Source organism: Methylorubrum aminovorans, from assembly GCF_022179725.1.
In the GTDB taxonomy this organism is placed as follows: domain Bacteria; phylum Pseudomonadota; class Alphaproteobacteria; order Rhizobiales; family Beijerinckiaceae; genus Methylobacterium; species Methylobacterium aminovorans.
Genome location: NZ_BPRC01000013.1, coordinates 1 through 55,543, shown reverse-complemented (window position 1 = coordinate 55,543; position 55,543 = coordinate 1). Strand labels below are relative to the sequence as shown.

Genomic DNA, 55,543 nt, shown 5'->3' with positions numbered 1-55,543 from the left:
TGGCGCGATCCACCGCCGCGACGATCTCGCCGACCCGCGGCAGGGCGGCGATGCGGCGTGCCTCCGCCTCCGGGATGCCGAGCCGGCGCGCCCAGCCGAGATCGCGGGCGAGCCGGCCCTGGTTGTAGAGGCGGCGCAGCCTTGCCCGCCAGGCGTAGCGGTGAAGGGCGCGGGGCACCGCCTCCATCCGGGCGTCGCAGAGGGCGTCGGGTTCCTCGCAGCGGGAGCGGATCGTGTCGGCGACGCCGCCGGCCGCCCGGCCGGTGAGGCGGGCCGAGATCAGGACCAGCACCGCCCGGTCATGGCGCACGCGAAAACCCCTCTGCAGCAGGGCGCCGACGAAGGCGCCGTCCTCGCCTAGCGGGATCTCCGGCATGCCGCCGACTTGCGTGTAGGCGGGAAGGCGTACGGCGAGCGAGGCGCCGATGGTGGTGCGGTGGCAGGGCCAGGGATCGTGCGGATCGGGATCGATGCGCGCTTCCATCTCGGTGATCAGCGCGTCGTAGCTGTCCTCCAGCCGGCCGCGGGCGGGCAGCGAGGGCGGCAGCAGGGCCGCCTCCTCGGGGATCAGCTCGACCCGGCCGGCGACCGCATCGGCGCCCGCCGCCAGGGCGGCGAGGTTGGCCGCGACCCAGTCCGGCGGCACGATGCTGTCGGCATCCGTCGTCAGGAGGGTCGCCGCTTCGGCCGTGCCCGCCTCTTCGAGCCACGCGACCGCCGCATCCATCGCCGCGCGCCGCGCCCATCCCGCATGCGCGCCGGCATGGACACGCTCGATCACCCGAACGGGAATCGACATCTGCGGCACGAGGTCGGCCACGATCCGTTCGGTGCCGTCCGTGCAGTTGTTGAGGAACAGGACGAGCCCGAGCCGCCCCGGCGTGAGGCCGGCCTGCCCGTCGATCGCCTTCAGGCAGCGGGCGATCCGCTCGGCCTCGTTGCGCACGGGGATGGCGATCAGGGTATCGAGGATCGAAGAGGCGGGCGGCACGGACGGGCTCCGGGAAGGCCGAAGAGGGGCGCTGGACGGGCCGGAACCCGGTGCCATCCAGCGTCTCGCGCCCTCCTTACGCCACGCTTGATGAACCGCGGCTGATGGTCCCGCGCGGCGGAACAGGGCCCGCTGCCCCCGGTTCTCCGCTCAACCCGCAACCGCCTGGCCTTCGTCCGTCCGTCCCCCCGCTCTTCCCCAAGCCTGCCTTCCCAAGCCTGCCGACGCCCGCCCGACGCGCCCCACCCGCGCGGGGCCGGCCCCCCTCTGCGTTCCTCACCCCGCCTCCAAGGAGTTTCCCGCATGAGCGTTCTGTCCGCCCTCGGCCTGACCTCGGGCAAGAAGGTCCGCTACGCGGTCGTGGCGCTCGGCGACATCTCGCAGGAGGCGATGCTGCCGGGCGTGGCGCATACCGGTAATTCCGAGGTCACGGCCTTCGTCACCGGCGATCCCGAGAAGGCGCGCCGGGTCGGCGAGCGCTACGGCGTCACCGAGACCTACGGCTACGAGCAGTTCGGCGCGCTTCTCGCCTCGGGCACGATCGACGCGATCTACCTCGCCACGCCGAACTGGCGCCACGCCGAGTTCGCGATCCCCGCTCTCAAGGCCGGCATCCACGTCCTGGTCGAGAAGCCGCTGGAGATCTCAAGCGAAAAATGCCGGGAGATCATGGCGGCGCAGGCGGCCTCCACGGCCAAGCTGATGGTCGCCTACCGGCTGCATTTCGAGCCGGCGACGCTGGCCACGATCGACCTGATCCGCTCGGGCGAACTCGGCGAGATCCTGACCTTCTCCTCGACCTTCACGCAGATGGTCTCGCCCGAGAACCACCGGGCGACGAGCGGCGTGACGGCCGGGCCGATCTTCGACATGGGCCCCTACCCGATCAACGCCGTGCGCTACCTGTTCGGCGACGAGCCGACCGAGGTGGTCTCGGCCGTCGGCGTGCGCCATCCCGAGGCGGGCCTGGGCGATTTCGACGACACCGTCGCCGTCACCCTGCGCTTTCCGCAGAACCGCCTCGCGCAGTTCGTGCTGTCCTATTACGGCAACGTGCTCGACACCTACGCCGTGGTCGGCACCAAGGGCAGCGTCGAGGTCAATCCGGCCTACATGTACGGCAAGCCGCTGGAGCGCACGGTGACGCTCGGCGAGACGAAGAGCCACGAGAGCTTCAAGAACACCGACCATTTCGGCGGCGAGCTGAAATACTTCTCGGATTGCATCCTGAACGGCACCGACCCGGAGCCCGATGCCGAGGAGGGTTACGCCGACCTGCGGGTGATCGAGGGCATCCTGAAGGCGCTGGAGAGCGGCGGACCAGTGACGCTGGAGCCGTTCACGCGCCGGCGGCGCATCGACACGGAGGCGCAGCGGCAGACGCTGAAGGCCCAATTCGCGCCGGACCTCGTGAACACCTCCAATCCCGGCAAGGGCAAGGAGAAGGTGCCGAAGAACTGACGCGGTCTCGAACCCGTATCGCTCGCGCCGCAGGGGCTGAGACCACGATGATTTTTCTCTACGGCATCGCCCTGCTCGCGGGCATCGCCACGGCGATGCAGCCCGGTCAGAGCACGCAGCTCGCCAAATCGTTCGGTGAGCCCTTCGCGGCCGGGCTCGTCTCGATGCTGGTCGGCACCGCCACCATGCTCGTCATCGGCCTCGCGACCGGGCGGCTGCACCTGCCGAGCCTTCAGCAGGCGGGCGCCGCGCCCTGGTGGGCCTGGGGCGGCGGGGTGCTCGGGGCCGGCGTGATTCTGGCCCAGCTCTTCGTCGCGCAGCGGATCGGGGCGGCGAGTTTTCTCGGCCTCCTCGTCACCGCGGGCGTCGTCACCTCGATCACCCTCGACCATTTCGGGCTCGAAGGCTTCGCCACCCATCCCGCGAGCCTCGCGCGCCTCGTCGGCGGCGGGCTGATGATCGCGGGCGTCGCCCTCGTGGCGCTGTTCTGAGCGACGTCTTGCCCTGCCCCTCTACGCCGCCGCCTGCCGGAGCCGGGGTGGGGCGGCGGGCGCGGTGCCGGTGCGTGCCCGCTCCAGCGCCGCATCGAGAGCCTCGCTCAGCGAGGTCACGAGCAGGTCGGCCGAGGTCGCGCGGCGCAGGCGCCCGAGGGAGGCCGGGTCCCGCTCGCGCCAGAAGCCGACGAGGATCGTCACCCCCGGCGCCGCCTTTCGGGCGCGGCGGATGGTGAGGCGGATCTGCGACAGGCTGATCGGGTCAAGATAGGAGAAGCAGATCATCGCCGGGCGCTCGCCCTCGGGCAGGCCGTCGCGCAACGCGTCGACCGTCGCTACCCGCGCGCCCAGGCCGTGACGGGAGAGGGTCTGGGCCAGCATCAGGGTCGCCGCCTCGTCGAAGGCGCTCCCGCTCGGTACGCACATGACCGGCGCCGCGCCGCGCCAGGCCGGGGCCAGGTCTTCGGGGCCGAGCACGATGCCCGCCGCGCGCCGGTCCGGCCCCACCGCCGCGAACGCGGCCTCGGCCTCGGCGCCTCTCGGCTTGCGGGAGCGCCGCGGCATGCCGCGCTTGCGCGCCAGCCCCAGCGTTTCGACCACCGTGCGGAAGCCCGCGCCCACCTCGCCCTGTCGCTCGCGGTCGAGCATGCCGCGCGCCGCATCCTCCTGGGCCATGCGCAGGCCCGGCAGCACGACCTCATCGTAGTAGGTCACGAGCGCGCGCTCCTTGAGGAACAGCCGCCCCTGCTCGATCGCCTCGGCCGGGTCGCCCGCGAGCATGCGCTGATAGAAGATCTCCTGCGGGCCCAGCGCCGGGCGGTCGCCGAGGAGCACGTCGAGGAACCACAGCCGCTCGACATGGCGCCCGAGCACCACGAGGCAGACGGTGAGCGGCGTGGCGAGCAGCAGGCCGATCGGCCCCCACAGGAAGGTCCAGATCGTCGCCGCCAGAATCACTGCCATCGGCGAGATGCCGGTGGAGTGGCCGTAGAGGAGCGGCTCGACCACGTGGCCGGCGATGGGCTCGACGATCACGAACAAGATCGCGACCTGGATCGCCATCGACCAGCCGGGATCGACCGCGACCGCGATGGCCAGCGGCAGCACCGCCGAGATCACAGCGCCGACATAGGGCACGAAACGCGAGATGCCGGCGATGACGCCGAACAGGATCGGGCTCGGCACGCCGATGAACCACAGGCCGACCCCGATCACGAGGCCGAAGGCGAGGTTGAGGATGAGCTGGGCGATGAAGAACCGGCTGAGCCGGCTCGTGGCGTCGTCGATCGCCGCCGTGGTGCGGCGCAGGTCGCTCGATCCCGCGAGCCGGATCGCCCGGTTCCGCAGATCCTCGCGCTGGAGCAGGATGAAGATCGTGAACAGCAGGATCAGGCCGAGCGTCGCCAGCGGGTGCAGGACCCCACCCGCCACGCTGCCCAGCGTCTTCAGCAGACCGGAGCGGGGGGCGTGGATCTCGACCTGCATCGGCCGCGCCGCCGTGCCGAGCGCCGCGCCTGTCTCGGTCTCGGACTTGACGGGCGGCTGCAGCTCCTTGCCGATCTCTTCCGCCATGTCGAAGAAGCCGGAGAAGGTGTCGGACAGGCCGCCCCGCTCGGCGGTGGCGGTGCGCAACGCCGTGATCTTGTCGCGTAGGGTCAGCGAGTAGCGGGGCAGGTCGGCGGCGAGCTGCGCGGCTTCCCGGGCGATCAGGCTGCCCACCGCGCCGAGAGTGCCGAAGGCGAGCAGCACCACGAGCAGCACGGCGGCCACGCGCGGCACCCGCAGGCGCCGCAGCCCTCGAACGGCAGGAACCAGAACGAAGCTGAGCAGGATGGCGAGCGCCACCGGCACGAGAATGTCGCGGCCGAAATACAGCGCACTCGCGACCGTCACCACGAGCAGCAGGGAGGCGAGCGTCGTCACCACCGGCAGCGCCTGGCGCAGGAGCCGCTGGGTGACCGGATCGGTGGTCATGACATCCTCATGATGGCGTACTCACACGTGTCGAGAGGAGCAGAGGGGCCTTGGCTTCCAAGGAGGCACGGCCGATCCCATCCTCACCCTCCTTCGAGGCCGCTTCGCCGCACCTCAGGATGAGGAGGTGGATGGGATCAGAGATCGGTGGTCCAGCCTCTCACTCCCCCGACCCGATCGCCGTGCCGATCTGAGTCAGCAATTTCGGAAAATCGATCGGCTTCGGGTGATAGTCGTCGCAGCCGGCCTGGATCGCCTTGTCGCGGTCGCCCGACATGGCGTGGGCCGTGAGCGCGATGATCGGGATCGCGCGCGTATCGGGCGCGGCCTTGAGGGCACGGGCGGTCGACCAGCCGTCTAGGATCGGCAAGTTCATATCGAGCAGGATCACGTCGGGTTGGGCGGCGCGGGCCTGCTGCACGCCCGCCTCGCCGTCATGGGCGAGCACGACCTCGTAGCCGCGCCGCTTCAGCCGGCGGGAGAGAAAGTCCCAGATCTCCTCGTGGTCTTCCACCAGCAGGATTTTTCCCGACACGCCCGAACCCCTCACTCGCGCTGCGCGCTTTCCGCGACCTAACGCGCGGAAACCCGTTGCGGTCTCATGGGGCTGCGCGCAATCCTTATCCCTTGTCATATTCGCCGCCTTGTCTCGCTCGGCTCCGCACGGCTAAGGGGGGCGCACGGGCGGAGCATACGGGGCGAACGCGGTGCGGGATGGCGGAGCGGAGGACGGCGATCCGCGCGTCACGGCGCTGCTCGCGTATCTCGCGGAGCATGAGGCGCCGTTCTCGATCCGTGGGCGCGACGACCTCGCCGGGCTCGCCCTCGGGCGCGACGCCCTGAATCCGAGCATCGATCCGCAGGCGCCGCCGTCCTGGTGGGTGGAAGGGTCGGGCGGGCTCGATCTGGCAGGCGCCGATCTCGCCGACGCCCGGCTGGAGGAGACGGATCTGTCGGGGGCCAACCTGCGGCGCGCCTCGCTCGCCGGCGCGCTCGCGCGCTCGGCCGGTTTCGCGGGCGCCTGCGTGGAGGAGGCGGATTTCTCCGGCGCCGACCTCAGCGGCGCGCGCTTTGCCGGGATCGCCGGGGGCCAAGCCTCCTTCCGCGAGGCGATGATCGAGGATGCCGATTTCTCCGGCGCGACCATGCGCTTCGCCCGGCTCGACAAGGCTCTGCTCGACGGCGCCTGCTTCGAGGGCGCCGATCTGTGGGGCACCGACTTCACGGGCGCGGATGCCGACGATTCCGTGTTCCGCAAGGCCCGGCTCGACGAGGCCAACCTCTCCGACTGCAACCTGACCGGCGCCGACTTCGAGGGCGCGAGCCTGAAAAAGGCACGGCTCGTCGGCTCGCGGCTGCGCGGGGCCAACTTCTCCGGCGCCCGGCTCGACGGGGCGGACCTGTCGGGAGCCGACTTCTCCCGCACCAGCCTCGTGCGGCTCGACCTCACGGCGTGCAAGCTGCACCATGCGCGCTTTGCCGGGGCGTGGCTGGAGGGCGTGCGGCTCTCCGTCGAGCAGATCGGCGGCATGGTCGGCGAGGAGAAGGCGGGCGAGTACGAGGCGGCGCAGGCGAGCTATCTCGCCCTCGAGCGCAACCTGCAGAGCATCGGCAGCCCCGAGGGGGCGAGCTGGGCCTACAAGCGCGGGCGCCGCATGGGCCGCCGCCATGCCGGCCAGCGCGCCCGCGAGGCCTTTTTCACCCGCGACATCCGAGGAACCCTGAGCCACGGCTATCGCTGGATCGCCGACCGCTTCGTCGAGTGGCTGTGCGATTACGGCGAGAGCCTGTCGCGGATCGCCCGCGCCTTCCTGATCGGAATCTTCCTGTTCGCCGGGGCCTACGGCGCGACTGGTGGGCTCTTTCACGAGGGCGAGAACATCCCGACCTACAACCCCCTCGATCTCGTCAGCTACAGCGCGCTCAACATGATGACGGCCAACCCGCCTGAGATCGGCGTGAAGCCGATTGGGCGCGTCACCAATCTGCTGGTCGGGCTTCAGGGGGCGGCGGGCATCGTGCTGATGGGCCTGTTCGGCTTCGTCCTCGGCAACCGGCTGCGGCGCTGAGCGGCGGCTCCGACTTTTTGATTTCGCATTCCCGCGAAAGCCGGCCACAGCTTTCGCGGGCGATGCCGGGACAGCAAAGCCGAGACGGCAACGTCACGACGGGAGACATCACTGTGACCGTACAGGACGGGAAGGTGCCGGCCACCGGGCCGACCATGGCGGATTTCCGCAACCTTGCCGACGCGCTGCCGCAGCTCGCCTGGATCGCCGAGGCCGACGGCAACATCGTCTGGTACAATCGCCGCTGGTACGACTACACCGGCACCACGCCGGCCGAGATGGCCGATCATGGCTGGCGCAAGCTGCACCATCCCGACCATCTCGAGCGCGCCGCCGCGCGCTTCTCCGCCTGCATCGGGGCGGGCGAATCCTGGCAGGACACGTTTCCGCTCCGCGGCAAGGACGGCCGGTACCGCTGGTTCCTGTCGCTGGCCGAGCCGGTGCGCAACGCCGAGGGCGTCATCGTGCGCTGGTACGGCACCAACACCGACGTCACCGAGACGCGCCTCGCGCAGGACGCGCTCGGCCATTCCGAGCAGCGCTTCCGGGCGCTGGTCGATGCCTCGGCGGCCGTGATCTGGAACACCACGGCCACGGGCGAGCTGATGCCGCCCCAGCCGCGCTGGGCCGCCTATACCGGGCAGAGCGAGGAAGCCTACCAGGGCTGGGGCTGGGTCGATGCCGTCCATCCCGACGACCGGGCGCGGGCCGCCGAGGTCTGGGCCGAATGCGTCGAGGCGGCGAAGACCTACGAGGTCGAGTACCGCCTGCGCCGCCATGATGGGGTCTGGCGCGACATGGAGGTGCGCGGCGTGCCCGTGCTCAGCGAGGACGGCACCATCCGCGAATGGGTCGGGCTCAACATCGACATCACCGCCCGGAAGGAGGCGGAAGCCGCCATCGAGCAAGCTCGCGCCGCGGCGGAAGCCGCCAACCTCGCCAAGAGCCAGTTCCTGGCCAACATGAGTCACGAGCTGCGCACACCGCTCTCGGCGGTGATCGGCTATTCCGAGATGCTCGGTGAGGAGCTCGAGGATCTCGGCCAGGCCGAGCTGCTGCCGGATCTGCGCAAGATCGAGTCTTCGGCCCGCCACCTGCTGGGCCTCATCAACGACGTGCTCGACATCTCGAAGATCGAGACCGGACGGTTGACGCTGGCGGCGGAAACCTTCGACGTGGCGACGCTGATCGAGGACGTCACCGCCGCGACGCAGTCGCTCATCATGAAGAAGCGCAACCATTTCCGCCTCGACGTCGAGGGCGATCCGATGATCGGCCTCGGCGCGATGCATCAGGACCAGCTCAAGCTGCGCCAGTCGCTGATCAACCTGATCGGCAACGCCGCCAAGTTCTCGGAAGACGGCGAGATCGTCCTCTCGGTGCGGCGTTTCCGGCAGGACGGTGCCGACTGGATGAGCTTTGCGGTCTCCGATACCGGCATCGGGCTGACGGACGAGCAGATCGGCCGGCTGTTCGAGCGCTTCTCTCAGGCGGACGAATCGACCACGCGCCAGTTCGGCGGCACCGGCCTGGGGCTCGCCATCACCCGCGCGTTCGTCGAGCGCATGGGCGGCACGATCGGCGTTACGAGCACCTTCGGCGAGGGCGCGACCTTCACCATCCGTCTGCCGGCCGAAATCGACGCCCACGAGGAGGAGGTGGAGGCGCAGAGCGTTGCCGCCCGGGTCCAGGAGATCACCGACGGCGAGGCGCACCTGCACGATGTGGTTCTGCTCGTCGACGACGACCCGGCCGCCCGCGACCTGCTCCAACGCTTCCTCGAACGTGAGGGGTTTCGCGTGCGCACCGCCAATGACGGCCGGGCCGGGCTGACGCTGGCACGCGCCCTGAGGCCGCGGGCGATCCTGCTCGACATTGAGATGCCGCGCATGGACGGCTGGGCGGTGCTGCACGCGATCCGCACCGATCCCGAGATCGCCGAGACGCCGGTCATCATCACCAGCGTGGTCAACGAGTTCAGCCTCGCCCACGTGCTCGGCGCCACCGACTACATGGTCAAGCCGATCGACTGGAGCGCGCTCAAGGACGCGATGGAGCGCTACCGCCCCGTCGACCGCGAGGGCAGCGTGCTCGTGGTTGACGACGATGCGGATGCGCGCGAGCGGGTCCGCCGCACGCTCCAGCGCGACGGGTGGCAGGTGCGCGAGGCCGAGAACGGCGCCGCCGCCCTGGAAAGCCTCGATGCCGAACGCCCGAGCCTGATCCTGCTCGACCTGATGATGCCAGTCATGGACGGCTTCGCCTTCCTGCGGGCGCTGCGCGGGCGCCCGGACGGCGACAACATCCCCGTCGTCGTGCTCACCGCCAAGGAGATCACCCCTTCGGAGAAGGAGAGTCTCGGCGCCCAGGCCGACCGGCTGATCATGAAGGGCTCGATGAGCCTCTCCGAAATCGGCCGGCAATTGCGCGACCTCTACGCCCGGCAGGACGGCACGCCGCTGCCGGGCCAGATCCAGGGGCTGATCGACAAGCTGTCGCCGTAGGGCTTGGCCTGCTTCCTCCGACCCGCTGCCTCAAGGCGAAGGCGTGGGTGGGGAATCGGTCTGCGCCTGTGCCATCGCCCGCGCCAGACCCTCGTAGACCCGCGGGTCCGTCATCTGCGCCACGTTGAAGCGCATGAAGCCAGAGGCCGTCTGCGCGACGCTGAAGACGTTGCCCGGCGCCAGCACCAGCCCCTCGGCCAAACCGGCGCGGGCGAGCGCTCCCGCGTCCTGCCGCTCGGGCAGGCGGCACCACAGGGTGAAGCCGCCCCGCGGCACGATCCAGGGCGCGATGCCGAGCGGCTCCAGCCGGGCGGCGGCCTCCCGGCGCGCCCGCGACAGGCGGCGGCGCAGGGCCTCCAGATGCTTTCGGTAGCTGCCATCCGTGAGCGTCGCGGCGATCAGTTCGGCGGCGACCGGGCTCGGGCCGCCGAAGCCCGTCGCCACCTGGAGATCGACCAGCGCCTCGATCCAGTCGGCGCGCGCGGCGACGTAGCCGCAGCGGATCGAGGCCGAGAGTGTCTTGGAAAAGCTACTGACGCGGATCACGCGGGCGAGGCCGTCGAGCGCGGCGAGCCGGGGCGAGGGCTCGGGTTCGAGGTCGGCGAAGATGTCGTCCTCGACGATGGTGAGGTCATGCGCCGCCGCGAGCGTCAGCAGCCGGTGGGCGGTTTGCGGCGTGAGCGTCGCGCCGGTCGGGTTGTGGAGCGCGGAATTGGTGACGTAGAGGCGCGGGCGATGCTCGGCCAGCGCCGCGGCGAAGGCCGTGAGGTCGGGCCCCGTCGGCGTGTAGGGCACGCCGACGGGCCGCACCGCGTGCACGCGCAACAGGGCCTGGAAGTTGAAGTAGCAGGGATCGTCCACGATCACCGTGTCGCCGGGCCGCAGCAAGAAGCGGCCGATCAGGTCGATGGCCTGCATGCCCGAGGCCGTGAGCAGTACCTGGTCCGCGCCCAGGTCGATCCCCTCCCCCGCGAGCCGGCGCACGAGGTGGCGGCGCAGGGTGAGCGCACCGCGGGCGGCACCGTAATCGGTCAGTACCGCCTCCCCGGCCTGCTGTGCGAGACCGCGCACGGCCCGGCGGATCGCCGCGTTCGGCATCCACTCCGCCGGGAGCCAGCCGCAGCCCGGCTTGAGCATGTCCGGCCCGGCATCGAGCGATTGGCGCGAGACCCAGAGCGGATCGATCGCCCGGTCGCGCCGCGGCTCCGCCTCGGTCAGCGCCAGCGGCGAGACCGCCCCCGAAACGAAGAAGCCCGAGCCCGGCCGGGCTCGGATCAGCCCCTCCGCCGCCAGCCGGTCGTAGGCCTCGACCACGGTCGAGGGCGAGACGCCCATGGTCGCCGCGAACCGGCGGATCGAGGGCAGCTTCTCGCCCGGAGCCAGCGCGCGGGTGGCGAGCCTGTCGCGGATCGCCGCCGCCACCGCTGCCGTACGGGTACCGATCTCATCCGCCATGGTGTGATTGCTCAGGCATGTCGATGCAGATGGCCATACAGTTCGATTCCATCCGTGCGGAACTGTATCTGTCACCGCTTGGGTTCGTCATCTAGCCTCGGATCGCCTTCGAGACGAACGATGCCCGAACATCACAGGAACAATGCGAGCCGTAGGCGATGGGACGGGTGGGGCCACGGCCTCCTCGGCGTGGTCATCTTCAGCGGGTCGCTGCCGGCGACGCGGGTGGCGGTGGGCGGCTTCACACCGCTTTTTCTCACCGCCTCGCGCGCGGTCATCGCCGCCGGGCTCGGCGCCGCGCTGCTCGCCCTGCTGCGGCAGAAGCGGCCGGCACGGGGCGATCTTGGGCCGCTCGCGGTGGTGGCGCTCGGCGTTCCCCTGCTGACGGCCCTGGCGCTGCGGCACATCACCTCGGCCCGCTCTATCGTCTTCATCGGCCTGCTGCCGTTGGCCACCGCCCTGTTCGGCCTGCTGCGCGCCGACGACCGTCCGAAGCCCGCCTTCTGGCTGTTCTCGGGAACGGGCAGCCTGTTGGTCGTGGGCTTCGCCCTGGCGCATGGCGATGGCGGCGACATCACCGGCGACGGGCTGATGCTCGGCGCGATCGGGCTGTGCGGTCTCGGCTATGCCGAGGGCGCCCGGCTGTCGCGCCGGCTCGGCGGCTGGCAGGTGATCTCCTGGGCGCTGCTGCTCGCCGTCCCCGCCATGGCGGCGCTGGCCCTCGCAACCTGGCCGGAGACCTGGACCGGGATTGGCCTGCCGGCCTGGGCTGGGCTCGGCTACGTCTCGGTCTTCAGCATGCTGGTCGGCTTCGTGTTCTGGTACCGCGGACTGGCGCTCGGCGGCATCGCCGGCGTCGGGCAATTGCAATTGCTCCAGCCCTTCCTCGGCCTCGCGCTGGCCGGCCTCCTGCTGGGCGAGCCCGTCGAGGGCGCGATGGTCGCGGTCGCCGCTGGCGTGGTCTTGTGCGTCGTGGCCGCCAAGCGCTTCGCCTGACGTGAGGCACTCTCAGAAGCCGGCCGTCTGGTCGAAATCGAGATAGGCCGTTTCGATCACGATCTGCGTCCGGCTGATGACTTCGAGCTTGCGCAGGATCTCCGAGACATGCGCCTTCACGGTCGAATCGCCGACCTGCAGCTCGTAGGCGATCTGCTTGTTGAGCTTGCCCTGGCGGATCATGCCGAGCACCCGCATCTGCTGCGGGGTCAGGCGGGCGACCCGCTCGGCGATTGGCGCCTTGTCGCTCCCCCGTGCCGCGGGCGGCGCGGCGGCCAGGTCGGGGGGCATGAACAGGGCGCCGCCGAGCACCTCGGAGATCGCCCGCGTCAGGGTCGCCTTATCGACGGCCTTCGGCACGAAGCCTGCCGCGCCGTGGCGCAGCGCCTCCTGCATGACCCGTGGTTCCGTGACGCCCGAGACGATCAGAATCGGCACGCGGGGAAAGCGCGCGCGGATCGTCGTGAGGCCCTCGAACCCGGTCACGCCCTGCATCGAGAGGTCGAGCAGGGTGAGGTCGATGGCGGGGTTCTGGCCTAAGATCTCGCAGGCCGCGCGGATGCCGTCGGCCTCGTGCAAGGCCGCTTTCGGAAAGGCCAGCGCGATGGCGCTCGCCAGCGCCTCGCGGAAGAGCGGATGGTCATCAACGAGGAGGAGGCGCAGGGCGCCCTCGAGGGGGAGCGGGGCCGCTGCCCCGGGGGCAGCTTCGAAGTCCGATCCTGGTTGGGCCGTCATCGCGATCTGCCTTCCGGCGGGCCGCACGCCCCGGCATGCGGCTTCTTTCACGCACCGTTTTAAGGCATTTCGGGCAAAGCCGCTGCCCGTCTTTCGTCTACCCCGCGCCGGGATCGGCGACGGCGCGAGGACAGGAGCTTCGAGCATCGTCCCGTAAGGTGATCGCCGGCTTTCGAAATAAGACGATGCTAGAACAATAACTTAGGGCCTCGCTCCGATTTTTGGGGGCGATGCCGTTACGCTGCCCGCACGGTCCGGAGGAAGTGGTCGACTTCCGCCGTCAGATGATCCGATTGCTGCAACAGGGCCGAGGCCGAGGACAGCACCTGGGAGGCCGCCGCCCCGGTCTCCTCCGCCGAACCGGCCACCCCGGTGATGTTCGTGGTCACCTCCGAGGTGCCGGCGGCCGCCTCCGTCACGTTGCGCACGATCTCCTGCGTCGCCGCGCCCTGCTCCTCGACGGCCGAGGCGATCGCGATCGCGACGGCGTTGATCTCCCGGATCCGGGCGGTGATGCTGCCGATCGCGCCGACCGCCTGACCGGTCGAGGCCTGGATCTGGGCGATCTGGCCACCGATCTCCTCGGTCGCCTTGGCCGTCTGGTCGGCGAGCAGCTTCACCTCGGCGGCCACGACGGCGAAGCCGCGTCCGGCCTCGCCGGCGCGCGCCGCCTCGATGGTCGCGTTCAGCGCCAGAAGGTTCGTCTGGGCCGCGATGCTGGAGATCAGCCCGATCACGTCGCCGATCCGAGAAACCACCGCCGAGAGATTCTGGATCAGGTGCCCGGTCTGGTTCGCCTCGCCGACCGCGGCATCCGCCAGGGCCGCCGATCCCTGGACCTGACGGGCGATCTCCTGAACGCTGGCGCCAAGTTCCTCCGCCGCCACGGCGACCGTGCCGACATTGGCCGCGGCCTGCTCGGCGGCGGCGGCGACGGAGGTCGATTGTCCCGCCGTGCGCCCCGCGGTCGTCGTCATGGCCGTGGCGGTCGCCTGCAGCTGGGCGGCCGAGGAGGAGACCGCCCCGATGATGCCGCCGACGGCGCGCTCGAAGCCGTCGGCCAGGGTTCTCGTGGCCTGGCGCCGCTGCTCCTCCGCCGAGCGGCGGGCCTGGGCCGTCTCCTCTTCGAGGGCGCGGGTGTGGATCAGGTTCGCCCGGAACACCTCGACCGCATCGGCCATCGCGCCGATCTCGCTGCGCTCGCCCGCATGCGGCGCCGGCAGGCTGGTGTCACCGGCCGAGAGCCGGCCCATCATGCCGGCGATCCGCCGAACCGGCTTGGAGATCGTGGCGATGCACATCCAGGCGATGAGCAGGCTGGTCAGGGCGGCGAGCGTCAGCGCGACGATGATGCCGATGCGGGCGCTTTCCCCCTCGCGGGTCGCCAGGAGCGCACTCGCCGCGCCCTCACGCTCGTTGAACTGGAGTTCCGCCTTCAGAGCCGCCCGTGCCGCGTTGAGTGCGGGCAGCATCCCGTCGAGCAGGTAATCCGTCGCGCTCTTCACGTCGCCCCGGTGCAGGCGCTGAAGGAACTCCTCTCCCATGTCGGAATAGGCCGGGACCGTGCTCCTGACCGTATCCCAGACCTTGCGCTCCTCCGCGGTGACGAACGGTTCGATGGCCTCAAGGCCCTTGCCGATATCGGTGATCGTCGACCGGAGACGCTCGAGGGATTTCGGCCGGCGATCCTCGCTCGACATGAGATAGGCCAGTTGCCGGCTGCGCAGCGTCTCGAAATCGGTGGCGAGGGCGCCCAGGAGGCGCGTCGACGGCAGGACGTTCCCGGCCAGGACATCGGTAGCGCGGCTGAGGGTGCTGAGCTTCCAATAGGAAATCCCGCCAAGCCCGCCGATGAGGGCCAGGAGCATCAGCAGGGCGCCGATGAGGCGCGCTCGGATGGAAAGGTTTCTCAGCACGGTGATCCGCCCATAAATCCAGACGGACCATGCTTATGTTACATGCGTAAAGCAAAGATTGCGGTCATCCGGCTGGGTTGGGCCTAGCCGTTTCGCCGTTTCTGTTCACCAGATCTCTTCGTCCGGCTCGATGAGCTGAAGTGGCAGGATCGAGTGAATTCTCTATGTCGACTTTTGCGCAATCGATGGAAAGTTCATGAGCATCGTCGACAGCGATCAAGAACATCGCGCCGAACGGTGACTGCCGGCTTTCGCAAGACCACAATGCACGAGAGACTTGGTGCAGATCGGTGCTCATAGCTTCGGCGGCGATGCCGCGCCTGCCCCGGTCACGTCCCTTCGAGCACGAGCTGGCGCCGGCCCGGCCGATGCCCTTCCGATCCGGTCTCGCGGAAACCGAGTTTGTGCAGCAGGCCCCAGGAGGCGACGTTGCCGGGGCGGCACTCGGCCACGACGACCCGGCGCGGGAAGCGGCGGCGCAGGCAATCGATGGTCGCCGAGACGGCCTCGGCCCCGAAGCCGCGCCCGCGGGCGCGGCCCGCGATCCAGTACCCGATCTCGACCGCCCCCTCCCCCCGCAGATGGGCGCCGACAACCCCGATGAGCGGGGCGGCCTCCTCGCGGCTCCAGGCCCCCAGGAAGCGGTCACGCCCGTGCCGGCCCGACGCGATCAGCGCCTCGGCATCCGCTAGGGTGAAGGGCGTGGCGAGGAAGTCGACCGCGCCGGTGATCGCCGGATCGTCGGTGAGCCTGTGCAGCGCCGGCGCATTCTCCGGCCCGAGCGGCGCGATCGCCAAGCGCGCGGTCTCGAGGCTAGGCAGGCCGATCAGGCTGTCATGGCGGGCGCGACGGAAGAACATGGCCGGGGATGTGGGGGCGCGCGTGACAATGTGAACGTGCCGATGCTGCCGGTTAATCCCGGCTGTCTGAGAAAAATCTCGGCTCGAAAAAATCCCGCCGCTCCCGCATGGGTGGTGTGCGGGCCGGCTGCGCGAACCATCGCGGGGGGCGCCGGTTGCCCCGCTAGGAGTTTGTGATGACCGAAACCCGTGACGGCACAAGGTACGAGCCCCAGGCGCCGCTCTCCGTGGCGGCGCGCAGCGCCTGCCCGCGCTGCGGCCGGGGGCACCTGTTCAAGGGGTTCCTGAACATCGCCCCGCGCTGCGACGTCTGCGGGCTCGACTTCTCCTTCGCCGACCCCGCCGACGGCCCGGCCTTTTTCGTGATGATGACGACCGCGATCCCGGCGGTCGCCTTCGGCCTGTGGCTGGAGCTGACCTACGACCCGCCGCTCTGGCTTCACTTCGTCCTGACGCTTCCGGTGGTGCTGATCACCTGCACCCTCCCCTTGCGCTTCTTCAAGGGATGGCTGGTGGCGAGCCAGTACGTGCACCGGGCCGAGGAGGGACGGCTCGCGCGGCCGGCCGCGGCCTCCGCACCGGCCGCGAACCCAGACTCGCCCGGGCCGCGCTGACCCCGGCGGGACCGGTCGGAATCGAAAAGCCCGCCCCGAGCGATCGGGGCGGGCTTCGTCATGCGGGCATCGGTCCGAGCGTCAGTGCGCGACGGGTGCGAGGCCGGCCGGCGGGTGGATCACCATCTCGGTGAACGGGTAGACGTAGGCCTGGAGCATCACGAGGCCGCCGACGAGGCAGGCCAGCACGATCGAGTGCCAGAACACGAAGCGCAGGATCTTGCTCTCCTGGCCGAAATAGCCGGTGGCGGTGGAGGCCACGACGATCGACTGGGCGTCGATCATCTTGCCCATCACGCCGCCCGACGAGTTCGCCGAGGCCATCAGGATGCCGGACAGGCCGAGCTGCTCGGAGGTGATCCGCTGCAGGCCGCCGAACAGCACGTTGGAGGCGGTGTCCGAGCCCGTCAGCGCGACGCCGAGCCAGCCGAGCAGGGTGCCGAAGAACGGGTAGAGGATGCCCGTGCCGGCAAAGGCCAGACCCAGCGTAGCGTCGACGCCGGCGTAGCGAGTGAGCACGCCGAGCGCGAGCATCGCCGCGATGGTGATGAGCGAGTAGCGCAGCACCCAGATCGTCTCGAAATAGGCGGTGACGAGACGCACCGGCGAGAAGCGCATGATCAGGCCGGAGATGATCGCGGCGAACAGCACGCCCGTGCCGGTGTAGGACATGTAGGTGAAGTTGAAGATCGCGGCCTCGGCCTTCGGCGCGGCCTCGACCGGCGGCACCTTCATGATCATGTTGTGCAGGCCCGGCACCTCGTATTTCCACGAGAAGATCGGGTTGACGATGCCCTTGAACCAGCCGGTGCCCCAGATCGCGACGATGATCGAGAGGATGATCCACGGCACCCAGGCCATCAGGATCTCCTGCGAGGAGGCGGTGCGGCCGCCGACATGCACCTTCGGCAGGTCGCCGGGGACGCCCGCGCCCAGCGAGGCGGGACGCGGCTCGCCGTAGCCGATCGACGGGTCATGGCCGCGCAGGGCCGGCGAGGTCCAGACCTGGGACGGGCGCCACACCTTCAGGAAGGCGACCAGCGCCGCCATCGAAACCAGCGAGGCGCCGATATCGACGATCCAGGGGTTGATGTAGTTCGAGATCAGGAACTGCGCGGCGGCAAACGAGATGCCGCAGACCGCGATCGGCGGCCACACCGCCATCATGCCGCGGAAGCCCGCGAACACCCAGATCAGCCAGAACGGCACGATCACCGAGAAGAACGGCAACTGGCGGCCGATCATCGCGCCGAGCACGTAGGGGTCGTAGCCCGTCACCGAGGCGAGCCCCTGCACCGGAGCGCCGAGCGCGCCGTAGGCCACGGGGGCGGTGTTGGCGATGAGCGACAGGCCGGAGGCAGCCAGCGGCGAGAAGCCGAGACCGATCAGGATGGCGCCGGTGACGGCGACCGGGGTGCCGAAGCCGCCCGCGCCCTCGAAGAAGGCGCCGAAGGCGAAGGCCACCAGCAGGAGCTGGATGCGCCGGTCCTCGGTGATGCCGGCCACCGATTGCTGGAGGATGGCGAACCAGCCCTTCTCCACCGTCAGGCGGTAGAGGAAGATCACGTTGAGGATGATCCAGCCGATCGGGAACATGCCCGTGACCATGCCCAGGATCGTGGCGCGCACGGCGAGGTCCGTCGGCATGCCGAAGGCGACCACGGCGACGAGGAAGGCAACGACGAGGGCAAGAACGGCGGCGATATGGACCTTGATCTTGCCGCTGGCGATCATGCCGAGCAGGGCGATGACAGGCAGCGACGCGACAAAGGTCGAGAGCCACTGGCTCCCGAATGGATCGTAGACCTGATTCCAGGGTGTCACGGGCTTGGCCCTCCTCCCAAATCCCGATCTTCCGCCGGGACCTTCTGGCACAGGGTGCTAGCAGAGCCGCCAAGCCCGCTCAACGTACGTGATCATGTATTCAATCCGCGTCCCGAGCGATGTTTTGCGGGTGACGCTTTTTTGGCACCGCGACGACACGACGCGCGCAAGACGAGACCACCCGCCTTTTCGTGCCGATGCGGGCGATTGTTCGAGCGCGGTGAGGAACTGGGCGGGACACCACCAGTTCCCGCTGGACGCCCCCGGGCGATCCCCGAACGCACCGAGAGGAATATCCTCCCATGTTCATGCGCGTCGACAAGCTACAGGCCGAGCTTCCCGCCCCCAAACGCAGGGATCCGAACGCGGCCGCCGCGCTGCAGGAACTGCTCGGCGGCAAGTACGGCGAGATGTCCACGCTCGGGAACTACATGTTCCAGAGCTTCAACTTCCGCAGCAAGGACAAGCTCAAGCCCTTCTACAGCCTGGTGGCCAGCATCACGGCAGAGGAACTCGGCCATGTCGAGCTCGTGAGCAACGGCGTGGCCATGCTCAACAACGGGCCCGACAACGACGGTGATACGACGGATGGCGGCGATATCTCGGGCGCGCCGTTCGAGGACATGAAGGACATCCGGCTGGCCGCGGCCTTCCTTTCGAATGGCGGCGGCGCGGCGCCGATCAACAGCAACGGCGCCTCGTGGAACAACGACTTCATCACCTCGACGGGCAACGTCGTCGTCGATCTGTTGCACAACTTCCACCTCGAATGCGGCGCGCGGCTGCACAAGCTGCGGGTCTACGAGACCCTGTCCGACCCGACCGGCCGCGAGGTTTGCGGCTACCTGCTGGTGCGCGGCTCGGTCCACGCCCACGCCTACGCGCTGGCGCTCAAGCAGATCACCGGCGTCGATCTCGACAAGTTCCTGCCGACGCCGAACATCAACCTCGACAAGATCCCCGAGTGCCAGAAATACCTGCAGGAGGGCTCGCACCGCCGCCTCTACACCTGGAGCCCGAACGATTACCGCGACATCGCCGGGATCTGGAACAGCGGCGAGCACGCCCTGCCCGGCGATCCGCCGGGTGAACTGGAGGTCGTGGAAGGCATGCCCGATGGCGGCAAGATCCACCAGCTCACCGGTATTCCGTCAGCCTTCGCCCCGGACTACGCGCCGGAGGAGATGTTCGAGATCGCGCAGAAGCTGACGAAGAAGGCGCGCTGAGTCAGCCACATTGGGCTCCTCCCCGGATGGGGAGGAGCCATTTTTGCCTTTGGAAAGCGCCTACCGCCCCATGCGCGCCGCCCGCCACAGCCGCCACAGGCGGCGCCAGCGGGCGATCTCGATCACGCTGTTGAGCGGATCGTAGCCGGGCCGCTCCATCGCCGCGAGATATGGCTCGACCAGGGCCGTCGGCAGGAAGGCGGGCCGGGCCGCCGGGGCGATGGTGGCGCGGGCCGCCTCGCAGGCGGCGAGATGACGCCGCGCCAGTGCCCGCAACTCGGCGCAGGTGCGCACCAATCCCGGTCCGCCACGGCCCGAGACGATGTCCTCGCGGGTGACGCCGTTCTGGCGCAGCAGGTCTCCGGGCAGGTAGATCTGCCCCTGGCGCGCGTGCCAGGGCAGGGCCCGCAGCAGGCCGGTGATGCCGTAGGCGACGCCGGCATGCCCGGCCGCCGCCGCGCCGCCGGGTTCGGCGCCTTCCGCGAGCACGAGGCCGGAAAGGCGGATCAGCGCGGAGGCGGTCTCGCCGCAGTAGCCCTCCAGATCATTCACCCGCGGCATCGGGTCGTCGTAGAGGTCGAAGACGCGGGCATCGATCAGGTCGACGAAGGGCTGGCGCCCGAGGCGGCGCGTGACGATGGCGTCCTCCAGCGCCGCCGCGACGGGGTTCGCCCGCACATCGCCCCGCGCCTCGCCCTGGAGTGCGTCGCGCCACCATTGCAGGCGGATCTCGCCGGCCATCGGGTTCGAGGCCGCCTCGCGGATGCGGGCGATGGTGAGGCTGAAGGCGGCCAGCGCGAACAGGTGCGGGCGAAAGGCGGCGGGCGCGAACAGGGCCGCGAAGTAGCGGTCCGGGTCGCCCTCGCGCACCAACTCCTCGCAGTGCCGGAAGGCGAAGGCGAGCCCGTCATGGCCGGCCTCCGGGTTCGTCTCGGTTCTGGTCTCGGGGCGCGTCATGGAGCGGGGCTCATGCGGCGTTCGACAGTCAGGTGACGGCGATCAGCGCGGCCGCGACCTTGCGGTTCTCGGCCATCAGGATGTTGTAGGTGCGTGCCGCCGCTCCCGTCTGCATGGTGTCGAGGCCGATGCCTGCGGCCTTGAGGCGCTGGCGCAGGGAATCGGGCAGGAAAACGATGTCGGCGCCGGTGCCGATCAGCAGCAGCTCGATCCCCTCGGCCTCGGCGAGGATGGGGGCGAGGCTCGCACCATCGATGGCGCCGGGCTCGCTCACATCCCAGGCGCGCACGCCCGAGGGCAGCAGCAGGATCGAGCCGCGATGCGACATCTGCCCGAAGCGGAAGCCGCCATTGCCGTAGGCGTCGATGCCGTGGCGGCCGGGCAGGAAGCCGTCGTGGATCTGACCCGGGACCCGTCCCTCACTCACGCCGCGTCTCCCCTCATCCCGTATCGGACGATGTCGGACGCCCGGTCACCGACCGCTTTTCGTCGGCTGCGACGGTGCCGCGGGCGCCTTGCAGCAGACACTTACTCGGCCGCCTGCGGCAGGCCCGCCTGCTGCGACGCCTTCGAGCCCGACAGGCGCAGGCCGATATAGATCAGCGCCGGCGTCGAGACGAAGATCGCCGAATAGGTGCAGATCACCACGCCGCAGAGCATCACCACGGCGAAGCCGTTGATTGCCTCGCCGCCGAACAGCACCAGCGCCACCAGCGAAAGGGTGGTGGAGAGCGAGGTCATCACCGTGCGCGACATGGTGGAGTTGATCGAGAGGTTGAGCAGCTCGACCACGGGAATGGTCTTGTAGCGGCGCATCAGCTCGCGGGTCCGGTCGAACACGACCACGGTCTCGTTGAGCGAGTAGCCGACGATGGTGAGGATCGCCGCGATCGAGGTCATGTTGAACTCGATGCGGGTGATGATGAACACGCCCACCGTCAGCACGATATCGTGCAGGGTGCCGACGATGGCACCCAGCGCCAGCTCCCGCTCGAAGCGGAACCACAGGTAGACCAGCACGGCGAGCACCGAGAGCACGACGCCGATCGTGCCGGACTGCACCAGCTCGCCCGAGACGCGCGGACCGACCGTCTCGGTGCGGCGGAAATCGTAGCCGGCGTCGAAGGCGGCGTGCGCCTTCTGCATCACCGCGGTCTGGCCCTGCTCGCCGGCCTGAAGGGGAAAGCGCACCAGCACCTGCCCCTGGCCGCCGAGTTCCTGAACCTCGGTCTCGCCGAAGCCGAAGCCGTTGGCGGTGTGGCGGATCTCGGCGACGTCCGCCGTATGGCCGGGCTTGGCCTGAAGCTCGACCAGGGTGCCGCCCTTGAAGTCGATGCCGTAGTTGAGCCCGACGGTGATGAACAGCACGAGCGTCACGACCGACATCACCGCCGAGAGCGGGAAGGTGACGCGCCGGAACCGCATGAAGTCGAAATGCGATTCGTCGGGCCAGAGGCGGAGCAGGCGCATGGTCGGTCTCAGATCATGAAGGCCGGCGCGCGGCGCCTTGAGCCTTACGAAGCGGTATCGCGGCCCACGCGGTGCGGGCCGCCTCAGGTCCCCGAGCGGGGTTCGATCAGAACGGCAGGGCCTTGGGCCGGAGCCAATTGTACCACACCGCGATCATCATGCGCGTCAGCGTCACGGCGGTGATGACGGTGGTGAGGATGCCGAGGATGAACACCACGGCAAAACCCTTCACCGGGCCGGAGCCCATGAAGAACAGCAGCAGGGCGGCAATCGCCATGGTCGAGTTCGAGTCGATGATGGTGGCGAACGCCCGATCGAAGCCGGCCTGGAGCGCCGAGACCAGGGAGCGGCCGGACCGGGCCTCCTCGCGCATGCGCTCGTAGATCAGCACGTTGGAGTCGACCGCCGTACCGATGGTGAGCACGATGCCGGCGATGCCGGGCAGCGTCATCGTCGCCTCCAGCACCGACATCAGGCCGAGGATCAGGCCCACGTGGACGATGAGGGCGATGTTGGCGATGAAGCCGAAGGTGCCGTAGGTCGCGAACATGAAGGCGATGACGAGCCCGGCGGCGACCAGGGTCGCCATCTTGCCAGCCTCGATCGAGTCGCGTCCGAGACCGGGGCCGACGACGCGGCGCTCGACCACGGTGAGCTTGGCCGGCAGCGCGCCCGCCCGCAGCAGCACCGAGAGGTCGTTGGCGTCCTTGACGGTGAAGTTGCCGGTGATCTGGCCCGACCCGCCGGTGATCGCTGAGCGGATCACGGGGGCCGACTGGATCACCCCGTCGAGCACGATCGCCATCCGCCGTCCGACATTCTCCGAGGTTGCCTGACCGAAGCGTTGCGCCCCACGCAGGTTGAACTTGAAGCTCACCATCGGCTCGTGGGTCTGCGGGTCGAAGGCAGGCTGAGCGTCGGTGAGATCGCTGCCGTCGGCCATGACGCGGCGCTCGACCGGCACCTTGGCGCCGCCCTCATCCTTCGAGGGCAGCATGTCGACGTCGCCCGAGGGCGAATCGGCCAGCATGCGGAATTCGAGCTTGGCGGTCTTGCCGAGCTGGTCCTCCAGCTCCTGCGGGTTCTGCAGGCCCGGCACCTGGACGAGGATGCGGTCGGCGCCCTGCTGCTGGATCGACGGCTCCTTGGTGCCACCGAAATCGATGCGCTTGCGCACGACCTCGATCGCCTGGCTGACCGCGCGCCGGGTGCGGTCGTTGATGCCGGCATCCGTCAGGACGAGCTGGATCGTGCCGTTCTCGGCCTCGTTGACCGAGAGCGTCTGACCGCCGGCGGCCAGCGGATTGTTGATCGGCTGGGCGAGTTCGCGCAGCTTCGGCAATACCTTGGCGCGGGCCGCCGCATCGGGGATGCGCAGTTCGACGCCGCGGTTGATCACGCGGATGCCGCCCTCGGGCGAGACGGAGGCCTCGCGCAGGATGCGGCGTACGTCGTCGCGCAGGCCCGTGACCATCGAGCGGACGAGGTCGGGCTGGTCGATCTCGAGCAGGATCTGCGAGCCGCCCTGGAGGTCCAGGCCGAGCACGATCGCCCGCTGCGGGATGATCCAGCTCGGGAACCACGATGGCAGGGAGGCCATGAAGGCCTTGCGGCTGTCGGCCGGGATGAAGCTGGGCACCGCCAGACTCAGGCCGATCAGGATGACGGCGAGCGTCGCGACGATCTTGGTTTTCGAGAAGCGCAGCATCCGCCCGGTTCCGACTTGTCTGTCATGGGTGCCGGCCATTCCGGCCGGCACACGCCTGTGGCGCTCAGGAGGCCTTGACCGGGGCACCCTTGACGCGGACCTCGGAGATCATCGTGCGCACCACCTTCACGCGCACGTTTGGGGCGATCTCGACTTCGATCTCGGAGGCGTCATCCGCGACCTTGGTGACCCGGCCAACAAGGCCGCCCGTGGTCACGATGGTGTCCTCGCGGCGGACGTTCTTCACCATGTTCTGGTGATCCTTGAGCCGGCGCTGCTGCGGGCGCAGGATCAGGAAGTACATGATCACGAAGATCAGGACGAAGGGGACGAATTGCAACGCGACGTCCGCGCCGCTTCCGGCACCGGTTCCTTGCGCGAAGGCGGGGGTGATCAACGCCGAACACTCCTGATCGAGGGCAAGGGCTCGTGAGGCCCGGCGACGCCGGAGCCTTGCGACGACGAGCCTGCCGAAAAGCGCGCGGACTATAGCGAGGGGCGATTCGAAAGCAACGGCGGGGCGATGCATCCGGGCTGCTCCCCCCGAGGTTCCCCTTTCGTCCGCCCTCGGCCTAAAAGGCGCCACCTCGGCGAAGGCCGCCGCCCTCCCCCGCAACCGGACCCGTTTAAACATGGCCGCAGAGCCGACCCCCGCCGACCTTCTTCCGCTCCTGGAGCGGATCGCCGCAGCCCTGGAGCGCGCCGCGCCCCCCGCCGTCCCGAAGGTGGACACGCGTGCCGCCGACGCCTTCCTGTGGGGGCCGGAGCGCCGGCTGATCCCGGTGCCGCGGGTCAACCGGGTCGAGATCGGCATCCTCACCGGCATCGACCGCGCCCGCGACACCCTGGTCGAGAACACCGAGCGCTTCGCCCGGGGCTTGCCGGCCAACAACGCCCTGCTCTGGGGCGCGCGCGGCATGGGCAAGTCCTCGCTGGTCAAGGCGGCGCATGCCGAGATCAACGCCCGCCGGCCGGAAGGCGCGCTGCCGATGAAGCTCGTGGAAATCCACCGCGAGGACATCGAGGCCCTGCCCGAGCTGATGAGCCTGCTGCGCAACGACCCGCACCGCTGGCTCGTCTTCTGCGACGACCTCTCGTTCGATGCCGACGACACCTCGTACAAGTCGCTCAAGACCGCGCTCGACGGCGGCATCGAGGGGCGGCCCGGCAACGTGCTGTTCTACGCCACCTCGAACCGGCGCCACCTGCTCGCCCGCGAGATGGTCGAGAACGAGCGCTCCACGGCGATCAATCCGGGCGAGGCGGTGGAGGAGAAGGTCTCGCTCTCGGACCGCTTCGGCCTCTGGCTCGGCTTCCACAAATGCAGCCAGGACGAATATCTGGCGATGATTTCCGCCTACGTGGAGCGCTACGGGCTCCAGGTCGAGCCGGACCGGGTGCGGGCCGAGGCGCTGGAATGGGCCACCACCCGCGGCTCGCGCTCGGGGCGCACGGCGTTCCAGTTCATCCAGGATCTGGCGGGGCGGTTGGGCCAGCGGCTCGACGGGTAACGTTGTGGCTGGATGATCGAAGCCGCTTCGCCGTCATCGCGAGCGCATGCGAAGCGATCCAGCACCGCGCCCTTTTCGGAAGAGGTCGCGCACTGGATTGCTTCGACTTCGCCTCGCAATGACGGAAATCGAAATGATCAAACGAAAACGGCGGCCCCTCGCGGAGCCGCCGTTGTTGTTTAACGTCAGTCGAAAGCCTCAGCCGCCCAGATGGGGCATCGGATCGACCGGGGTCGCGCCCTTGCGCAGCTCGAAGTGGAGCTGGGGCGAGGTGACGTTGCCGGTGGCACCCGACTTGGCGATGGTCTGGCCGCGCTTCACCTTCTCGCCGGGGCGCACGTCGAGCTCGCCGTTATGGGCATAGGCCGAGACGTAGCCGTTGTTATGCCGCACCAGAACCAGCTTGCCGTAGCCCTTCACGTCGGAGCCGGCATAGGCCACGGTGCCGTCCTCGGCCGCCTTGACCGGAGTGCCCTCGGGCACGGCGATGTTGATGCCCTCGTTGCCGCCCGAGCCGTAGCCGTTGATGATGCGGCCCTTGGCCGGCCAGCGGAACGACTCGGCCGGAGCCTGCGGGGCCGCCGACGGGATCGGGGCCGAGGCGTCGGCGCTGGCAACCTTCACCGGGGCGGCGGGGGGCGTCTCCTTCGCAGGCGCCTTGGCGGCTTCCTTGGCCGCTTCCTTGCTCTCCTTGGCCGCGGCCTTGGCGGCCGCTTCCGCGGCGCGGGCCTCGGCGAGCTTCTTGGCGGCGTCCGCCTTGGCCTGCTTGGCCTCGGCCTCGGCCTTGCGGGCGGCCTCCGCCTTGGCGGCTTCCTTGGCGGCGTCCTTCGGATCGACCTTCGTCTCGGCCTTGGCGACCTTCTCTGTCGCCTTCTGGCCCGGATGCTTGGTGGCCTCGGCGGCCTTCTTCGCCTCGGCGGCCTTGTCGGCGGCGAGCTTCTTCGACTGCGCTGCCTTCTCCGCGGCTTTGGCTTCCGCCGCCTTGGCCTCGGCGATCTTGGCGGCGGCGGCCTGCCGCTCGGCCTCGCGGCGGGCATCGAGCGCCTTCGCGGCAGCGGCTTCGGCGGCGCGCTTCTCCGCAGCCTTATCGGCGGCCTTGTCTGCAGGCTTGCCGAACTGGAGCTTGGGCTGCGGCGCCGGGGCGGAGGCGCGCGGCGTCATCGCGCGGCCCGCATCCGGGTTCAGGCCGGACACGCTGCTCGCCATCCCGCCCGAGATCGGCTCGGCCGTCGCCACGCGGGTCGCGGTCTTGACCGGGGCGGCGCTGATCGCGCCGGGGCGCGGCGACAGGGCCGGGCCGGGGGCGGGCAGCGCCTGGGACTGGATACGCGGCGTGCGGATCGCCGGAGCGGCCGCCATCTCGCCGTTCGCGCCCTCGTCCGGCAGGCTGCCGGTGGCCGAGGGCTCGCCCGTCAGCGAGGAGAAGGGGTTGGTGAAGGGATCGCCGAGGCGCGAGGCGTCCGACGAGCAGGCGGCGGTGCCGCCGCCGATCATTCCGATAAGGGCGAAGCGCGACAGCGTCCTCAAGCCCAGAACTTTCCCCCGAACCCGCATCGACGCACCCGCTTGAACACTGACGCAACGTGATGCGCTATTCAAACGGGATTCAGGTTAAGCAACCGTTCCCGAGATCCTCACACGGATCGATTTCGCGCCTGATCCGTAAAGGTTGAGGAATTCTCGCGCCGGTGCCGATCCCGTCTTCGACGCGTGCGGCCCACCCCGCCGACGCGGTCCGGGCTACGGCGCGAGTGCCCGCCCCGAGGTGAGGGGCCCAAGGCGCAGGGCCGGTCCTTCCTTCCGCGCGAACGCCGCCGCGCCGTCGCGGGTCAGGGTTACGAGCCGGCTCCCCCGCCCGGTCCAGAACCCCGCCACCAGTCGGCCGCCGGATTTGAGCGCGGCGGGAAGGTGCGGCGGCAGCGCGGCGAGGCTGCCGTTGAGGAGGATGCGGTCGTAGCTCCCGCCGCGCACCACCTCCGGCGCGAGCCCGTCGGCGGCCTCGACACTCGCCGCGTCGAAGTCGCGCCCGAGATGGGCCCGCGCGGCGCGGGCGAGCCCCTCGTAGCGCTCCAGGCTCCGCACATGGGCCGCGCCGAGCTGAACCAGCAGCGCGGTGACGTAGCCGGTGCCCGTCCCGACCTCCAGCACCCGGGCGCCGGGGGCGACGTCGAGGGCGCCGAGCAGGGCGGCGACCACGCTCGGCGCGGTCATGGTCTGTCCGGAGGCGAGCGGCAGGGCGATGTCCCGCCGCGCATGGGCGCGCAGGGCCGGCGGGGCGAAGCGCTCCCGCGGCACCCGCTCCATCGCCCGCAGCACGGTGGTGTCGCGCACGCCCCGCTCGCGCAGGGCCAGCACGAAGGCGGCGTTGCCGGTCGCCTCCGCCAGCGCCTCGGGACCGTCGGCCTCAGGCGGCATGGGGCTCCAAACTGCCGCCAGATCGACCGCCGCCGCTCACGTCCGGAACGCCGCGGCGAAGCGGGTCAGTTCCGGCTCGTCGGTGAGGTCGAGCCGCAGCGGCGTCACCGAGATGCGGTTCTCGGCGATCGCCTTGAGGTCGGTGCCGTTGCCCGGCTCGAACCGCGCCTTGGCGAAGGCGAGCCAGAAATAGGGGTTGCCGCGCCCGTCGTGGCGGGCGTCGATCTGCAGGAGCGCCTGATTGCGCTGGCCCTGCGCCGAGACCGCCACGCCCTGCACCTGATCCGGCTCGCAATCGGGAAAGTTCACGTTGACGAGGATGCCGGGCTCGATCCCGATTTCCAGGATCTTGCGGATCACCCCTGCCCCGTGCGCGGCGGCGCAGGACCATTTCAGGTTGGCCCGTCCGCCCGCGCCGTAGGCTTGGCTCAGCGCGATCGCGCGGATGCCGAGGATCGTGCCCTCCATCGCGCCGGCGATGGTGCCGGAATAGGTCACGTCCTCAGCCACGTTCTGGCCGCGGTTGACCCCCGACAGAACCAGATCCGGCCGGTGATCCTTGAGGATATGCGACACCCCCATGATCACGCAGTCGGAGGGCGTGCCCTTCACCGCGAAGCGCTTGTCCGAGACCTGCCGCAGCCGCAGCGGATCATTGAGCGAGAGCGAGTGCGAGACGCCCGACTGGTCGTATTCGGGCGCGACCACCCAGACGTCGTCGCTGAGTTCGCGGGCGATCCCCTCCAGCGTCTCCAGTCCCGGCGCGTGGATGCCGTCGTCGTTGGTGACCAGGATGCGCATCAGGTGTTCGGTCCCTCGATCCGGTTCAGGCCGCCCATGTAGGGCTGGAGCACCGACGGGATCGTGACGCTGCCGTCGGGGTTTTGGTAGTTCTCCATCACGGCGATCAGCGCGCGGCCGACCGCGACGCCGGAGCCGTTGAGCGTGTGGACGAAGTTGACCGCCCTGCCCTCCTTGGCCCGGTAGCGCGCATTCATCCGCCGCGCCTGGAACTCGCCGCAGACCGAGCAGGACGAGATTTCCCGGTAGGTCTGCTGGCCCGGCACCCAGACCTCGATGTCGTAGGTCTTCTGGCTCGCAAAGCCCATGTCGCCGGTGCAGAGCGTCATGACGCGGTAGCTGAGATCGAGCTTCTTCAGCACGGCCTCGGCGCAGGCGAGCATCCGCTCGTGCTCCTCGGCCGATTGCTCAGGCGCGGTGATCGAGACCAGCTCGACCTTGTTGAACTGGTGCTGGCGCAGCATGCCGCGGGTGTCGCGCCCCGCCGCCCCGGCCTCGGCGCGGAAGCAGGGAGTGAGCGCGGTGAAGCGGAGCGGCAACTCGTCCTCGGACAGGATGCTTTCGCGCACGAGGTTGGTCAGCGGGACCTCGGCCGTGGGGATCAGCCAGAAGCCGTCGCCCGCCGCGAACTGATCGTCGCGGAATTTCGGCAGTTGCGCGGTGCCGAACATCGCTTCGTCGCGCACGAGGACCGGCGGCACCACCTCGGTGTAGCCATGCTCGCTCGTGTGCAGGTCGAGCATGAATTGGCCGAGCGCCCGCTCCAGTCGGGCGAGGTGCCCTTTGAGCACCACGAAGCGCGAGCCGGAGAGTTTCGCGGCCGCCTCGAAATCCATCAGGCCGGTGGCCTCGCCGAGCTCGAAATGCTGGCGGCCTTCCGTCAGGCGCTCGCGGGACGAATCGAAGCGGCGGTACTCGACATTGCCGTGCTCGTCGGCGCCGGGGGGCACGTCCGCCTTCGGCCGGTTTGGGATCGCGGCGAGGCGCGCGTCGAGGGCCTTTTCAGCCTCTCCCTGCGCCGCCTCCAGAGCCGGTGCCTCCTCTTTCAGGCGGGCGACCTCGGCCATCAGTTCGGCGGCGCGGGCCTCGTCCTTCGCCTTCTTAGCGGCACCGATCTCCTTGGACAGCGCGTTGCGCCGCTCCTGGGCCGCCTGCGCCGCCGAGACGGCGCCCTTGCGCGCATCGTCGAGGGCGATCAGCTCGACGCTCAGGGGCGAGAGGCCGCGGCGCTCCAAGTCGCGGTCGAAGGCCTCCGGGTTCTCGCGGATGGCGCGGATGTCGTGCATTTCGGGGCTCTTGAGGTCTTGTGCGCGCGAGGGCTCCGCTTTGCCGCATCGCCCCCCGCATCACAAGAGTGGGCACGCCAGCACGCACCGGGTCGGGGACATCGGATCCGAGCTAGCAGGGGCGCAAGGCACCGGATTTCCGATAAAAAGAGCCGGGAGAGAGTGGCAAGGACCACTGCGCATGATCCCGCCACTCCGGCTTGTGGATCACGGGGGCCGGCACCATATCGTTGATAATCCCGGCACTTTTCCGCGCCTTCGACAGGAGGCGACGGCCCTCGGATGCCAGCTTGGGCGTTTCTGAGACCTCTCTATGAGAAATATAAGTGTAGGGTCCGCTTGAATTGCGCCCAACGGATTGTCTATATCAAGGGCGTCGAACACGAGGGATCCGGCAACCGAACGGCCACCACCTCAGTTCGAGGTGGGACGGTCACGAGACCGACCTTCGTATTCAAATCGTCATCTGGAGACACGCCATGAAGTGGTCTGCCCCCGTCGTCGCCGAAATCTGCGTCGGCATGGAAGTCACCTCCTACGAGTCCGCCGAGATCGATACCTTCAACTAAGAAGGCGGTCGCCGACCTCGGGTCGGTTCGGTTTTTATCCTTTCGTCCAACAGGAGAAACATCATGAAGTGGTCCGCTCCCGTCGTTGCCGAGATCTGCGTCGGCATGGAAGTCACCTCCTACGAGTCCGCCGAGATCGACACCTTCAACTAAGAAGGCTGTCGCCGGGCTCATCCGGTGAGATCGAGGGCGTCATCCGAACAGGGTGGCGCCCTTTTCGTTTGCGGCGTCACGCCGAAAAGCATGAGAGCCGGCAGGGGCGCCCCTGCCGGCTCTCATGCTCTTCAAACACCGCTTCCGAGCTCAGAGCTTGATTGAGCCGTCTGTTACCGGCCTCCACAACGCTCCTCATGCTGAGGCGTCCGCGAAGCGGGCCTCGAATCACGCCGCGCCGTTCATCCCGTTAGACCGATGCTACGGGATCGGCCCTTCCGGGGTGCTTCGAGGCCGAGCTTTCGCTCGGCGCCTCAGCATGAGGGGCGAGGTGCTTGCCAGTATCGAACCCAGTCCAGCGCTCTTCACAGCCGGTAGCGGATCTGGTCGGTCCAGAAGCGCTCCAGGCGGGAGAGCGCGAGGTTGAGGCGGCCGAAATCGTCCTCGGAGATGCCGCCGATCGGCTGGATCGTGCGGGCGTGCTTGTCGTAGAGGCCCTGGATCAGGTCGTGGACTTCGCGGCCCTTCGGGGTCAAGCTGATGCGCACCGAGCGCCGGTCGGTCTTGGAGCGGGCGTGGTGCAGGAAGCCGGCCTCGACCAGCTTCTTGACGTTGTAGGACACGTTCGAGCCGAGATAGTAGCCCTTGGAGCGCAGCTCGCTGGCGGTCAGCTCCTTGTCGCCGATGTTGTAGAGCAGCAGCGCCTGGACGCTGTTGACGTCCTCCCGGCCGCGCCGGTCGAACTCGTCCTTGATGACGTCGAGGAGGCGGCGATGCAGCCGCTCCACGAGGTGCAGCGCCTCGAGATAGGAGCCGGCGGCGCCCTGGGCTTCGGGGGCGGCGTCGGTGGTCTTGAGGGCGGTGTTGGCGGCCTTCGTGCTCATCGTAGTGCCTTCCTGTCGGTTCGTGCCGGCTCTTGCTGGCCGGCCTCGCTTATGAGGTGAACCTAGCCCCCACCGATGAAAGCCGATTTAAGCGACAGGATGAACTCGCGATTTACTTCTGTCGGTAAATGCAAAATGAAACGATGATGTTGACCTCTTGTTCAGCCTACATCGCGGGCCGCCAGCCAGGATAACACGAAGTAAACGGCGACAATGCTTGCTTGCACTGCGATCAGCGGCATCGACATCGGCAGGAGCTGCGGCGTCAGCAGCGCCAGCGTCAGCGCCGAGGTCGCGGCGAGCAGCCAGACCACCCCGCCCCAGGCGCTCGTCAGCCACAGGCCGACCGCCGCCACGAAGTCGATCACCGCGAAGTAGACGATCGCCGATTGCCGGCCCATCGGCAGGTCGGCGAACGGCGTCCGGTCGGGGATCAGGTCCAGGATCTCGCCCCAGGTGGCGAGCCCCTTGGCGAGCCAGACCAGGGCGGTGATGCGCATGAACCAGACCAGCACCACGTCCCAGCGGGTCTGCGCCCGCGGGGCGGTGCCCTCGATCCGGTCGCCGTTCCCGGTGCTCGGCCGCCCGCGTCCGTCGAGGGTGGTGCCGACCTTGGCGAGCGCCTTCACGACCGGATTCCCGCGGCCGGCGCGGCATCGCGCGGGCCCTGGCTGCCGTCGAAGCGCGGCTCGGCGGGATCGGGCGGGGCGAAGGCGGTCTCGATCGCCGCACCGTCGACCGCGTCCAGGGTGGCGGGCTGCCAGGCCGGCCGATTGTCCTTGTCGATGATCACCGCGCGCACGCCCTCGTAGAAATCATGTCCGCGCATCACCCGTTCGGCCAGCCGGTACTCGGCGAGCATGGCCTCGGCGAATCCGAGTTCGCCGCCCCGGCGCATCAGCGCCTGGGCGATGGTCAGGCTCGTGGGCGAGCGGGTGCGAATCGTCTTCGCGCTCGCCGCCGCGAAGGCGGAGCCCTCCCCCGCCGCCGCGTCGAGGCGGGCGAGCACCTCCGCGACAGTGTCGGCGGAAAAGCAGGCATCGATCAACGCCCGCTCGGCGACGAGGGGGCCGGTCTCCGGTGCGGGCGCATCGAGGCCCTCGAAGGCGCCGGCGATCGCCCCGCCGCCCGCGAGCCGGTCGATGAGGGTCTCGAAATCCGCCGCCCGCGCCGCGTGGGTCGCGAGCCCCACGGCCAGCGCGTCGCCCGCGCCGATCCGGGCGCCCGTCAGCGCGAGGTAGCGCCCGGTGCAGCCGGGCAGGCGCGGCAGGGCGTAGGTCGCGCCGACATCGGGAAAGAAGCCGATGCCGGTCTCGGGCATGGCGAAGCTGTAGCTCTCGGCGGCCACCCGCACGTCGCCGTGCAGCGAGATGCCGACGCCCCCGCCCATGACAATGCCCTCGATCAAGGCGATGTAGGGCTTTGGGAAGGTCTTCACGGTGGCGTCGAGCCAGTATTCCCCGCGCCAGAACGCCATCACGTCGGCGTGGCGCCCGGCCCGGCCCAGGGCGTGGATCTGGCGGATGTCGCCGCCGGCGCAGAAGGCGCGGCCGCCCGAGCCCCGCACCACCACCCGAGAGACCCGCGCATCCCCGGCCCAGGCCCGGAGCTGGCGGTGCATTGCCTCCACCATCGGCAGGGTCAGGGCATTGAGCGCCTTCGGCCGCTTCAGGGTGATCAGCCCGGCCTCTCCGCGGGTCTCGAAGGCGATTTCGGGCTCGGCCAAATCCGCGCGCACGTCCTCCCGCAAGATTCCTTGCCCGATCCCCTGCCCGCTCCCTTGACCACCCAACATTCCGCGCTCCACCGCCGTGCTCCACTCCGCCAGGCCGCTCCCGAGCGGACGCCGGATGCTCGGCCACGTCATGCCCGCGGTACCGGCCGCGCGGGCCCCTTAGACGAAGTCCGGGCCAGGGCGTCAACGCAGCGCGTGCATGGGTTCCGGCCGGTCAGAGCTGCGCCGCAGCGGGCATCCTTGGGGGAAATCCTGCCTGCACCGGAAAACCACCGCGACGCAGCCAGCATCCGCCGTGCGCGGCGATTATCGGGGGCGTCGCTGATCTCGGTCGCCGCGTCGGCGTGACAACGGGACCGACGGCATCGCGACCGTTGCAGGTCTCGTGCATTGCAGCTCCCGTGAGGCGCCCAATTCAGGGACAGGATAGGCTGAACACCGAAAGCGAAGCCGCGTGACGGCACCCGTACGAGAGGGGGGTTCGGATCTCGGATGCAGCGAGCTGAAATCCCATCCATCCCCGAAACCGGAACCGCATCGGCCCGATCGCATCGGGGTGATTCAACTCTAAGTGACTTGCACCGATCGCATGCTAGCGACGACCCGCTGTCCCTTCGTCGGAATGTGGTCTCGGTTGCAAAGGCGCGCGCATTTGTTGTTGAGCCCTGCCCGTATCTTCTGCACCTTCGAAGGGCGGGACGATGGTGCTTGGCCCATCGAGGCCGCGCGGACCGACGTCCCGGACGAGGCGGAAGGGTTGGACGTTGCCTCGCTACTACTTCGATATCCATGACGACGCCGTCGTCATCGACATCAACGGCCGGGATCTGCCCGATCGCGCCGCCGCGCGGGCCGAGGCGCTGGCGCGCGGGGCCGCCTTCGCCGCCGATCCGCAGAAGCTCGGCGGCTCCGGCGTCGTCGTCGTGACGGTGCGCGACGGACCCGACCGCGCGGTGATGCGCCTGCGCCTCGTCAGTCAGATCGAGGACGTGGCGGGCGGCTGACGCGGTTGCGGGGGAAGCCTCGGCCGTCCCGGCCTCAACGGGGGACGAGCGGGATGCTATCGCCGCCGGACGGCATCGAGCCGCCCGGAAAAGGGGAACCTGCCCTGCGGCAACGGCGCCTTTCGGGGCCGAATCGGGATGTGCTAGGCGGACACCCTATGGCTGCGCGTGCCGCGGCGCTTCTCCCACCGTTTCGTCCCGCGGAAAACCTCCGGTCGCCGGACGGTCTCGGGGATGCGAGCCCGGAATGCTCCGCCTCGGGCCATCGCCGATCGACTTGCCTTCGAGCATGGCTCTGACGTCTTTGTCGCGATGCGCAACTGCCCCCGAGCCGCCGCCCCCTTCGGCTCGAGAGCGTGCTGGAACACCGGAGTCCTGAGGGCCATGTCAGACGCCACCCCGCGCCCGCTCGCCATCGAAACCGCGCGCGAAGCCGCTCCGGGCTCGGGGTCGCTGAGCCTGACCCAGCGCCCGCGCCGCAACCGCAAGGCCGATTGGTCGCGCCGTCTCGTGCGTGAGCATACCCTCAGCGTCGACGACCTGATCTGGCCGCTCTTCGTCATCGAGGGCGAGCGGCGGCGCGAGCCGATCGCCTCCATGCCCGGCGTCGAGCGCCTGAGCGTGGACGAGGTCGTGCGCGAGGCCGAACGCGCCGCAAAGCTCGGCATCCCGCTGGTCTCGTTCTTCCCCTACACCGAGCCGGGCCTGCGCGACCCCACCGGCTCCGAGGCGCTGAACCGCGAAAATCTCGTCTGTCGGGCGGTGCGGGCGGTGAAGCGGGCGGTGCCTGAGATCGGCGTGATGACCGATGTCGCGCTCGACCCCTATACCAGCCACGGGCATGACGGCCTGATCGAGGACGGGGCGATCCTCAACGACGAGACCGTGGCGGTGCTGGTCGAGCAGAGCCTGATCCAGGCCGAGGCCGGCACGGACATCATCGCCCCCTCCGACATGATGGACGGGCGCGTCGGCGCGATCCGTACCGGCCTCGACCGGGCGGGGTTTCGCGATGTTCAGATCATGGCCTACGCCGCCAAATACGCCAGCGCCTTCTACGGCCCGTTCCGCGACGCCATCGGCACCAAGGCGGCGTTGGTCGGCGACAAGCGCACCTACCAGATGGATCCCGGCAACGCGGCGGAAGCCCTGCGCGAGGTGGCCCTCGACTTGGCCGAGGGCGCCGACTCGGTGATGGTCAAGCCGGGGCTGCCCTATCTCGACATCATCACCCGGGTGAAGACGGAGTTCGGCGTGCCGACCTTCGCCTATCAGGTGTCGGGCGAGTACGCGATGATCGAGGCCGCCGCCCGCAACGGCTGGCTCGACGGCGAGCGCGCCATGACCGAGAGCCTGCTCGCCTTCAAGCGGGCGGGGGCCGATGGGGTGCTGACCTACTACGCGCCCCGCGTGGCCGAGCGCCTGCGGGACGGCGCCTGACCGGCCTGCCTACGGGAACCGGACGAACATGCCTCGGCGGCGTCGGCGCGGCCGCGTCGCGGCGTTGCTGGGGGGCCTCGCCCTCTGGCTCGTGGCCGGATCCGGCTGCGACACGGCGCTCGATGCGCGCCGGGCGACCCTTTGCCGCCAGGCGGTGCCGGCGCTCGCCCCGCCCGGAGCCGAGATCGACCTGCTGCGGGTCGGGCCGGGCGCGAGAAGCGGCAGCGTGCGCGTCGATTACCGCCTCACGGGCGGGTCCGGATCGCTGCCGAAGGCCGAGGCGATGCGGCCCCGCCATCTCGTCTGCCAGTTCGGCGCGGGCGACGACCTCACCGCGCTGACCACCGAGCAGGGGCCGGTGAACGGCGCCTCGCTCTATTTGCTCAGGCGCTACTATCTGGCGACGCCCGAGGCGGAGGCCGCCGATCCCGGCACCCGGTGAAGGCATCACGCCCTGTCCCGCTCTTGGCAGCGTCGCGCGGCCTCCCCACTTGACCGGATGTGCAAGCAACGGTCGAGGACACACCGACCATGACGGATTTTCGGCCCGGTTATCAGCCCGGCTACACCAACCCGGCGGGAATGCCGGGCTCCGGCGGCTTTCCCGTGCCCTATGTGCGGGCGAGCCTCGGCGGGCGCACGGTCGCCTACCTGCTCGACCTCGCCTTCATCTTCGTGTTCACCGCCGTGCTCGCCACCGCGATCGCGATCCTCGGCGTACTGACCTTCGGCTTCGCCTGGGTCCTGTTCCCGATCCTCGGCATCAGCGGCATCCTCTACAGCGCGATCACGGCCGGCGGCCCGAAACAGAGCACGCTCGGCATGCGCATGCTCGGTCTGCGGGTGGTGGCGCCCGAGAGCGGCCGCCCAGTCGATGTCCTGACGGCGGCGATTCACGCGCTGCTGTTCTACGTGGCGATCTCGACCTTCCTGCTCTGGTGCCTCGACGTCCTGTTCGGCTTCGTCCGCTCCGACCGGCGCCTCGGCCACGACCTGTTGCTCGGCCTCGCCGTCGTGCGCGACTGATCCCTCCTTCGGGTGAGCCCATGGCGGCGGAAGGCCGCCGCCATGGATGATCGATCCCCCATCAATCCGGTTGAGCGCGGCCGCGATCCCGCTACATTGACGGAGGCCTTCGGCGTCCGATGCCGCCGGCCCCGAGGGCGAGCCTTCCCAGCGTGACGAGCCATCCGCGCGACACACCGCAATTCTATCTCACGGCGCCCTCCCCCTGCCCCTACCTGCCGGGCCAGGAGGAGCGGAAGGTGTTCACCCACCTCGTCGGGCGCCGCGCCCGCGACCTCAACGAGATCCTGACCCAGGGCGGCTTCCGCCGCTCGCAGACCATCGCCTACCGCCCGGCCTGCGAATCCTGTCGCGCCTGCGTCTCGGTGCGGGTCGTGGTCGAGGATTTCGCCATCACCGGCAGCCAGCGGCGCATCCTCCAGCGCAATGCCGGGCTGATCGGCACGCCGGAGCCTAACCGTCCGGCCTCTGAGCAATACGCCCTGTTCCGCCGCTACCTCGATGCCCGCCACGGCGACGGCGGCATGGTCGACATGACCGTGCTCGACTACGCGATGATGATCGAGGACAGCCACGTCGACACGCATCTCGTGGTCTACCGCGAGCGCGGTCCCGATAGCGCGATCCACGGCCGCGGCGTCGGCGCCCCCGTCGCCGTCTGCCTCACCGACGTGCTCGCCGACGGCCTGTCGATGGTCTACTCGTTCTACGACCCCGAGCAGGCCAGCCGCTCGCTCGGCACCTACATGATCCTCGACCACATCCAGCGCGCCCGCGCGCTCGGCCTGCCGTATCTCTATCTCGGCTACTGGGTCGATGGCTCCCGCAAGATGGACTACAAGGCCAAGTTCCTGCCGCAGGAGCGCCTGATGCCGCAGGGCTGGGTGCGGGTGGGATAGCACTGCGCGCTCTTCGCACGCGCAGGCCCGGCATTGCACTTCCTGATTGTGACGATCCGCTCTACAGCCTGCGCCCAGGAATGGGGGGCGGGAGATGCGGACGATCATCGCGGTTGTACTGGCTTTCGCGGCCTTGCCGCTCGTTCCCGTTCCGGCCGATGCGGTCGGCACGATGGCCGAATGGAACGATGTCGCCTCCCGCCTCGTCAGGTGCAACATCCAGTATCCGCGCGATCCGCGCGCGCGCGACGTGCCCGCAGGCGGCGTCGTGGTCGTCGTGAAGTTTGATGTCAGTGCCGACGGTTATGTCGGGCCGATCTCAGCCGTTCGGAGCTCGGGGATAGCTGTCTTCGACGAGGCGGCGCTCGTGGCGGTCAAGTTGTCGAGCCCCCTGCCGCCGCCTCCGGTACCGGACAATCGCACGGTGTCCGTGCAGGTGCCCATCCGCTTCATGCCTCCGCCGGTTCCATTCCTCGCATCGCCGATCCCTCGATCGCCGTGCCGGCTCCGCTTTCGCCGCTAGAGCGCCGTCCTGGATATCGGATCCAGGACCGCGCTCTAGCTCATTGTTCTTGCATCGTCTTTTCCGAAAGCCGGCGGCCACCTTTCGGGACGATGGCCTAGTGCCGGCTCACTCCTGCGTCCACCGCACCACCCGCGCCGGGTTGCCCACCACGACCGCGTTCGGCGGCACGTCGCGGGTCACCACGGCGCCGGCACCGATCACCGCTCCGTCGCCGACGGTGATGCCCGGAAGGAGAATGGCCCCGCCGCCGATCCAGACGTCGTCGCCGATGGTGACCGGCCGGGCCGATTCCCAGAAGGCGGCGCGGCTGGCGCGGTCGAGGGGATGCTCGGCGGTGTAGATCTGCACCGCTGGGGCGATCTGCGCCCGGTGTCCGATGGTAATCGGAGCGCAGTCGAGGAAGACGCAGTTGAAGTTGCAGAAGAAGTCGTCGCCCACGGTGATGTTGCCGCCGTAGTCGCAGGCGAAGCCGGGGCAAATGGTCGGGTTGCGGCCGGCCGCGCCCAGAAGCTCGCGGATCACCGCCTCGCGGCCGGCCGCGTCCTCGGGCTCCATGGCGTTGAGCCGCAGCAGACGTTTCTTGGCGGCGTTGCGGAGCTGGACCAGCTCCGGATCGTCGCCGCGATAGAGTTGTCCGGCGAGCATCCGCTCGCGCGCGGTCTCGGCCATGTCCGCCTCTCCGAAAATCTCGAAAGAATCAGCCGCGGCTGGCGCGGAAGGTGTCGCAGGATTTGGTCTGGCCGCTCTTGTAGCCGGTCATGAACCAGCGCATCCGCTGTTCGGACGAGCCGTGGGTGAAGGAATCCGGCACGGCGTAGCCTTGCGACTTCTCCTGCAGCTTGTCATCGCCGATGGCGCTCGCCGCGTTGAGCGCCTCCTGGATGTCGCTCTGGTCGAGGGAGTTCCAGCGGTCGTTGGAGTTCTTGGCCCAGACGCCGGCGAGACAATCGGCCATCAGCTCGACGCGCACGGAGAGCTGGTTCGCCTCCGTCTTGCTGCTCGCGTTCTGCTGGCGGCTCTGCACCTTGCCGAGGATGCCGAGCACGTCCTGCACGTGGTGACCGACCTCGTGGGCAATGACGTAGGCGTAGGCGAAGTCGCCCTTCACGCCGAACTTCGTCTGCATCTCCTTGAAGAAGCCGAGGTCGATATAGACCTTCTTGTCGAGCGGACAGTAGAACGGGCCCATCGCAGCCTGTGCCATGCCGCAGCCCGAGCGGGTGCCGCCCTGGTAGAGCACCATCGTGGTCGGCTTGTATTGCCGACCGGTCTGGTTCGGCAGGATCTCGTTCCAGACATCCTCCGTGTTGCCGAGGATCTTGGTGGCGAACTGGCCGGCGCGGTCGGTCGGTGCCTCGCGGCGCTTCGCCTGCGTCTCGGGATCGACCCGCTGCTCGCGCTGCTGGCCGCCGCCGGCCATCTGCTGGGCGCCGCCGAGCAGGATCGCCGGGTTGATGCCGGTGACCCAGGAGATCAGCAGCACGACGACGATCGTGCCGATGCCGAGGCCGCCCATGCCGCCGCCGGGAAACCCGCCGCCGCCACCGCCCTCGCCGCGCCGGTCCTCGACGTTCTCAGAGGCGCGAAAATCGTCCCAGCGCATAGAGTCTCCCGCCCGCCCGCGTCTTGTCCGGCCTCATCGAGAGACCGGGCCTGTCTTCTAGAATGGCGAGGCGGAGCCTACGGTTCCGCTTGGCGCCCGCCCCGGGCCTAGCGGCCCGCGGCGCTCCCGTCGAGGGCCGCTTTCAGCATGCGGAAGTCGCGCCAGGCGAGCCGCTTCTGCACCGGCTGGCGCAGCAGATAGGCCGGATGCAGGGTCGCCAGCGCCCGGATCTCGCGGCCGTCGCCGAGGCGATAGGGATAGAAGCGCCCGCGCGCTTTCAGGATGCCGTCCTTGGTGCCGGTCAGGGTCTGCGTTGCGGGCGCCCCGAGGCAGACGAGGATGTCGGGGTTGGCAAGTTCGATCTGGCGCTCGACGAAGGGCCGGCAGATCGAGATTTCCTGCGGCGTCGGGTTGCGGTTGCCCGGCGGGCGCCAGGGTACGACGTTGGAGATGTACGCGCTCGACCGGTCGAGGCCGATCGCCGCCATCATCCGGTCGAGGAGTTGGCCCGAGCGGCCCATGAACGGCTTGCCGATCCGGTCCTCGTCGGCGCCGGGCGCCTCGCCCACGAACATCACTCGCGCCTGCGGGTTTCCGTCGGCGAAGACGAGGTTTTTCGCGGTGAAGCGCAGTCCGCAGCCCTCGAAGCCGCGCAGCAACGCTTCCAGCTCCGCGAGTGTCGTCATCTGCGCGGCGCGCGCGCGCGCGTCGTCCGCCGCCTCGCCGGGTTTGGCGCCGGCCGCGTTGCCGTAGGTGCGGGGCGGCTCGCGCGGCGGCGGATCGCGGCTCGGCAGCTCGCGCCGGAACTCCAGGGGCGCGTCCTCGCCGGGGGCGGGATCGCGCTGCGGCAGGGGTTCGCGGGGCAAGGGCTCGCGGGGCAAGGGCTCGCGGGGCAAGGGCTCGCGGGGCAAGGGCTCGCGGGGCGGGGCCGGCTCGGCGCGGGGCGCGGGGGCTAGAGCCGCCGCCTCGGCTTCGGCGAAACGGTCGTGGGGACGTTCGTCGAGGGCCGCGTCGACGCCCGCCTCGACGTGGAAGTCGAGGTAGGACATCAAGTCGGCTCGGGCGTCGGTATCCGCGTGGCTGGCAGTCATCGGTTCCATGTGGCGTGGGGGCGCCCTGTGGACAACGCCCGAGCGTGCCCTGCGGATCGTCGCACGGGCGCCTCCTGCGCCGCCCTGCCGCTACCCGAACGGCCTTGCCTTCCTACCTTGGAATCGCTTGAGAGACATCTTGACAATTGCAGGGGCCGGGGCGGCCTGGGACGGCGCCCGAACCAACGGCCGCAGGAGGGACGAGGATGGCGCTGCCCGAACGCGAAGGCATGGATTTCGATGTGGTGATCGTCGGCGCGGGCCCCGCCGGTCTCGCCGCCGCGATCCGCCTCAAGCAGCTCTCCGCTGAGAAGGGCGAGGAGATCTCGGTGGTGGTGGTGGAGAAGGGTGGCGAGGTCGGCGCACACATCCTCTCCGGCGCCGTGGTCGATCCGATCGGCCTCGACACCCTGCTCCCCGAATGGCGCGACGATCCGGAGCGCCCGCTGAAGACGGCGGTGGAGCGCGACGAGTTCCTGTTCCTCACCAAGAACAGCGGCGTCAGCATGCCGAACCTGTTCTTCCCCAAGCTTTTGTCGAACCACGGCAATTTCGTCGGCTCGCTCTCGAATACCGTCAAATGGCTCGGTGCCAAGGCCGAAGCGCTCGGGGTCGAGATCTATCCCGGCTTCCCGGCCTCCGAAGTGCTCTATGACGAGCGCGGCACGGTGACGGGCATCGCCACGGGCGATCTCGGTATCTCCCGCACCGGCGAGCCGCGCGACGACTTCACCCGCGGCATGGAGCTCAAGGCGAAGTACACGGTGTTCGGTGAGGGTGCCCGCGGCTCGCTCACCAAGACGCTGATCGACAAATTCGGACTCAACCGCAACAGCGACCACCAGAAATACGGGCTGGGAGTGAAGGAGCTCTGGCAACTTGCGCCGAACAAGTTCGAGCCGGGGCTGGTGCAGCACACGATGGGCTGGCCGCTGCCGAACAAGGCCGGTGGCGGCTCCTGGCTCTACCATTTCGACGATGGGCTGCTCTCGGTCGGCTTCGTCACGCACCTGAACTACGAGAACCCGACCCTGTCGCCGTTCGAGGAGTTCCAGCGCTTCAAGACCCACCCGATGATCGCTGAGACCTTCGAGGGCGCCAAGCGCATCGGCTACGGCGCGCGCGCGATCATGGAGGGCGGCTGGCAATCGGTGCCCAAGCTCGTTTTCCCCGGTGGCTGCCTCGTCGGCGACTCGGCCGGCTTCGTGAACGTGCCGCGCATCAAGGGCTCGCACAACGCGATCCTGTCCGGCATCCAGGCGGCGGATGCGATCTTCGACGCGCTCGTCCAGGGCCGCCAGGGCGACGAACTGACCGCCTACGATGAGGGCTGGCGCGACAGCCCGATCGGGCGCGATCTGAAGCCGGTGCGCAACGTCAAGCCGCTCTGGTCCAAATACGGCACGCTGGTCGGCGTCGGGCTCGGCGGCCTCGACATGTGGATGAACGCGATCGCCGACGCCTCGCTGTTCGGGACGCTGGGCCACGGCAAGCCGGATTACGCCTGCCTGAAACCGCTCTCGGAGGTGACGCCGATCGTCTATCCGAAGCCCGACGGCAAGCTGACCTTCGACCGGCTCTCCTCGGTCTATCTGTCGAACACCAACCACGAGGAGGACCAGCCGCCCCACCTCCAGGTGAAGGATATGGGGCTGCAGAAGGCCTCCGAGCACGACGTCTACGGCGGTCCGTCGAGCCGTTACTGCCCCGCCGGCGTCTACGAGTGGGTGGAGGATAAGGCCGCCAGCGACGGCGTGCGCTTCCAGATCAACGCGCAGAACTGCGTCCACTGCAAGACGTGCGACATCAAGGACCCGAACCAGAACATCAACTGGGTCACGCCGGAGGGACCGGGCGGGCCGAACTACACCAACCTGTAAGTCTTCACGCCGTCCTCGCGAGGCGGAGCCGAAGCGATCCAGTGCGCCCCGTATCCGGACAGGGCGCGCCTCTGGATCGTTTCGCATTCGCTCGCGATGACGATGGGGCTCACCCTCGTCCGTACAGTTCCCGCCACGTCGGCAGGTCGAGGCAGGGCAGCCGGGTCGCGGCGTGGACGCCGAGGGCCACCGCCCGCGCCAGGGTCTCGGCCGCCACCGCGCCGAGGCGGGCGAGATCGGCCACCTCGTCCGCGAGCGGCACCGCGCCGGTGGCGACCGCGAACACCACGTCGCCGTCGAGCGGCGTGTGCGCCGGATGGATCGCGCGGGCGAGACCGTCCTGCGCGGCGATGGCGAGCCGCTTGGCCTGCGCCTTGGTGAGTCTCGCGTCGGTGGCGACGACCGCCAGCGTGGTGTTGGCGCCGGGCAGCGGCTCGCGCGGCCAGGACAGGGCATCGTCCGGCATCGGCTGCGGCAGGCCGAGTCCGCCGAACTCAGCCCCGCGCTCGAACGGGGCGGCCCAGAAATGCGGCCCCTGCCCCATCGTCACCCGGCCGAAGGCGTTGACCGCCACCAGCGCGCCAACCTGGGCCGCGAGGCCCGACACGGCACTCGAGGCCGAGCCGAGGCCGCCCTTGAGGTTGGCGGTGCGCGCCCCGAATCCGGCCCCGACCGAACCGAGGGAAATCGCGCCGCCCCGCGCGGCCTCCGCCGCCGCGTAGCCGAGGTCGCGGTAGGGCGGGAAGCGGCCCCAGGCCTTGTCGCCGCCGTTGAGCAGGTCGAACAGGATCGCGCCCGGCACGATCGGCACCCGCACGTCGCCGATGGCGAAGCCGCGCCCCGCTTCCCTCAGATGGGCGACCACGCCGGCGGCCGCGTCGAGCCCGAAGGCCGAGCCGCCCGACAGGACGAGGGCATCGACCGCCTGCACGGTGGAGGCGGGATCGAGCAGGTCGGTCTCGCGGGTGCCGGGGCCGCCGCCGCGCACATCCACCGCGCAGGTGAAGGGCGTGTCGAACACGAGCGCGGTGACGCCGCTGGCGAGTCGTTCGTCCTCCGCATGGCCGACGCGGATGCCGGAGATGTCGGTGATACGGTTGAGCCGGGTCATCGCCTCTCTCCTGCCAGGGGTGCCGTCCGCGCGGCCGGGAGCGCCGTGCGGCGCCGGCGCTCGTGGCGGATCGCATCGTAGGCGTAGAGCACCAGCGCCAGCCAGATCAGCCCGAACAGCACGACGCGATCCGGCGTCAGGGTTTCGCCGTAGACCAGCGTGCTGAGCCCCAACAGGCATGAGGGCGCGATGTACTGCATCAGCCCGAGGGTCGCGAGGGTCAGGCGCGTTGCCGCGGCGGCGAACCAGATCAGCGGCAGCGCCGTGGTCACGCCGGTGAGCGCCAGCAGGCCCCAGGTGCGGGCGTCGTCGGGCACGGGGGGCGCGGCGAAGACGAGGTAGGCCAGAGCCGCGGGCAGGAGCAGGAAGGTTTCGGCGCAGAAGCCGACGGTGCCGTCGACGGCGACCAGTTTGCGCACCAGCCCGTAGAGCGCGAAGGTGACGGCCAGCCCGAGCGACAGCAGCGGCAGGCGCCCCGCCATCGCCACCGCGACCACCACGCCGAGCACGACGATGGCGACCGCGACGGTCTGGACCGGGCGCAGGCGCTCGCCGAGGACGAGGGCGCCGAGCGCCACCGAGACCAGCGGGTTGATGAAGTAGCCCAGGCTCGCATCGAGCATGTGCCCGCTCGATACCGCCACGAGGTAGAGCATCCAGTTGATCGCGATCAGCCCCGCCGAGACGACGAGCAGGCCGTGGCGCGGGCGTAACGGAAACGGGTTGGCGAGCCGCTTGCGCAGGAGCGCGATCAGGCCGGTGACGAGCAATGCCGACCACGCGATGCGCTGCGCCAGGATCGTGCCGGGCGGGATGGCGTCGAGGAGGCGGAAATGCACCGGGACGACGAGGCCCCAGCTCAGATAGGCGGCGAGCGCGTAGATCAGGCCCAAGGTTGCACGGTCAGCGGCGTGGCGGGGCGCCGCTTGTAGCCCGGAGCGGCGGCGCGGTCAGCGCTTGCGGGCGGGGGCCGGGGCGATCTCGCCGCGCATGAGCGCGTTGAGGCGCTCGGTGTCGAAGCCGGTGAGCATGCGCTCCTTCTTCGACTCGGCCGCGGGGCCCTGCGTCACCGTGCCGGTCGTGACGGGATCGGGCAGGATCGGTGCGGCCCGCGTCATCGTCGGCGCCGGCACCGCGGCGACCGCCTGATGCGCGATGCGGTCCGCACTCACGAGGACGACCGACAGCGTGCCGAAGGCGATGACCGTGCCGAAGGTGATGACGCGCAGAATGCTCACGATAGGCAACTCGGATACGCGGGTTACGCGGGACCGTGAACGCGGCCCCGGAAACAGGATGCGCCCGGTGTCGTTAATGAACCGAAGGGCGGACGCAGTGCGGACCGGCCCTATTCAGGACACCGACACAGCAACGGGCAGAGGGCTTGACCATGAACGAGCAGGCGACGGCGAGCGATAGTCCCTTCATCCAGGGCCGCAACGCCCGGCTCTACGGCAAGAGCATCGATGAATGCCCCTATGCGGAGGGCTCCCAGGACCGCGCGGCCTGGATCCAGGCCTACGAGGAGGCGGCCGCCGACGACCCGGCGGCGTAAGGGATGCCTTGACGCCTCCCGCCCCGGAGGGCTGAAAGGGCCGCAACGCCTGCTCACGTCCTCCGAGGCCGATGTCCAAGACCCCTCCCCGCGATCGCGGCCGCTTCGGCGCCGATACCCGCCTCGTGCTGGCCGGGCGTGACCCCGGCGCCCAGCACGGCTTCGTCAACACGCCGATCTACCGCGGCTCGACGGTCCTCTACCCGACCTACGACGACATCAAGCACCGGCGCGGGCGCTACAATTACGGCACGTCGGGCACGCCGACGATGGACGCGCTGTGCGAGGCCTGGAGCGAGATCGCGGGCGCGGCCGGCACGGTGCTGGCGCCCTCGGGCCTCTCGGCTCTGACCCTGGCGCTGATGAGTTGCGTCAGCGCGGGCGATCACCTCCTCGTCACGGATTCCGCCTACCGCCCGACCCGCATTTTTTGCGACGGCGTGCTGAAGCGCTACGGCGTCGAGGTCGAGTACTATGATCCCGTGATCGGGGCCGGGATCGCCGGGCTGATGCGCGACACCACGCGGGCGGTGCTCGTGGAGGCGCCGGGCTCGCAGACCTTCGAGATGCAGGACGTGCCGGCCATCGCCGCGGCCATGCACGCCCGCGGCGGTACGGTGGTGATGGACAACACCTGGGCGACGCCGCTGCTGTTCCCGCCGCACGAGCGCGGCGTCGATCTGGCCGTAGAGGCCGGCACCAAGTATCTCAGCGGCGGCTCCGACCTGCTGCTCGGCCTCGTCTCGGCCAACGCGGAGCATTATCCCGCCCTCAAGCGGACCTACGAGCACTTCGCCAACTGCCCCGGTCCCGAGGACATCTTTTTGGGGCTCCGTGGCCTGCGCACCATGGGCCTGCGCCTGCGCGAGCACGGCGCCCGGGGGCTCGCCATGGCCCAATGGTTCCAGACGCGCCCGGAGGTGCTGCGGGTGCTGCATCCGGGCCTGCCCGACGATCCCGGCCACGCGATCTGGAAACGGGACTTCTCAGGCGCCTCGGGCTTGTTCGGCGTGATCCTCAAGCCGGTCTCGGAAGAGGCCCTGGCCGCCTTCCTCGACGGGCTCGAACTGTTCGGGATGGGTTTTTCCTGGGGCGGCTTCGAGAGCCTCGTCATCCCCTTCGACCCGACCGTCTACCGCACCGCCACACGCTGGCAGCCGGGCGGCCCGGCGCTGCGCTTCCATATCGGGCTGGAGGATCCGGAGGATCTGAAGGCGGATCTGGAGGCCGGGTTCGCGCGGATGGGGGCGGCCTAAGGCGCCACCCACGTTCCCGTCCAAGTCTCGGTTCCGCGGCGAAAAACTGCCCGCCGGTGCCCGCGCCGGTCGAGGTAGAGCAGATCCATCCGTTCGGCGCTTAGCACCACCGCGCAAAAGTTCTCGCGGCCGATGCGGGCTTCCGGGTCCTCGTCGGGCATGGTGTAGGCGTCGCCCGCCGTGAGCGCGGTGCCGGGGGCGGGTTCGACCCCGTAGCAGATCCGGCTCATCGTCAGAGCGGCGCCCCAGGCGGCGTCGGCCACCGCGTCGTCCTGGTGCAGGTGCGCCCGCCCCTCGATACGGAGCTGGAGCTTGGCCCTCCCATCGTAGACGTGGAGGGCGGCGAGGCCGTTCGCGGCGATCTCCCGCGCCTTGTCCGAGCGCCGGTCGCAGTGGAAGCGCAAGGCTCCCGCCCCGGCGTCCGCCGCACGCAGCACCACCGTGCGCAGCCGCGGCCGGCCCGCCGCATCGACGGTCGCGAGAGACGGCGTATGGAACGGGCTGTGCCGGTTCGTCACGCCCTCGGCGAGGCGGCGCCAGCCCTCGGCGCGGAAGCCGTCGAGGTCGTCGTAGAAGGAAGGCAGCGCGTCCACGAAAAGGGCTCTCCCAGGCGACAGGCCGCGTTGCAGGACGCCGGCCGGAAATCCATTCGCGAGGCAGGCTTTCCGGCATGCGGCGCCGATCCCGCGCCGCGGTGACCGGATGCTGGCGCGGCCGGTGCGCTCGTGCAAGGCGCCCTCATCCTCAAACCCCTCCGAGCGGCCGGCGTGATCGACCGTGTCGATCAAACGCCTTGGCATGGCCATGAGTTGGCGCCATGGCAGGTGCCGGGAACGCGTTCGACGCGCCGTCTGACCCCCGGCGATGGCACAGCCGGCCAGCTACCGCGTTGAACGCTATCGAACACACGGTCCCGCTTCGCTCGTGTCTGCCCCTTTGCCCGTCCCCTTGCCTATCCCCTCGCCCGCTTCCCTCCCGTCTCCGCGCTGGCCCGCTTGTCCGAACCTTCCCTGCTCGCTCGCCCTTCGGCCCTATCCGCGTCCCGGCGAGCCGCTGCTGTTCCGGACGCCGGCGGCGTGAGCGCCATGCCCTACTTCCTCGCCGGCGGCGGCGAGACCGGTGCGCTGATGCGCGGGCTCGATTGGGCGAAGACGCCGCTGGGGCCGCCGGAGGCCTGGCCGACCGCGCTCACGACCCTGGTCGGCGTCATGCTCGGTTCGCAGCAGCCGATGCTGATCGTCTGGGGCGAGGCCCATGTCACGCTCTACAACGACGGCTACGCGCCGATGTGCGGCGCCCGCCACCCGCAGGCGCTGGGCCGCCCCTTCGATGAGGTCTGGCACGACATCTGGGACCAAGTGGAGCCGATCCTGTCGCGGGCCTATGCGGGCGAGGCCACGCATATGGAGGACATCACCTTCACGATGCACCGCAACGGCTATCCGGAGGAGACGCATTTCGCCTTCGGCTACACGCCGGTGCGGGTCGAGGACGGCAGCGTGGCGGGCATGTTCTGCGCCTGCTCGGAGACCACCGCCGCGGTGCGGGCCGGTCGGCAGATGCAGGCCGAGCGCGAGCGCTTCGCCCGGCTGTTCGAGCAATCGCCGAGCTTCGTCGCGGTGCTCGACGGGCCGGACCACGTCTTTACCTTCGCCAATGCCGCCTATCGCGGGCTCGTCGCTCACCGCGACGTCCTCGGCAAGCCGGTGCGCGTCGCCCTGCCGGAGGTCGAGGGCCAGGGCTTCTTCGAGTTGCTGGACGAGGTGTTCGCCAGCGGCCGCAGCCACACGGCGCATGGGGCGCCGGTAACGCTCCTGCGCCAGCCCGGCGGCGTGCCCGAGCGGCGCTTCCTCGATTTCGTCTACCAGCCGATGCGGGACGCGGGCGGGACGATCACCGGCGTGTTCGTCGACGGTTCGGACGTGACCGAGCGGATCACCGGCAACGCGGTGCTCGCGGAGAGCGAGGCGCGCTTCCGCACCATGGCCGACGACGCGCCGGTGATGATGTGGGTCACCGACCCGGACGGCGCCTGCCAGTACCTCAACCGGCGCTGGTACGAGTTCACCGGCCAGAGCGAGGCGGCGGCGCTCGGCCTCGGCTGGCTCGAGGCCGTGCACCCGGACGACCGCGGCTGGTCGGGTGAGACCTTCCTGAGGGCGAATGCCCGGCGCGAGGGGTTCAGCCTCGAATACAGGTTGCGCCGCCTCGACGGCGCCTATCGCTGGGCGATCGACACGGCGAGTCCGCGCTTTGCCGCCGACGGGAGCTTCCTCGGCTATATCGGCTCCGTGGTCGATATCGAGGAGCGGAGGGCCGCGGAGCTGGCGCTCGCCGAGAGCGAGGAGCGCCTGCGGCTCGCCGTCGAGAGCGGCGAGATCGGTCTGTGGGACTTCGATCCCCAAGCCGGCACCCTGTTCTGGCCGCCGCGGATCAAGGCGATGTTCGGGCTGGCCCCTGAAGCGGATGTGACCTTCGACGACTTCGCCAACGGCCTCCACCCGGACGATCGGGCACGGGTGACCGCCGCCTTCGCCGCCGCGCTCGATCCTTCGACCCGCGCTCTCTACGATGAGGAATTCCGCGCGATCGGACGCACCGACGGCGCCGTCCGCTGGATCGCGTCCAAGGGGCGCGGCGTGTTCGACGCGGAGGGGCGCTGCCTGCGCGGCGTCGGCAGCGCCATCGACATCACCGCGCGCAAGATCACCGAGGAGCGTCTCGTCGAGACCACGCGCCGCCTCGACGCGGTGCTCGACAACGCGACGCAGGCCATCTTCATGATGGATGAGCGCCAGCACTGCGCCTACATGAACCGCGCCGCCGAGCGGCTGACCGGCTACAGCCTGGACGAGACGCTGGGACAAGCGCTCCACGACGTCGTCCACCATACCCGGCCGGACGGGAGCCCCTACCCGCTCCACGAATGTCCGATCGATCAGGCCTTCCCCGAGAACAACCAGGAGCAGGGCCAGGAGGTCTTCGTCCACCGCGACGGTTCGTTCTACCCCGTCGCTTTCACCGCGAGCCCGATCCGCGACGAGCACGGCACACCGATCGGCACCGTGATCGAGGCGCGCAACATCGAGGCGGAGCTGCGGGCCAAGGCGCAGCTGGAGGCCTTCAACGCCAGCCTGGAGCAGCAGGTGGCGGCGCGCACCGCCGAACTGATGCGCACCGAGGAGGCCCTGCGCCAGAGCCAAAAGATGGAGGCGGTGGGCCAGCTCACCGGCGGCCTCGCCCACGACTTCAACAACCTGCTCACCGGCATCACCGGCTCGCTCGAACTGCTTCAGACCCGCCTCGCGCAGGGGCGGATCACCGAGATCGACCGCTACGTCAACGCCGCGCAGGGCGCCGCCAAGCGCGCCGCGGCCCTGACGCACCGCCTGCTCGCCTTCTCACGCCGCCAGACCCTCGACCCCAAGCCCACCGACGTGAACCGGCTGGTGATGGGGATGGAGGAGTTGCTGCGCCGGACCATCGGCCCGTCGGTCACCCTCGAAGTGGTGGCCGCGGGCGGGCTGTGGTCGGTTCTGGTCGATCCGAGCCAGCTTGAGAACGCGCTCCTGAACCTCTGCATCAACGCCCGCGACGCCATGCCGGACGGCGGTCGCATCACCATCGAGACCGCCAACAAGTGGCTCGACGATCGCGGCGCCCGCGAGCGCGATCTCGATCCCGGCCAGTACCTCTCGCTGTGCGTGACCGATACCGGCACCGGCATGAGCCCGGATGTGATCGCCAAGGCGTTCGATCCGTTCTTCACCACCAAGCCGATCGGCCAGGGCACGGGGCTCGGTCTGTCGATGATCTACGGCTTCGTGCGCCAGTCGGGCGGGCAGGTGCGGATCTACTCGGAGGTCGGCCAAGGCACGACGATGTGCCTCTACCTGCCGCGCCATTACGGGGCGGCGGAGGAACCGGACGCGGCCCCGGATCTGGCCGCCGCGCCCCGCGCCGAGCAGGGCGAGACGGTGCTGATCGTCGACGACGAGCCGACGGTGCGGATGCTCGTGACGGAGGTGCTGGAGGATCTCGGCTACACCGCGATCGAGGCGGCCGACGGCCCCTCTGGCCTCAAGGTGCTGCAATCGGACGTGCGCATCGATCTCCTCGTGACCGATGTCGGCCTGCCCGGCGGCATGAACGGGCGGCAGGTGGCGGATGCGGGCCGCGTGCTGCGGCCGGACCTGAAGGTGCTGTTCATCACCGGCTACGCCGAGAACGCGGCGGTGGGCAACGGCCACTTGGAGCCCGGCATGCAGGTCATCACCAAGCCCTTCGTGATGGAAGTGCTCGCCGCGCGCATCAAGGAGATGATCAACTCGCGGTGAGGGGGCAGCCGCGGTCTTCGTGTGTAGATTCTTGGCCGCGCATCCCCTCTCCTCGCACGCGGGGAGACGGGGGAGCCCAGTCGGCACCGGCACTCAGAACCTTGCCGGATCGAGCTCGAAGGTCGGCGGCAGCGCCTCGAACCACTCGCTGTAATAGGGATCCTTCGGGATCTTCTCCGCCCAGCGCGCGCGGAAGCGGGCCTGCTCATCGGCCGCGACGGTGCGCGCCCGGTTGCGGCTCTCGTAATGATAGAGTTCGACCTCCGCGCAGTAGACGCTGCGCAGGCCCCGCTCGCGCAGGCGCAGGCAGAGATCGACGTCGTTGTAATTGACGGCGAACGCCTCGTCGAAGCCTCCGATACCCTCGAAATCGGCCCGCCGCACCATCACGCAGGCCCCCGTCACCGCGAGGTAGTTGCGGTTGCCCGCGGTCGAGAAGAAATGGCCGGGGTCTTCCCGCGGATAGGAGCGGCGGGGATGGTCGGGCGTCGCATCGATCACCGTCACGCCGACATGCTGCAACTCACCGGTCTCGAATAGGAGTTTCGGGCCGATTGCGCCGACGCCGGGAATCTGCAGCAGCGCCAGCATCGCCTCGATCCAGTCGGGGCTGATCACTTCGATGTCGTCGTTGAGGAAAACCAACACCTCGCCGGTTGCCGCCCGCGCCCCGAGATTCATCTTGGCGGCGACGTTGAAGTCCGGCCGGTCCCAGGTGACGGAGCGGGCGCCGTAGCGCTCCAGCGCGGCCTTCGTCGTCGGCCGCAGATCGCCGTTATCGACCGCGACGATCTCGAGCGCCTCGTAGCTGCTGCGCTCGCGGATGCTGGCAAGACAGGCGGCCAGCAGATCGACCGTGCGGCCGCGGACCGCGCTGTCGCGCCCGGCGGTGGGAATTACGATCGAGACGAGCGGGCGCTCCCGCAGCGGCCGGCGCAGGTGGAAACTGCCGGCAAACGCCGTGGGGCGCACGGAATCGAGCCCGCCGGTGCGCCGCGCCCGGTCTTCGAGCGCCCGCAGAGCGGCGGCGACCACGTAGCCCTTGTTGTCCATGGCCTGGGCGGTCGAACCGGGGATCGCCCGCCAGTGATAGAGCACTTGCGGCACGTGGCGCACGCGGGTCGCGTGCTCGGTGTAGCGCAGGACGAAGTCGTAATCCTGCGCGCCCTCGCATTCCGGCCGGAAGGCGCCGATGCGGGCCACGATATCCCGCCGGTAGAGCGCCAGATGGGCCGTGTACATGCAGGCCTCCAGCGTTTCGGGCGACCAATCCGGCTTGAAGAACGGCTCGTAGCGCTCGCCTTGAATCGTGATCTTGTCCTCGTCCGAGTAGAGGAAATCGGTCTGCGGATCGGCGTTCAGGGCCTCGACGAGGGCGAAGAGCGCGTGCGGCGGGATCACGTCGTCGTGGTCGATCAGGGTGATCCAGTCACCGGTGGCGAGCGCCAGCGCGTCGTTGCTCGCCCCGACGATGCGACCGTTCGTGGTCCGCCGGTGCAGGCGCACCCGCGGCTCCTCCGCCGCCAGCGCGTCGAGCATCGGCGCAATATGCGGGGCGGTCGAGGCGTCGTCGCAGAGGCACAGCTCCCAATCGGGATAGGCCTGGGCCCGGATGCTGGCGAGCGCCGCCTCCAGATAGGGTTTAGGCGTGTTGTAGACCGGCATGACGATGGAGATGCGCGGTCGCAGGCGAAAACCCGCGATCGCCGTCCGCATCGCCTCCGGGCTGGGCAGGGCCGGGCGTTCGACCTGCGCGATCCAGGCGGCGTAGGAGGCCGCCGCCGGGCGCGGCCGGGCGCTGTCCCAGAACGCCCGCCACAGGGCGGCGGGCGGCCGGCTCAGGGCGAGACGGGCGAGGCGGCCGAGCAGGGCCCTGCCCCCCCTCTCCTCCTCCGGCAGCCGCGCCACGAGCCGCCGGGCGACGGCGAGCGCGGCCGCGGGACCCGGCAGAGGCTCCAGCGTGGCGCGCGCGAGACGGAACCGACCGCTCGCGGCGAGCGGATCGAGGCGCAGGCCCCGCACCCGGCGCGGCAGGTGTACGAGGTCGTCGATGCCGCCGTCCCGCATTTCCAGGCGGACCGCCTCCTCCTCGCGAAAGCCCGAGCCGTCATCGACGTAGAGGAGCGGCACCGGCTTCGTCGTGCCCAGCCCTTCGAGGTCGGCGCGGATGCGCACCCATCCCCCCGTGAGCCGGAGCGGAAACAGCCGCCCGCCGCGGGGATGGGTCAGCCGGAATTGCGGATCGGAACCGGTGGAGCGCCAGACGCCCTCCCCCTCCGGCTCGATCTGTCCCTTCGGCTCGATGCGGCACGCGATCATGAGGCAACGCGTTAGAGCGCATTCCGACGAAGTGGCAACCGGGTCGTCGCAAGAATGCGCGTCGCAACAAGGATCGAGAGCATCATCCCGAACGGCGGCCGCCGGCGTTCGGAAAAAGATGATGCGAAACCAGAGGCCTAGAGCATCGTTCTAGATCCGATGTCCAGGACGATGCTCTAGCGCGGCGCGCAGTGGACCGCGAGCCAGATCGTCGGATTGGCCGTGCGCTCGACACGGTGCCGGCGATGCGCCGGGATCAGCAGGTGATCGCCCGCCGCGAGAAGCCGCGGCGCGGGCTCGTCGGCGAAGCGGAGTTCGGCGCTGCCCTGAAGCACCGCCACCCATTCATCCCCGTCCTGATCGTACCAGAAGCCCGGCGGGCTCGCTTGACCTGCCGAGAGGATGCGCTCGACCCGCAGGCCGGGCCGCGCGAGCAGCGTCTCGAAGATCTCCTCATCCGCCTGCGCCGGCAGGCCGGCGAATAGGTTGGGGCAAGCGGTTATGCGCAGGGTTCTCCTCCGGGTGCAGGGAGCGGCCCGGACCGGGGAGCGGATCCGGTATGACACCGGTCCGTCCTCTCGGCGTTGAGTTCGGGAAGGCGGCGCGCCCGGCGCCGCCGCAGCTTGCGATGGATCGATGCCCGAGACCAAACCCGCCCCGCTCCCGCCGGCCGATGAGGATGCCGGCCTGCCGACACCGCCGAGCCCCGGCCGCCTGCCGCCGCCGACCTTGCCTCCCGCCGACGATTCGTCCGACGACCGGACGGACGGGGCCGGCACGGAGTGAGACGGTGCCGGACGAGGCCCGCGCCCGGATGGTCGAGGCGCAGTTGATCGCCCGCGGCATCCGCGATGCCGCCGTCCTCGACGCGATGGGAAATGTGCCGCGCGAGGCTTTCGTGCCGCCCGATGGCGCGGCGGAGGCTTACAGCGACGGGCCGCTGCCGATCGGTGCGGGGCAGACGATCTCCCAGCCCTACATGGCCGCCCTGATGATCGAGGCGCTGGCGCTGCGCCCCGGCGAGCGGGTGCTCGAGGTCGGGGCCGGTTGCGGCTACACGGCCGCCGTGCTGGCGCGGATGGGCGCGCAGGTCTACGCCATCGAGCGCCAGGCGGCCCTGGCCGAGGCGACGCGCGCCCGCCTCGCCGCCCTCGGCTTCGCCGGCGTGCACCTGCGCGTCGGCGATGGCGGGGCGGGCTGGCCCGAGGCCGCGCCCTTCGACGCGATCCTCGTCTCCGCGGCGGGCCCCGCGATCCCGGAGGCGCTCAAATCCCAGCTCAAGCAGGCGGGCCGCCTCGTCATCCCGGTCGGCCCGCCCGGCGGCCAGACGCTGCTGCGGCTGACCCGGCGTGGGCCGGACCGGTTCGAGAGCACCGATTTCGGCCCGGTCTCCTTCGTGCCGCTGCTGCGGGGCGTGGCGGCAGAGAGCCGGTGAGGCGGGCCCGCCCGTCATGCCGGCATCCGGTCAGGGCAACGACCTCCCGCCTCGGGCCGGGACGGCAACGGAGCGCTCTCGTATCGAGATCCGCGAAAAAACGTCGGCAGCCCGGAACCCGGCCCGAGCCAGCGCGTTACGCGCGTGCGAGGCCCTGACGGGCTCGCGGGTTGGGCGCCGGATAGGGTGTCCGGTGGCCCTCGTCATCACGTTGCTCCAAGGAGGATGTGGTCATGAGAACCTTCGACTTCGCTCCCCTCTACCGCTCCACCGTCGGCTTCGACCGGCTGTTCTCCGGGCTCGACCAGGCCGAGACCTCGGCCGCGTGGCCGCCCTACGACATCGAGAAGCTGTCCGAGGACGCCTACCGCATCACCATGGCGGTGGCCGGCTTCGCGCAGGACGAGATCGAGCTGACCCAGCACGACACCACGCTCCTCGTCGTGGGCCAGAAGAAGGGACAGGAGCGCGAGCGGGAATACCTGCACCGGGGCATCGCCGGGCGCACGTTCCGCCAGAGCTTCAACCTCGCCCAGCACGTCAGGGTCACGGGTGCCAGTCTGGAAAACGGCCTGCTGACGGTCGAGCTGAAACGTGAGGTGCCGGAGGCGCTCAAGCCCCGCCGGATCACCATCGGCGGCACGCAGACCGCCGTCGGGCAGGACAACACGCCAAATGAGAAGGCGGCGCAGGTCGTGGATCGCTCCAAGGCCGCCTGACCCGACGCGCGAACGACAGCACGAGCCGGCCTCCCCGGGAGCCCGCGCTTCCCGGGGATCGCTTCCTTTTCGCACGCCACCCCGTGCCTTCAGGGAGATGACCCGTGACGATGATCGAGACGTTTCCACCCCATTCCGGCCCCATGAACCCGGCTGGTACGCCGGCCGCCTCGTTCGAGGCGTGGCAGGCGCTCGTCGCCCCCGGCGACGTGTTCCGCCATCCGCGCGAGGTGCTGGCCCACCCGCTCCTGTCCCGTGCGGACAAGCGGGCGATCCTGGCCTCCTGGGCCTCCGATGCCTGCGCCCTGGAGAACGCGCCCGCGCTGCGGTGCCTGACCGGTTGCCGGGCCGAGCCGGTGCCGGTCGATGCCGTCCTCGCCGCGCTCGGCACGCTCGACCGGGGGGCGCCCCCGGCGACAGCGGCTCCTCCGGGAGGCCGCGCTCTGCCCCGTCGGGCGCGGCGCTGGTCGAGCCTGCGCCGGTTCCCGCGCTCTGGGCGCCGGAACGATGACGACGATCCGCCGCCCTGCCCGGCAGCAGCGATGCCACGCCCACGGACGCCGCCGAGCGCCGCGGCCTTGGCCATCGGTCTCCCGGCCTGATCGCGAGGAGCGCCCTCCGCCCTAGGCCGCGTGGACTCTTGGGGTTCACGGACGGGGTAAGCGGTGCTTCAAGGCTGTCTTTTGGAGGACAGCCTTGAGCGTTCAGGATCGCTTGGTTCTCAGCGACGCGCA

At 69.8% G+C, this 55,543-nt stretch carries 53 protein-coding genes (1 of these 53 cut by a window edge); 24 read left to right on the top strand and 29 right to left on the bottom strand.

From position 1 onward, the window contains the following. Positions 1-1,048, bottom strand: the 5' portion of a protein-coding gene (locus MFF24_RS17655) for a glycosyltransferase family 2 protein (RefSeq protein WP_373322711.1). It extends 158 nt beyond the left edge of the window; only the first 1,048 of its 1,206 coding nucleotides appear in the window; the start codon lies at positions 1,046-1,048; the stop codon falls past the left edge of the window. A 246-nt stretch (positions 1,049-1,294) separates the two neighbouring features. Between MFF24_RS17655 and MFF24_RS17650 the strand changes: the two genes are divergently transcribed. Continuing rightward, a complete protein-coding gene (locus MFF24_RS17650) occupies positions 1,295-2,452 on the top strand; it encodes a Gfo/Idh/MocA family protein (protein ID WP_238226016.1) in 1,158 nt (385 codons plus the stop codon). Between the two features lie 47 nt (positions 2,453-2,499). Next, positions 2,500-2,943, top strand: coding sequence for a DMT family transporter (locus MFF24_RS17645; RefSeq protein WP_108941916.1), 444 nt, complete (start codon positions 2,500-2,502; stop codon positions 2,941-2,943). A 21-nt stretch (positions 2,944-2,964) separates the two neighbouring features. On the opposite strand, the gene MFF24_RS17640 is transcribed toward MFF24_RS17645, so the two are convergent. Both MFF24_RS17640 and MFF24_RS17635 read right to left on the bottom strand, forming a co-directional pair. Continuing rightward, a complete protein-coding gene (locus tag MFF24_RS17640; RefSeq protein WP_238226014.1) occupies positions 2,965-4,920 on the bottom strand; it encodes an AI-2E family transporter in 1,956 nt (651 codons plus the stop codon). A 160-nt stretch (positions 4,921-5,080) separates the two neighbouring features. Continuing rightward, positions 5,081-5,455, bottom strand: a complete 375-nt coding sequence (locus MFF24_RS17635) for a response regulator (RefSeq protein ID WP_133089078.1) — start codon at positions 5,453-5,455, stop codon at positions 5,081-5,083. Between the two features lie 172 nt (positions 5,456-5,627). On the opposite strand from MFF24_RS17635, the gene MFF24_RS17630 reads away from it, so the two are divergent. Beyond that, the gene (locus tag MFF24_RS17630) at positions 5,628-6,989 is read left to right on the top strand and encodes a pentapeptide repeat-containing protein (protein ID WP_238226012.1); all 1,362 of its coding nucleotides are present in this window, start codon (positions 5,628-5,630) and stop codon (positions 6,987-6,989) included. 155 nt (positions 6,990-7,144) lie between these two features. Next, positions 7,145-9,493, top strand: a complete 2,349-nt coding sequence (locus tag MFF24_RS17625; RefSeq protein WP_373322716.1) for a hybrid sensor histidine kinase/response regulator — start codon at positions 7,145-7,147, stop codon at positions 9,491-9,493. Positions 9,494-9,523: 30 nt separating this feature from the next. Here the strand turns inward: MFF24_RS17625 and MFF24_RS17620 are convergent, their stop codons facing one another. Further along, positions 9,524-10,948 carry an aminotransferase-like domain-containing protein gene (locus MFF24_RS17620; RefSeq protein WP_238226007.1) on the bottom strand — a complete coding sequence of 475 codons (1,425 nt, stop codon included), beginning with the start codon at positions 10,946-10,948 and terminating at the stop codon, positions 9,524-9,526. A 120-nt stretch (positions 10,949-11,068) separates the two neighbouring features. On the opposite strand from MFF24_RS17620, the gene MFF24_RS17615 reads away from it, so the two are divergent. Further along, complete coding sequence (locus MFF24_RS17615) at positions 11,069-11,944, top strand: DMT family transporter (protein WP_238226005.1); 876 nt, start codon at positions 11,069-11,071, stop codon at positions 11,942-11,944. Positions 11,945-11,956: 12 nt separating this feature from the next. On the opposite strand, the gene MFF24_RS17610 is transcribed toward MFF24_RS17615, so the two are convergent. The 3 genes from MFF24_RS17610 to MFF24_RS17600 form a co-directional block, all read right to left on the bottom strand. Then, the gene (locus MFF24_RS17610) at positions 11,957-12,679 is read right to left on the bottom strand and encodes a response regulator (protein ID WP_308445604.1); all 723 of its coding nucleotides are present in this window, start codon (positions 12,677-12,679) and stop codon (positions 11,957-11,959) included. 236 nt (positions 12,680-12,915) lie between these two features. Beyond that, positions 12,916-14,595 (bottom strand): methyl-accepting chemotaxis protein, encoded by a 1,680-nt coding sequence (locus MFF24_RS17605; RefSeq protein ID WP_283214519.1) that lies wholly within the window; start codon positions 14,593-14,595, stop codon positions 12,916-12,918. A gap of 329 nt (positions 14,596-14,924) precedes the next feature. Next, on the bottom strand, positions 14,925-15,455 hold the full coding sequence (locus tag MFF24_RS17600; RefSeq protein WP_238226003.1) for a GNAT family N-acetyltransferase: 531 nt from the start codon (positions 15,453-15,455) through the stop codon (positions 14,925-14,927). A 176-nt stretch (positions 15,456-15,631) separates the two neighbouring features. Between MFF24_RS17600 and MFF24_RS17595 the strand changes: the two genes are divergently transcribed. Then, positions 15,632-16,069 carry a DUF983 domain-containing protein gene (locus MFF24_RS17595; protein ID WP_238226001.1) on the top strand — a complete coding sequence of 146 codons (438 nt, stop codon included), beginning with the start codon at positions 15,632-15,634 and terminating at the stop codon, positions 16,067-16,069. Between the two features lie 81 nt (positions 16,070-16,150). Here the strand turns inward: MFF24_RS17595 and MFF24_RS17590 are convergent, their stop codons facing one another. Next, positions 16,151-17,893: an L-lactate permease gene (locus tag MFF24_RS17590; RefSeq protein ID WP_108941926.1), complete on the bottom strand. Its 1,743-nt coding sequence runs from the start codon at positions 17,891-17,893 to the stop codon at positions 16,151-16,153. 302 nt (positions 17,894-18,195) lie between these two features. Between MFF24_RS17590 and MFF24_RS17585 the strand changes: the two genes are divergently transcribed. After that, a complete protein-coding gene (locus MFF24_RS17585; RefSeq protein ID WP_133089695.1) occupies positions 18,196-19,119 on the top strand; it encodes a manganese catalase family protein in 924 nt (307 codons plus the stop codon). 60 nt (positions 19,120-19,179) lie between these two features. On the opposite strand, the gene MFF24_RS17580 is transcribed toward MFF24_RS17585, so the two are convergent. The 5 genes from MFF24_RS17580 to yajC form a co-directional block, all read right to left on the bottom strand. Further along, the gene (locus MFF24_RS17580) at positions 19,180-20,076 is read right to left on the bottom strand and encodes a phytoene/squalene synthase family protein (RefSeq protein ID WP_133089694.1); all 897 of its coding nucleotides are present in this window, start codon (positions 20,074-20,076) and stop codon (positions 19,180-19,182) included. 28 nt (positions 20,077-20,104) lie between these two features. Continuing rightward, positions 20,105-20,503 (bottom strand): Mth938-like domain-containing protein, encoded by a 399-nt coding sequence (locus MFF24_RS17575; protein ID WP_238226000.1) that lies wholly within the window; start codon positions 20,501-20,503, stop codon positions 20,105-20,107. A gap of 101 nt (positions 20,504-20,604) precedes the next feature. Next, the gene (secF, locus tag MFF24_RS17570; protein WP_108941930.1) at positions 20,605-21,546 is read right to left on the bottom strand and encodes a protein translocase subunit SecF; all 942 of its coding nucleotides are present in this window, start codon (positions 21,544-21,546) and stop codon (positions 20,605-20,607) included. Between the two features lie 106 nt (positions 21,547-21,652). After that, on the bottom strand, positions 21,653-23,254 hold the full coding sequence (gene secD / locus MFF24_RS17565; RefSeq protein WP_108941931.1) for a protein translocase subunit SecD: 1,602 nt from the start codon (positions 23,252-23,254) through the stop codon (positions 21,653-21,655). Positions 23,255-23,318: 64 nt separating this feature from the next. Next, a complete protein-coding gene (gene yajC, locus MFF24_RS17560) occupies positions 23,319-23,651 on the bottom strand; it encodes a preprotein translocase subunit YajC (protein WP_108941932.1) in 333 nt (110 codons plus the stop codon). 235 nt (positions 23,652-23,886) lie between these two features. On the opposite strand from yajC, the gene MFF24_RS17555 reads away from it, so the two are divergent. Further along, complete coding sequence (locus tag MFF24_RS17555) at positions 23,887-24,765, top strand: ATP-binding protein (protein ID WP_238225998.1); 879 nt, start codon at positions 23,887-23,889, stop codon at positions 24,763-24,765. Positions 24,766-24,963: 198 nt separating this feature from the next. Here MFF24_RS17555 and MFF24_RS17550 read toward each other — a convergent pair whose 3' ends face one another. The 4 genes from MFF24_RS17550 to serS form a co-directional block, all read right to left on the bottom strand. Next, positions 24,964-26,319 (bottom strand): murein hydrolase activator EnvC family protein, encoded by a 1,356-nt coding sequence (locus MFF24_RS17550; RefSeq protein WP_238225996.1) that lies wholly within the window; start codon positions 26,317-26,319, stop codon positions 24,964-24,966. A gap of 186 nt (positions 26,320-26,505) precedes the next feature. Beyond that, positions 26,506-27,180 carry a protein-L-isoaspartate O-methyltransferase family protein gene (locus MFF24_RS17545; RefSeq protein ID WP_133089689.1) on the bottom strand — a complete coding sequence of 225 codons (675 nt, stop codon included), beginning with the start codon at positions 27,178-27,180 and terminating at the stop codon, positions 26,506-26,508. A gap of 36 nt (positions 27,181-27,216) precedes the next feature. Then, complete coding sequence (gene surE / locus MFF24_RS17540) at positions 27,217-27,981, bottom strand: 5'/3'-nucleotidase SurE (RefSeq protein ID WP_231344303.1); 765 nt, start codon at positions 27,979-27,981, stop codon at positions 27,217-27,219. Next, on the bottom strand, positions 27,981-29,267 hold the full coding sequence (gene serS, locus MFF24_RS17535) for a serine--tRNA ligase (RefSeq protein WP_238225994.1): 1,287 nt from the start codon (positions 29,265-29,267) through the stop codon (positions 27,981-27,983). The genes surE and serS overlap by 1 nt, the downstream gene beginning before the upstream one ends. 479 nt (positions 29,268-29,746) lie before the next feature. On the opposite strand from serS, the gene pqqA (MFF24_RS17530) reads away from it, so the two are divergent. Together pqqA (MFF24_RS17530) and pqqA (MFF24_RS17525) are read left to right on the top strand one after the other, a co-directional pair. Then, positions 29,747-29,836: a pyrroloquinoline quinone precursor peptide PqqA gene (gene pqqA, locus MFF24_RS17530; protein ID WP_015857429.1), complete on the top strand. Its 90-nt coding sequence runs from the start codon at positions 29,747-29,749 to the stop codon at positions 29,834-29,836. A gap of 63 nt (positions 29,837-29,899) precedes the next feature. Then, positions 29,900-29,989, top strand: a complete 90-nt coding sequence (gene pqqA / locus MFF24_RS17525; RefSeq protein WP_015857429.1) for a pyrroloquinoline quinone precursor peptide PqqA — start codon at positions 29,900-29,902, stop codon at positions 29,987-29,989. Between the two features lie 365 nt (positions 29,990-30,354). Here pqqA (MFF24_RS17525) and ldtR read toward each other — a convergent pair whose 3' ends face one another. The 3 genes from ldtR to MFF24_RS17510 all read right to left on the bottom strand — a co-directional run bounded on the left by ldtR (position 30,355) and on the right by MFF24_RS17510 (position 32,668). Then, positions 30,355-30,873 (bottom strand): transcriptional regulator LdtR, encoded by a 519-nt coding sequence (gene ldtR, locus MFF24_RS17520; protein WP_108941938.1) that lies wholly within the window; start codon positions 30,871-30,873, stop codon positions 30,355-30,357. A 161-nt stretch (positions 30,874-31,034) separates the two neighbouring features. Next, the gene (locus MFF24_RS17515) at positions 31,035-31,502 is read right to left on the bottom strand and encodes a DUF6163 family protein (protein ID WP_238225992.1); all 468 of its coding nucleotides are present in this window, start codon (positions 31,500-31,502) and stop codon (positions 31,035-31,037) included. Continuing rightward, a complete protein-coding gene (locus MFF24_RS17510) occupies positions 31,499-32,668 on the bottom strand; it encodes an enoyl-CoA hydratase/isomerase family protein (protein ID WP_238225990.1) in 1,170 nt (389 codons plus the stop codon). Before MFF24_RS17510 ends, MFF24_RS17515 begins: the two co-directional genes overlap by 4 nt. A 704-nt stretch (positions 32,669-33,372) precedes the next feature. On the opposite strand from MFF24_RS17510, the gene MFF24_RS17505 reads away from it, so the two are divergent. From MFF24_RS17505 to MFF24_RS17480, 6 genes are all read left to right on the top strand, one after another. Next, positions 33,373-33,612: a DUF6894 family protein gene (locus tag MFF24_RS17505; protein ID WP_108941941.1), complete on the top strand. Its 240-nt coding sequence runs from the start codon at positions 33,373-33,375 to the stop codon at positions 33,610-33,612. A 384-nt stretch (positions 33,613-33,996) separates the two neighbouring features. Further along, positions 33,997-35,052 carry a porphobilinogen synthase gene (gene hemB / locus MFF24_RS17500; protein WP_238225988.1) on the top strand — a complete coding sequence of 352 codons (1,056 nt, stop codon included), beginning with the start codon at positions 33,997-33,999 and terminating at the stop codon, positions 35,050-35,052. Between the two features lie 28 nt (positions 35,053-35,080). Then, entirely contained in the window at positions 35,081-35,494 is a 414-nt protein-coding gene (locus tag MFF24_RS17495) for a hypothetical protein (protein ID WP_238225985.1), read from the top strand. Positions 35,495-35,583: 89 nt separating this feature from the next. Continuing rightward, the gene (locus tag MFF24_RS17490; protein ID WP_238225984.1) at positions 35,584-36,078 is read left to right on the top strand and encodes an RDD family protein; all 495 of its coding nucleotides are present in this window, start codon (positions 35,584-35,586) and stop codon (positions 36,076-36,078) included. Positions 36,079-36,230: 152 nt separating this feature from the next. Next, positions 36,231-36,977, top strand: coding sequence for an arginyltransferase (locus MFF24_RS17485; RefSeq protein ID WP_108943076.1), 747 nt, complete (start codon positions 36,231-36,233; stop codon positions 36,975-36,977). A gap of 94 nt (positions 36,978-37,071) precedes the next feature. After that, positions 37,072-37,500, top strand: coding sequence for a TonB family protein (locus tag MFF24_RS17480; RefSeq protein WP_238225983.1), 429 nt, complete (start codon positions 37,072-37,074; stop codon positions 37,498-37,500). A gap of 108 nt (positions 37,501-37,608) precedes the next feature. On the opposite strand, the gene MFF24_RS17475 is transcribed toward MFF24_RS17480, so the two are convergent. The 3 genes from MFF24_RS17475 to MFF24_RS17465 form a co-directional block, all read right to left on the bottom strand. Then, positions 37,609-38,172, bottom strand: a complete 564-nt coding sequence (locus MFF24_RS17475) for a sugar O-acetyltransferase (RefSeq protein ID WP_238225982.1) — start codon at positions 38,170-38,172, stop codon at positions 37,609-37,611. A gap of 28 nt (positions 38,173-38,200) precedes the next feature. Next, complete coding sequence (gene ypfJ / locus MFF24_RS17470; RefSeq protein WP_108941947.1) at positions 38,201-39,106, bottom strand: KPN_02809 family neutral zinc metallopeptidase; 906 nt, start codon at positions 39,104-39,106, stop codon at positions 38,201-38,203. A 107-nt stretch (positions 39,107-39,213) separates the two neighbouring features. Beyond that, positions 39,214-40,206 (bottom strand): uracil-DNA glycosylase, encoded by a 993-nt coding sequence (locus MFF24_RS17465; protein ID WP_238225981.1) that lies wholly within the window; start codon positions 40,204-40,206, stop codon positions 39,214-39,216. 197 nt (positions 40,207-40,403) lie between these two features. Here MFF24_RS17465 and MFF24_RS17460 point away from each other — a divergent pair, with 197 nt between their 5' ends. Next, positions 40,404-42,077 (top strand): electron transfer flavoprotein-ubiquinone oxidoreductase, encoded by a 1,674-nt coding sequence (locus MFF24_RS17460; protein ID WP_238225980.1) that lies wholly within the window; start codon positions 40,404-40,406, stop codon positions 42,075-42,077. A 109-nt stretch (positions 42,078-42,186) separates the two neighbouring features. On the opposite strand, the gene MFF24_RS17455 is transcribed toward MFF24_RS17460, so the two are convergent. The 3 genes from MFF24_RS17455 to MFF24_RS17445 are packed head-to-tail and all read right to left on the bottom strand — an operon-like array spanning position 42,187 to position 44,426. Beyond that, entirely contained in the window at positions 42,187-43,188 is a 1,002-nt protein-coding gene (locus MFF24_RS17455) for a P1 family peptidase (protein ID WP_238225979.1), read from the bottom strand. After that, a complete protein-coding gene (rarD, locus tag MFF24_RS17450) occupies positions 43,185-44,081 on the bottom strand; it encodes an EamA family transporter RarD (protein WP_238225978.1) in 897 nt (298 codons plus the stop codon). The genes MFF24_RS17455 and rarD overlap by 4 nt, the downstream gene beginning before the upstream one ends. Before the next feature lie 57 nt (positions 44,082-44,138). After that, on the bottom strand, positions 44,139-44,426 hold the full coding sequence (locus tag MFF24_RS17445) for a hypothetical protein (protein ID WP_238225977.1): 288 nt from the start codon (positions 44,424-44,426) through the stop codon (positions 44,139-44,141). Positions 44,427-44,578: 152 nt separating this feature from the next. Here MFF24_RS17445 and MFF24_RS17440 point away from each other — a divergent pair, with 152 nt between their 5' ends. Both MFF24_RS17440 and metC read left to right on the top strand, forming a co-directional pair. Continuing rightward, complete coding sequence (locus MFF24_RS17440; RefSeq protein ID WP_238225976.1) at positions 44,579-44,743, top strand: ribosome modulation factor; 165 nt, start codon at positions 44,579-44,581, stop codon at positions 44,741-44,743. 71 nt (positions 44,744-44,814) lie between these two features. Continuing rightward, positions 44,815-45,999 carry a cystathionine beta-lyase gene (gene metC / locus MFF24_RS17435; RefSeq protein WP_238225975.1) on the top strand — a complete coding sequence of 395 codons (1,185 nt, stop codon included), beginning with the start codon at positions 44,815-44,817 and terminating at the stop codon, positions 45,997-45,999. Here metC and MFF24_RS17430 read toward each other — a convergent pair. Further along, positions 45,996-46,592: a pyridoxamine 5'-phosphate oxidase family protein gene (locus MFF24_RS17430; protein WP_238225974.1), complete on the bottom strand. Its 597-nt coding sequence runs from the start codon at positions 46,590-46,592 to the stop codon at positions 45,996-45,998. The two genes, metC and MFF24_RS17430, sit on opposite strands and share 4 nt — an antisense overlap. 492 nt (positions 46,593-47,084) lie before the next feature. Here MFF24_RS17430 and MFF24_RS17425 point away from each other — a divergent pair, with 492 nt between their 5' ends. After that, on the top strand, positions 47,085-50,336 hold the full coding sequence (locus MFF24_RS17425; RefSeq protein ID WP_373322714.1) for a PAS domain S-box protein: 3,252 nt from the start codon (positions 47,085-47,087) through the stop codon (positions 50,334-50,336). A gap of 93 nt (positions 50,337-50,429) precedes the next feature. On the opposite strand, the gene MFF24_RS17420 is transcribed toward MFF24_RS17425, so the two are convergent. Both MFF24_RS17420 and MFF24_RS17415 read right to left on the bottom strand, forming a co-directional pair. After that, positions 50,430-52,655: a glycosyltransferase family 2 protein gene (locus MFF24_RS17420; protein WP_238225972.1), complete on the bottom strand. Its 2,226-nt coding sequence runs from the start codon at positions 52,653-52,655 to the stop codon at positions 50,430-50,432. A 176-nt stretch (positions 52,656-52,831) separates the two neighbouring features. After that, positions 52,832-53,158 (bottom strand): cupin domain-containing protein, encoded by a 327-nt coding sequence (locus MFF24_RS17415; RefSeq protein WP_108941955.1) that lies wholly within the window; start codon positions 53,156-53,158, stop codon positions 52,832-52,834. 133 nt (positions 53,159-53,291) lie between these two features. On the opposite strand from MFF24_RS17415, the gene MFF24_RS17410 reads away from it, so the two are divergent. From MFF24_RS17410 to MFF24_RS17395, 4 genes are all read left to right on the top strand, one after another. Continuing rightward, the gene (locus MFF24_RS17410) at positions 53,292-53,441 is read left to right on the top strand and encodes a hypothetical protein (RefSeq protein ID WP_238225971.1); all 150 of its coding nucleotides are present in this window, start codon (positions 53,292-53,294) and stop codon (positions 53,439-53,441) included. Positions 53,442-53,445: 4 nt separating this feature from the next. Then, positions 53,446-54,090: a protein-L-isoaspartate(D-aspartate) O-methyltransferase gene (locus MFF24_RS17405; RefSeq protein ID WP_283214518.1), complete on the top strand. Its 645-nt coding sequence runs from the start codon at positions 53,446-53,448 to the stop codon at positions 54,088-54,090. A 233-nt stretch (positions 54,091-54,323) separates the two neighbouring features. Beyond that, positions 54,324-54,809 carry an Hsp20 family protein gene (locus tag MFF24_RS17400; protein ID WP_238225970.1) on the top strand — a complete coding sequence of 162 codons (486 nt, stop codon included), beginning with the start codon at positions 54,324-54,326 and terminating at the stop codon, positions 54,807-54,809. Positions 54,810-54,919: 110 nt separating this feature from the next. Beyond that, positions 54,920-55,411: a hypothetical protein gene (locus MFF24_RS17395; protein ID WP_238225969.1), complete on the top strand. Its 492-nt coding sequence runs from the start codon at positions 54,920-54,922 to the stop codon at positions 55,409-55,411. The last annotated feature ends 132 nt before the right edge of the window (positions 55,412-55,543 follow it).

Excerpts from the sequence above, each read along its gene's own strand:
- serS (WP_238225994.1), bottom strand. The coding sequence starts at position 29,267 with ATGCACGACATCCGCGCCATCCGCGAGAACCCGGAGGCCTTCGACCGC.
- MFF24_RS17645 (WP_108941916.1), top strand. The coding sequence starts at position 2,500 with ATGATTTTTCTCTACGGCATCGCCCTGCTCGCGGGCATCGCCACGGCG.
- MFF24_RS17460 (WP_238225980.1), top strand. The coding sequence starts at position 40,404 with ATGGCGCTGCCCGAACGCGAAGGCATGGATTTCGATGTGGTGATCGTC.
- MFF24_RS17585 (WP_133089695.1), top strand. The coding sequence starts at position 18,196 with ATGTTCATGCGCGTCGACAAGCTACAGGCCGAGCTTCCCGCCCCCAAA.
- MFF24_RS17475 (WP_238225982.1), bottom strand. The coding sequence starts at position 38,172 with ATGGCCGAGACCGCGCGCGAGCGGATGCTCGCCGGACAACTCTATCGC.
- MFF24_RS17410 (WP_238225971.1), top strand. The coding sequence starts at position 53,292 with ATGCCCGAGACCAAACCCGCCCCGCTCCCGCCGGCCGATGAGGATGCC.
- secD (WP_108941931.1), bottom strand. The coding sequence starts at position 23,254 with ATGCTGCGCTTCTCGAAAACCAAGATCGTCGCGACGCTCGCCGTCATC.
- pqqA (WP_015857429.1), top strand. The coding sequence starts at position 29,747 with ATGAAGTGGTCTGCCCCCGTCGTCGCCGAAATCTGCGTCGGCATGGAA.
- MFF24_RS17620 (WP_238226007.1), bottom strand. The coding sequence starts at position 10,948 with ATGGCGGATGAGATCGGTACCCGTACGGCAGCGGTGGCGGCGGCGATC.
- MFF24_RS17545 (WP_133089689.1), bottom strand. The coding sequence starts at position 27,180 with ATGCCGCCTGAGGCCGACGGTCCCGAGGCGCTGGCGGAGGCGACCGGC.
- MFF24_RS17495 (WP_238225985.1), top strand. The coding sequence starts at position 35,081 with ATGCCTCGGCGGCGTCGGCGCGGCCGCGTCGCGGCGTTGCTGGGGGGC.
- MFF24_RS17455 (WP_238225979.1), bottom strand. The coding sequence starts at position 43,188 with ATGACCCGGCTCAACCGTATCACCGACATCTCCGGCATCCGCGTCGGC.
- ldtR (WP_108941938.1), bottom strand. The coding sequence starts at position 30,873 with ATGAGCACGAAGGCCGCCAACACCGCCCTCAAGACCACCGACGCCGCC.
- MFF24_RS17640 (WP_238226014.1), bottom strand. The coding sequence starts at position 4,920 with ATGACCACCGATCCGGTCACCCAGCGGCTCCTGCGCCAGGCGCTGCCG.
- MFF24_RS17440 (WP_238225976.1), top strand. The coding sequence starts at position 44,579 with ATGAACGAGCAGGCGACGGCGAGCGATAGTCCCTTCATCCAGGGCCGC.
- secF (WP_108941930.1), bottom strand. The coding sequence starts at position 21,546 with ATGCGCCTGCTCCGCCTCTGGCCCGACGAATCGCATTTCGACTTCATG.
- pqqA (WP_015857429.1), top strand. The coding sequence starts at position 29,900 with ATGAAGTGGTCCGCTCCCGTCGTTGCCGAGATCTGCGTCGGCATGGAA.
- MFF24_RS17420 (WP_238225972.1), bottom strand. The coding sequence starts at position 52,655 with ATGATCGCGTGCCGCATCGAGCCGAAGGGACAGATCGAGCCGGAGGGG.
- MFF24_RS17625 (WP_373322716.1), top strand. The coding sequence starts at position 7,145 with ATGGCGGATTTCCGCAACCTTGCCGACGCGCTGCCGCAGCTCGCCTGG.
- MFF24_RS17595 (WP_238226001.1), top strand. The coding sequence starts at position 15,632 with ATGACCGAAACCCGTGACGGCACAAGGTACGAGCCCCAGGCGCCGCTC.
- surE (WP_231344303.1), bottom strand. The coding sequence starts at position 27,981 with ATGCGCATCCTGGTCACCAACGACGACGGCATCCACGCGCCGGGACTG.
- hemB (WP_238225988.1), top strand. The coding sequence starts at position 33,997 with ATGTCAGACGCCACCCCGCGCCCGCTCGCCATCGAAACCGCGCGCGAA.
- MFF24_RS17465 (WP_238225981.1), bottom strand. The coding sequence starts at position 40,206 with ATGGAACCGATGACTGCCAGCCACGCGGATACCGACGCCCGAGCCGAC.
- MFF24_RS17510 (WP_238225990.1), bottom strand. The coding sequence starts at position 32,668 with ATGTTGGGTGGTCAAGGGAGCGGGCAGGGGATCGGGCAAGGAATCTTG.
- MFF24_RS17650 (WP_238226016.1), top strand. The coding sequence starts at position 1,295 with ATGAGCGTTCTGTCCGCCCTCGGCCTGACCTCGGGCAAGAAGGTCCGC.
- metC (WP_238225975.1), top strand. The coding sequence starts at position 44,815 with ATGTCCAAGACCCCTCCCCGCGATCGCGGCCGCTTCGGCGCCGATACC.
- MFF24_RS17480 (WP_238225983.1), top strand. The coding sequence starts at position 37,072 with ATGCGGACGATCATCGCGGTTGTACTGGCTTTCGCGGCCTTGCCGCTC.
- MFF24_RS17490 (WP_238225984.1), top strand. The coding sequence starts at position 35,584 with ATGACGGATTTTCGGCCCGGTTATCAGCCCGGCTACACCAACCCGGCG.
- MFF24_RS17580 (WP_133089694.1), bottom strand. The coding sequence starts at position 20,076 with ATGACGCGCCCCGAGACCAGAACCGAGACGAACCCGGAGGCCGGCCAT.
- MFF24_RS17555 (WP_238225998.1), top strand. The coding sequence starts at position 23,887 with ATGGCCGCAGAGCCGACCCCCGCCGACCTTCTTCCGCTCCTGGAGCGG.
- MFF24_RS17610 (WP_308445604.1), bottom strand. The coding sequence starts at position 12,679 with ATGACGGCCCAACCAGGATCGGACTTCGAAGCTGCCCCCGGGGCAGCG.
- MFF24_RS17600 (WP_238226003.1), bottom strand. The coding sequence starts at position 15,455 with ATGTTCTTCCGTCGCGCCCGCCATGACAGCCTGATCGGCCTGCCTAGC.
- MFF24_RS17400 (WP_238225970.1), top strand. The coding sequence starts at position 54,324 with ATGAGAACCTTCGACTTCGCTCCCCTCTACCGCTCCACCGTCGGCTTC.
- ypfJ (WP_108941947.1), bottom strand. The coding sequence starts at position 39,106 with ATGCGCTGGGACGATTTTCGCGCCTCTGAGAACGTCGAGGACCGGCGC.
- MFF24_RS17395 (WP_238225969.1), top strand. The coding sequence starts at position 54,920 with ATGATCGAGACGTTTCCACCCCATTCCGGCCCCATGAACCCGGCTGGT.
- MFF24_RS17425 (WP_373322714.1), top strand. The coding sequence starts at position 47,085 with ATGCCCTACTTCCTCGCCGGCGGCGGCGAGACCGGTGCGCTGATGCGC.
- MFF24_RS17615 (WP_238226005.1), top strand. The coding sequence starts at position 11,069 with ATGCCCGAACATCACAGGAACAATGCGAGCCGTAGGCGATGGGACGGG.
- MFF24_RS17550 (WP_238225996.1), bottom strand. The coding sequence starts at position 26,319 with ATGCGGGTTCGGGGGAAAGTTCTGGGCTTGAGGACGCTGTCGCGCTTC.